This is a genomic window from Burkholderia sp. YIM B11467, from assembly GCF_052952715.1.
The window spans coordinates 1-57,671 of record NZ_JBQVSQ010000003.1 but is presented as its reverse complement, the minus strand read 5'-3'; the positions used below and the strand labels follow the sequence as shown (position 1 = coordinate 57,671).

The window sequence follows — 57,671 nt, the reverse complement described above, 5'->3', positions numbered from 1 at the left end:
GCAGGATGCGATCGAACGCGCGCGGCGGCTGCCGTCGCTCGCGGTCGGCCTGCATCTCGTCCTCGCGGACGGGCCGGCCACGCTGCCCGCGCATGAAATTCCCGCGCTCGTCGGCCCCGACGGGCGCTTCGGCGACGCGATGGCGAAGGACGGCTGTCGCTTTTTCTTCCTGCCGCACGTGCGTGCGCAGTTGCGCCGCGAGATCCGCGCGCAGTTCGACGCGTTCGCGGCGAGCGGTTTGCCGCTCGACCACGTGAACGCGCACAAGCATTTCCACCTGCATCCGACCGTGCTGTCGCTGATCATCGAGATCGGCCGCGACTACGGGCTGCGTGCGGTGAGGCTGCCGTACGAAACGACCGCGCCCGCGCTGCTCAAGCCGTGGATTGCGCTGGTGCGCGCGCGGCTCGACCGCGCGGGGCTCGCGCACAACGACTACGTGGTCGGGATCGAGCACACGGGTTCGATGGACGAGGCCGTGCTGCTCGACGCGCTCGCGTCGCTGCCGCCGGGTGTCGGCGAGATCTACTGCCATCCGGCCGAGGCCGGCGACGGCCCGATCACGCCGACGATGGCCGGTTACCGTCCGGTCGACGAACTGGATGCGCTGCTGTCGCCGCGCGTCGCGGCCGCGCTGAAGTCTTCGGGTGTCGCGACCGGCGGTTTTGCCGACGTGTTCGGCCAGCCCGCGGCACGGCGGGGCGCGCATGCGCCGCGCGCACCGGGAGCGCAGCCGTCATGACCAAGTGGATCAAGTGGCTCGGCTGGCCGATCGGCATCGGCATCCTGCTCGCGCTGGGGCTGCACGAAGGCGTCGGCGACGTGTCGCAGATGCTCGCGCGCGCTGGTTACGCGCTGCTGTGGCTCGTGCCGTTCCACGCGCTGCCGCTGCTGCTCGATGCGTACGCGTGGCACCTGCTGCTCGACCGGCGCAGTTCGCTGCCGTTCCTGTGGTGGATCGCGACCGTGCGCGAGGCCGTGAACCGGCTGCTGCCCGTGGTCGGGATCGGCGGCGAGCTGGTCGGGATCCGGCTCGCGCGCTGGCAGGTGCCCGACGCGAGCCGCGTGACCGCGTCGGTGATCGTCGAGGTGCTCGTGACGATCGTCGTCCAGTATGCGTTCGCCGCGCTCGGCCTCGTGCTGCTGCTCGCGACGACGGACAACATGGGCGGCGGCACGATCGGCCTCGCGCTGCTGCTGACGCTGCCGCTGCCCGTGCTCGGTGTCGTGCTGATGCGCCGCGGCGGCATCTTCCACGCGATCGAGCGTTTCGCGGGCCGCCTGCTCGGCGATTCGCACCGGCTGCTGCAGGGTGTCGACGGCCGCCGGCTCGACGCCGACATCGACGGGCTGATGTCACGCACGGGCCTGCTGTTCAGCGCGTTCTTCTGGCAACTGGCAGGTTATGTGCTCGGCGCGCTCGAGATCTACTGGGCGCTCGCGCTGCTCGGCCATCCGGTGTCGATCGGCGGCGCGATCGCGATCGAGGCGATGACGCAGGCCGTGCGGCATGCGGCGTTCATGGTGCCCGGCGGCCTCGGCGTGCAGGAGGCGACCGTCGTGCTGCTCGCGCAGATGTTCGGCGTCGACCGCGAGACCGCGCTGTCGCTGGCGCTGGTCAAGCGCGGCCGCGAGGTGCTGTTCGGCTGCCTGGCGCTCGGTTCGTGGCAGCTCGCCGAACTCGTGCGCACGCGCCGCCGCGTCAATGTGCCGCCGGCCGTGCCGCGCGCGCCGCATGCGGCGAGCCGCATGACCGAAACAGAAACCGAAACCGAAACGACGCATTGAACACGAGACGGGCCGCGCGCCCGTCTCGCGCTTTTGGCGCCGCACGGGTATGCTTGCCGCGTGTTTTCTCGACGTGCATTTCTTCCGATGATTTTCCGTTTCCGGCTGCTTCCCGTGACGATGCTGGCCGCCGTGCTGGCGCTGACCGGCTGCGACGACAAGCAAGGTAACCTCGACGTGCAACGCATCAGGGACTTCTTCAATGCGATCAAGCCCGCGCCGCTGCTGCTGAAGGGGCTGAAGGTCGGCGAATCGACCGAGGCCGACGTGCGCGGCACGATGGGCAAGCCCGAGACCGAGCGCGAGTTCACCGACGGCTCGAAGCGCCTCGAATATCCGCGCGGACCGATGGGCAACCAGACGTGGTTCGTCGATCTCGACGCGAACGGGCGCTATACGGGCGCGACGCAGGTGCTGACCGCCGAGAATTTCGCGAAGGTGCGCCCCGGGATGAACGAGGACGAGGTGCGGCGCCTGCTCGGCAAGCCCGGCGACATCGCGCAGTACCCGCTGAAGCCCGAGACGGTCTGGAGCTGGCGCTGGCTCGAGGACGGCGTCAACACCGACGCGTTCTTCAATGTCCATTTCGGCCCGGACGGGCTTGTCTATACGACCTCGCGCTCCGACATCCTGAAGGGGCGGTAAACGGTCGCCGGCGCTATATCGAAAAAGCGACCGGAAAATTGCAAAAAGTCCGCTTCCCTGCGTGTCATCCGACTGTCAGGAAGCGGCTTTTTTCCTTTTGAAACAGCGGCGTAGATTGCGTCGCAAATGGTGGGGCGGGTTGCTGCAACGCAGCAATCGCGCGCAAGGTGATTTGAGGCAATCAATTTCGCTTGCGACTATCCGCGTCAACCCGGCGCGGGACAGGCATACGCGCCGGCATCCATTCCAACTCTGGAGACGCGCGTGTTCCTTTACGGCTTTGGTCCTGTCCTCTGGGCCGGCACCGTGCAGACCATCGAGCTGTCGGTGCTGTCGCTCGCCACTGCGGTGGTGCTGGGGCTGATCGGCGCGGTGGCGAAGCTGTCGCACAACCGGGTGCTGCGAGCGATCGCGACCGGTTATACGACGCTGATCCGCTCGGTGCCCGATCTTGTCCTGATGCTGCTGCTGTTCTACAGCATCCAGATCTGGCTGAACCAGTTCACCGACCTCGTCGGCTGGGACCAGATCGACATCGACCCGTTCGTGGCCGGCGTGCTGACGCTCGGCTTCATATACGGCGCGTACTTCACCGAGACCTTTCGCGGCGCGTTCCTGTCGGTGCCGCGCGGCCAGCTCGAGGCGGGTGCCGCGTACGGGATGAGCGGCGCGCGCGTGTTCGCGCGGATCATGTTTCCTCAGATGATGCGTTTTGCGCTGCCCGGGATCGGGAACAACTGGCAGGTGCTCGTGAAGGCGACCGCGCTGGTGTCGATCATCGGCCTTGCGGACGTCGTGAAGGCCGCGCAGGACGCCGGCAAGAGTACGTTCAACATGTTCTTCTTCATCCTCGTCGCGGCGCTGATCTATCTCGCGATCACGACCGTTTCCAACCTCGTGCTGATCCAGCTCGAGAAGCGTTATTCCATGGGCGTGCGGCACGCAGAACTATGATCGAGATCCTCCAGGAATTCGGCAAGGCGTTCCTTTACTGGGACGGCCAGCGCCTCTCCGGCCTCACGGTGACGCTGTGGCTGCTCGTTGCGTCGATTTCGCTCGGCTTCGTGTGCGCGGTGCCGCTCGCGGTCGCGCGTGTGTCGAGGAAGAAGTGGGTGTCGATGCCCGTGCGGTTCTACACGTACGTGTTCCGCGGCACGCCGCTCTACGTGCAGTTGCTGCTGATGTACACGGGCATGTACAGCCTCGAGTTCGTGCGTTCGCACTCGCTGCTCGACGCGTTCTTCCGCAGCGGCTTCAACTGCGCGATTCTCGCGTTCGCGCTGAATACCTGCGCGTACACGACCGAGATCTTTGCGGGCGCGATCCGCGCGATCCCGCACGGCGAGGTCGAGGCCGCGCGTGCGTACGGGATGACGCCGTTCACGATGTATCGCCGCGTGATCCTGCCGTCGGCGCTGCGTCGTGCGCTGCCGCTGTACAGCAACGAGGTGATCCTGATGCTGCATGCGACGACCGTGGCGTTCACGGCGACCGTGCCCGACATCCTGAAGGTCGCGCGCGACGCCAATTCCGCGACCTACATGGCGTTCCAGTCGTTCGGAATCGCCGCGCTGATCTATCTTGCGGTATCTTTCGCACTCGTCGCGGCGTTTCGCCGTGCGGAGCGCCACTGGCTTGCGTATCTCGCAGCCGGCCGTCATTGATTTCACTTCGAGGAGAGCCAGTTGGCCGAGATCACTCAAACGAGCGCTTCCGCTTCCACCAAGCTTGCGGCGGTCGATATCCACAAGCGCTACGGCGACAACGAGGTGCTCAAGGGCGTGTCGCTGAACGCGAAGGCCGGTGACGTCATCAGCATCATCGGCGCGAGCGGTTCGGGCAAGAGCACGTTCCTGCGCTGCATCAATTTTCTCGAGCGGCCGAATGCGGGGCAGATCGTCGTCGACGGCGAGACCGTGCGCACCAAGACCGACCGGGCCGGTGCGCTCGAGGTCGCCGATCACAAGCAGTTGCAGCGCATCCGCACGAAGCTCGCGATGGTGTTCCAGCACTTCAACCTCTGGGCGCACATGAACGTGCTCGAGAACGTGATGGAAGCGCCGTTGCACGTGCTCGGCATTTCGAAGAAGGAAGCCGAGGATCGCGCACGCGAGTATCTCGAGAAAGTCGGCCTCGCACCGCGCGTAGAGAAGCAGTATCCGTCGCACCTGTCGGGCGGCCAGCAGCAGCGCGTGGCGATTGCGCGCGCGCTCGCGATGCATCCGGACGTGATGCTGTTCGACGAGCCGACGTCGGCGCTCGACCCCGAGCTCGTGGGCGAAGTGCTGAAGGTGATGCAGAAGCTGGCCGAGGAAGGCCGCACGATGATCGTCGTCACGCACGAGATGGGCTTCGCGCGCAACGTGTCGAACCACGTGATGTTCCTGCATCAGGGACGGACCGAGGAAGAGGGCGATCCGAAGGAGGTGCTGGTGCGCCCGCAGAGCGAGCGGCTGAAGCAGTTCCTGTCGGGCAGTCTCAAGTAACGCGACAGGGCGGGTTTCATACGTGGTACCGGTGTCTCGTCCCGCAGGCGCCACCCGCACGACGCAGGTGGCGATCGTTGCATTGCCGCCCGTGTCGATGTCGGGCGTGGGCCCGATCGTCGATGCGCTGAATCTCGCGAACGAGATCGACGGGCGGTTGCTGTATCGCTGGCAGGTCTGTTCGTGGGACGGGCGGCCGGTGCCGCTCGCGGGCGGTGCGCAGTGGCATGCCGATGCGGCGTTCAACGATGCGATCGCGTGCGACTGGCTGATCGTCGTCTCCGAGCGGTTCCAGCAGTTTGCCGATTACCGGCTCTTTCTCGCGAGTCTCGCGCGGGTCGGGCAGCGCACGCCGCTCGTCACCGGTATTCACCACGGCGTGTGGTGGCTCGCGATGGCCGGGCAGCTTTCAGGGTATCGCGTGAGCGTGAACTGGGAGACGTATCAGCAGTTCGCCGAGCAGTTCGAGCGGTCGATCGTCACGCAGCAGATCTTCGAGATCGATCGCGATCGGGCGACCTGTGCCGGCGGGCAGACCACCGTTGATTTCATGCTGGCCGTGATTGGCCGGGAGCATGGCGTCGATCTCGCCGAGAGAATCGCCGATGCGCTCGGTGCGGGGACGTTGCGGAGCGGCGAGGAACGTCAGCGGATTCCTTTTGTGACCGCGCCCGGCGAGCGGCATCCTCAGTTGAACGATGCGTTGCTGCTGATGGAAGCCAATGTCGAGGATCCGTTGACGACGGATGAGATCGCCGAATTGGTCGGCGTTTCGCGCCGACAGTTGGAGCGGTTGTTTCGGCAGTATCTTGGGGCGATGCCGTCGAAGTATTACCTCAATCTTCGGTTGCTCAAGGCTCGGACGCAGTTGCAGCGTACTAGCAAGTCTGTTGTGCAGGTGAGTCTTGCATGTGGGTTCTCTTCTGCTGCGCATTTTTCCAATGCTTATCGGGAGAGGTTTGGGGTGACGCCTCGGGAGGATCGGCGAGCGTGGCTCGAGAAGCAGACTGGCGGCGGTGCGGAGCCCCGGGGCGGCGCGCTTGTTGAGCGCGATGGGAAGGAGTGAGTTTCTGGTGGTTCGCTTTTGTTTGTCGTGAAGCACCTGTGATGGTGTCGGTCTATTAGCGTCGCCCCTGCGCGGGGCGGCGGTTACTTTTCTTTGTCTTGCCAAAGAAAAGTAACCAAAAGAAAGGCGCTCGGACAACGCATGACTTCCCGGTGCCATGGCCCTCTGAGTGGCCCTCGCCTAAGTGTCCGCGCCAGTCACGAAACCGGAGTGGTCCGAGCAATGGTTCTGACACCACTCACCACCCAACAAAGCGGTATACCGCCCGCTAGCTCCATCCTCGCTACGCTCGGCTGCAAGGTACTTCAGGTCGTGCTGCATGCCTCTCTGTTTCTGCCAGACATCACGCCGTAGGGCATTCCCACGATTCACGCCATGCTGGCCAGCTACTTGCATCAGCATTGGCTCAACGATGTTGTGTTGGTCGGCTGCTCGTTTTTCTCTGGAATCACTCATTCATTGCTTCATCGGATTGAGGTGGGGTTGTTTCGTCAGTGGTGCTGGAGGGATGTGTCCCTGTCGGCCGAGCGAAGCGAGGGCGGAGCTAGCGGGCGGTATACCGCTTTGTTGGGTGGTGAGTGGTGTCAGAACCATTGCTCGGACCACTCCGGTTTCGTGACTGGCGCGGACACTTAGGCGAGGGCCACTCAGAGGGCCACGGCACCGGGAGGTCTTGCGTTTTCACAGCGCCTTTCTTTTGGTTACTTTTCTTTGGCAAGACAAAGAAAAGTAACCGCCGCCCCGCGCAGGGGCGACGCTAATAGACCGACACCATCACAGGTGCTTCACGACAAACAAAAGCGAACCACCAAAAAAAACCCAAAAAATACCGACACCCCAAACACGAACTCCCCCGCCGGGAGGGCAAAATAAAGCGAACTATCCGCTTCCGATAGAACCCGTCGCAATTCCGCAAGACGCTTGCGTCACCCTTACCTAAACTTGATCCTGTTGAACCCTCTTACGAAACCGAAAGGAACGACCATGACGACCTCGACCGTGAACCGCCAGACATTCGACGAAGTGATGGTGCCGGTATTTTCCCCCGCCCCGTTCGTGCCGGATCGCGCAGAGGGCTCCCGCGTGTGGGACACGGCCGGCCGCGAATACGTGGATTTCGCATGCGGCATCGCGGTGACGTCCCTCGGTCACGGCCACCCGGAACTGCTGAAGGTCCTGGACGAACAAAGCCGCAAGCTCTGGCACATCGGCAACGGCTACACGAACGAACCGGTGCTGCGCCTCGCGAAGCGCCTCGAATCGCTGACGTTCGCCGACCGCGCATTCTTCGCGAACTCGGGCGCGGAAGCGAACGAAGCAGCACTGAAGCTCGCCCGCCGCGTCGCGTTCGATCGCCACGGCGCCGATAAAGCCGAAATCATCTCGTTCGTGCAGTCGTTCCACGGCCGCACGTTCTTCACGGTCAGCGTCGGCGGCCAGCCGAAATACTCGGAAGGCTTCGGCCCGGTGCCGGCCGGCATCACGCACCTGCCGTACAACGACATCGAAGCCGCGAAGGCAGCGATCGGCCCGCAAACCTGCGCGGTGATCGTTGAACCGGTGCAGGGCGAAGGCGGCGTGATCCCGGCCGATCCGGCGTTCCTGAAGGCGCTGCGCGAAGCGTGCGACGCCAACGGCGCACTGCTGATTTTCGACGAAGTGCAAACGGGCGTCGGCCGCACGGGCCAGTTCTACGCGTACATGGACACGGGCGTCACGCCGGACATCCTGACGACCGCGAAGGCGCTCGGTAACGGCTTCCCGATCGGCGCGATGCTGACGACGAACGAACTGGCCGCGCACTTCAAGGTCGGCGTGCACGGCACGACCTACGGTGGCAACCCGCTCGCGTCGGCGATCGCCGACAAGGTCGTCGAACTGATCGGCGACCCGGAACTGCTCGAAGGCGTGCGCGAACGCAGCGTGCGCCTGAAGGGCGCGCTCGAACGCGTCAACGCACGCTTCGGCATCTTCAAGGACATCCGCGGCAAGGGCCTGCTCGTCGGCGCCGAACTTACCGCCGCGTTCGACGGCCGCGCGAAGGACTTCGTCAATGCAGCAGCCGAGCAAGGCCTGATCATGCTGATCGCCGGCCCGAACGTGCTGCGCTTCGTCCCGTCGCTGGTGATCCCGTTCGACCTGCTCGACGAAGGCGTCAAGCGCTTCGAGACGGCAGTCGAACAAGTGCTCGCCGCGCAGGAAGCCACCGCGCGCTGATCGGCGCACCCATCGCAGACAGGAACGACGATGCTATTTGTTCGCCCCGGCAAACTCACGGATCTCGATGCGCTCGCGCACATGGCGCGCACGGCGCAGCCGGTCCTGCACTCGCTGCCGCACGACCGCGCGGCGCTCGAAGCGCGTGTGGCGCTTTCCGAGGATTCGTTTCGCGCGGACGTCGACTTCGCCGGCGAGGAGTTCTACCTCTTCGTGCTGGAGGATTCGACGACGGGCAAGCTGCTCGGCACGGCGAGCATCGTGGCCGCGGCCGGCTACTCGGAACCGTTCTACGCGTTCCGCAACGACGCACTGATCCACGCGTCGCGCGAGCTGCACGTGAACCGCAAGATCCACGCGCTCACGATGTCGCACGAGCTGACCGGCAAGAGCCGGCTCGCCGGCTTCTACGTCGATCCGTCGCTGCGCGGCGACGCGGCCGCGCACCTGATCTCGCGCGCACGGATGATGTACATCGCCGCGAACCGCCGCCGCTTCACGCCCGAAGTGTTCACGCTGCTGCTCGGCGTGAGCGACGGCAACGGTGCATCGCCGTTCTGGGAAGCGGTGGGCCGCAAGTTCTTCGGCCGCGACTTCACCGACGTCGACATCGCGTCGGGCGGGCGCAGCCGCACGTTCATCGCGGAAGTGATGCCGGCCTATCCGCTCTACGTGCCGCTGCTGCCGGAAGCCGCGCAGCGCGTGCTCGGCGAGCCGAACGAGACGGCACTGCTCGCGTACGACATCCATCTCGAGGAAGGCTTCGAGCCCGACCGCTTCGTCGACATCTTCGACGCGGGCCCGGTGCTGACTGCGCAGGTCGACCGCACCGCGTGCGTGAAGCACGGCGCCGAGCGCACCGTGCGCGAAGCCGCGCGCGAACAGGGCGACGTCGCATACATGGTGTCGACGGGCAGCGGCGAATCGTTCCGCTGCGTGCTGACCGACCTGCCGGGCGAGACGGGTGACGCGCCGCTGGCCGGCGACGTGCGCGCGGCGCTCGACGTGAAGGACGGCGATGTCGTGCGCTGTGTGCCGCTGCACCGCCGCGACGATGAAGATTTGAAGGGAGACGCAGCATGATCGTCGTTCGGGTCGTACAAACGGGCGACGTCGATGCGCTCGTGTCGCTCGCGAAGGAAACCGGGCCGGGCCTGACCACGTTCAAGCCCGACCGCGACGCGCTTGCCGCGCGCATCGAACGCACGCGCCGCACGCTCGCGGGCGAGGCCGAGCCCGGCGAGGCCGGCTACTTCTTCGTGATGGAAGAATCGAAGACGGGCGACATCGCGGGCGTGTGCGGAATCGAGTCGCAGGTCGGCCTCGAACAGCCGTTCTACAACTACCGCGTGAGCACGGTCGTGCACGCGAGCCAGGAGCTCGGCGTGTGGACCCGGATGTCCGCGCTGAACATCTCGCACGACCTGACCGGTTACGCGGAAGTGTGCTCGCTGTTCCTCAGCCCGCGCTATCGCACGGGCGGCGTCGGCGGCCTGCTGTCGCGCTCGCGCTTCATGTTCATCGCGCAGTTCCGCGACCGTTTCCCGGAACGCATCTGCGCGGAACTGCGCGGCCACTTCGACGAAGACGGCACGTCGCCGTTCTGGCGCGCGGTCGGTTCGCACTTCTACCAGATCGATTTCAACGCGGCCGACTATCTCAGCTCGCACGGCCGCAAGTCGTTCCTCGCGGAACTGATGCCGCGCTACCCCGTGTACGTCGATCTGCTGCCGCAGGACGCGCAGGATGCGGTCGGCCTCACGCACCGCGACACGCTGCCCGCCCGCAAGATGCTCGAAGCGGAAGGGCTGCGCTACCAGAATCACGTCGACATCTTCGACGCGGGTCCCGTGCTCGAATGCCACGTGAACGACCTGCGCACGGTGCGCGAGAGCGTCGTCGTGCCGGTCGCGATCGGTGTGCCCGAAGCAGGGGCCGGCCATCCGGAAGGCGAGCGCCCGCCGACGTCGCTGGTGTCGAACACGTCGCTCACCGATTTCCGCGTCGGCGTCGCGCCGGGCGTGGTCGCGAACGGCGCGTTCGTGCTGTCGGCCGACGATGCCGCCGCGCTCGACGTGAAGGCCGGCGATCCGGTCCGCGTGCTGCCGCTCAAAGTCAAACAGGGATAAACGAATCATGACGGAACTCTTCATCGACGGCGCCTGGGTCGCAGGCTCGGGCCCCGTCTTCGCTTCGCGCAACCCGGGCACCGACGAAATCGCGTGGCAGGGCGAAAGCGCGTCGGCGGCCGACGTCGACCGCGCGGTCGCGAGCGCGCGCCGCGCATTCGCCGGCTGGTCGGCGCTCGACTTCGAATCGCGCTGCGCGATCGCCAAACGCTTCGCGGCATTGCTCAACGAGCGCAAGGAAGCGATCGCGACCGCGATCGGCCGTGAGACGGGCAAGCCGCTGTGGGAAGCGCGCACCGAAGTCGCGTCGATGGCCGCGAAGGTCGGCATTTCGATCCAGGCGTACCAGGAACGCACGGGCGAGAAGCGCCAGGACATGGCCGACGGCGTCGCGGTGCTGCGCCACCGTCCGCACGGGGTCGTCGCGGTGTTCGGCCCGTACAACTTCCCCGGCCATTTGCCGAACGGCCATATCGTGCCCGCGCTGATCGCCGGCAACGCAGTGGTGTTCAAGCCGTCGGAGCTCGCACCGGGCGTCGCGCGCGCGACGGTCGAGGTGTGGAAAGATGCCGGGCTGCCGGACGGCGTGCTGAACCTCGTACAGGGCGAGAAGGACACGGGCATCGCGCTCGCGAATCATCGGCAGATCGACGGACTGTTCTTCACGGGCAGTTCGGACACCGGCACGCTGCTGCACAAGCAGTTCGGCGGCTGTCCGGAAATCGTGCTCGCGCTCGAGATGGGCGGCAACAACCCGCTCGTGATCGGCGAAGTTGAAGACGTTGACGCGGCCGTGCATCACACGATTCAGTCGGCGTTCCTGTCGGCCGGCCAGCGCTGCACGTGCGCGCGCCGCATCTTCGTGCCGCAGGGCGCGTTCGGCGACCGCTTCCTCGCGCGCTTCGCCGACGTCACGTCGAAGATCACGGCCGACGTGTTCGACGCCGATCCGCAGCCGTTCATGGGCGCGGTGATCTCGGCCCGCGCGGCCGCGAAGCTCGTCGACGCGCAGTCGCGCCTGATCGAGCAGGGCGCGAAGCCGATCATCGCGATGACGCAGCGCGATCCGCGCCTCGGTTTCGTGAACGCGGCGATCGTCGACGTGACGGGCGTGGCCAGCCTGCCCGATGAAGAACACTTCGGCCCGCTCGCGCAGATCGTGCGCTACGCGACGTTCGACGAAGCGATCGAGCGCGCGAACGACACGGCGTTCGGCCTGTCCGCCGGCCTGCTCGCCGACGACGCGCACGCGTGGGAACACTTCCGCCGCACGATTCGCGCCGGGATCGTCAACTGGAACCGGCCGACCAACGGCGCGTCGTCCGCCGCGCCGTTCGGCGGCACGGGCCGCTCGGGCAACCATCGCCCGAGCGCGTACTACGCGGCCGACTATTGCGCGTTTCCGATGGCGTCGGTGGAAAGCACGCAACTGACCTTGCCCGCGAGCCTGTCGCCGGGCCTGCATTTCTGATCGAGGGAGCGACGATGAACGCACAAGAAGCCAATTTCGACGGACTCGTCGGCCCGACCCACAACTACGCCGGGCTGTCGTTCGGCAACGTGGCGTCGCTCAACAACGAGAAGTCGGCCGCGAATCCGAAGGCCGCCGCGAAGCAGGGGCTGCGCAAGATGAAGCAGCTCGCGGATCTCGGTTTCGCGCAGGGCGTGCTGCCGCCGCAGGAGCGGCCGTCGCTGCGCCTGCTGCGCGAGCTCGGCTTCTCGGGCAAGGACGCGGACGTGATCGCGAAGGCCGCGAAGCAGGCACCCGAACTGCTGGCCGCGGCGAGCTCGGCATCGGCGATGTGGACCGCGAACGCGGCCACCGTCAGCCCGTCGGCCGACACGAGCGACGGTCGCGTGCACTTCACGCCGGCGAACCTGTGCAGCAAGCTGCATCGCGCGATCGAGCACGACGCGACGCGCCGCACGTTGTCGACGCTGTTCGCCGATCCCGCGCACTTCGCGGTGCACGAAGCGCTGACGGGCACGCCGGCGCTTGGTGACGAAGGCGCGGCGAACCACACGCGCTTTTGCGCCGAATACGACAAGCCGGGCATCGAGTTCTTCGTGTACGGCCGCGCGGAGTACCGCCGCGGCCCCGAGCCGAAGCGCTTCCCGGCACGCCAGACCTTCGAGGCGAGCCGCGCGGTCGCGCATCGCCACGGGCTCGCCGAAGAAGCGACGGTCTATGCGCAGCAGGATCCGGACGTGATCGACGCGGGCGTGTTCCACAACGACGTGATCTCGGTCGGCAATCGCGACACGCTGTTCACGCACGAGCGCGCGTTCGTCAACAAGCAGGCGATCTACGACACGCTGACCGCCGCGCTCGACGCACGCGGTGCGCGTCTGAACGTGATCGAGGTGCCCGAGGCCGCCGTAAGCGTGAACGACGCGGTGACGTCGTATCTGTTCAACAGCCAGCTGCTGTCGCGCGCGGACGGCTCGCAGGTGCTCGTCGTGCCGCAGGAATGCCGCGAGAACGCGAACGTCGCGGCCTATCTCGACCGTCTCGCGGCCGGCAACGGCCCGATTCACGACGTGCTCGTGTTCGACCTGCGCGAAAGCATGAAGAACGGCGGCGGCCCCGCGTGCCTGCGCCTGCGCGTCGTGCTGAACGAAGCCGAGCGCGCGGCCGTCACGTCAAACGTGTGGATCAACGACACGCTGTTCGCGTCGCTCGACGCGTGGATCGACAAGCACTATCGTGATCGCCTCGCGCCGGGAGACCTCGCCGATCCGGCGCTGCTCGAGGAATCGCGCACGGCGCTCGACGAACTCACGCAGATCCTGCGCGTCGGTTCGCTGTATGACTTCCAGCGCTGAGGCACGGATGCCGGCCACCGCGCTGCTCGACGACTTTCTCGCGTTCACGCTGGCCGGCGGCGCGCCGGCCGTGACGGACGGCGCCTGCGCGGGCGGCGCGGTGCGCTGGTCATGGCTCGGCGACGGGCTGCTCGCGCTCGAGCCGGCGGCGGTCACCGACGCGGCGCGTGCGAGCGTGCTCGTGTCGGCCGGCGTGCACGGCGACGAGACCGCGCCGATCGAACTGCTGACGATGCTCGTGCGCGATCTCGCGTCGGGCGCGCTGCCGCTCGCGTGCCGGCTGCTCGTCGTGCTCGGCAACGTGCCGGCGATGCGCGCCGGCGAACGGTATCTCGACGACGACCTGAACCGCCTGTTCAGCGGTCGTCACACGCAGGTGCCCGCGAGCCGCGAAGCGCCACGCGCCGCGCAGCTCGAAGCGGCCGCTGCCGCGTTCTTCGCGGCGGCGCCGGCGGGCCGCGCGCGCTGGCACATCGACATGCATACGGCGATCCGCGCGTCGGTATTCGAGCAGTTCGCGCTGCTGCCGCACACGGGCACGCCGCCGACGCGCACGATGGTCGAATGGCTCGGCGATGCGCGCATCGCGGCCGTGCTGCTGCATACCGCGAAGGGCAACACGTATTCGCATTTCACGGCCGAGCACTGCGATGCGCTGGCGTGCACGCTGGAACTCGGCAAGGTGCGCCCGTTCGGCCAGAACGACCTGACGCGCTTCGCGCCGACCGATCGCGCGGTGCGCAAGCTGGTGTCGGGAGCGTCGGCCGGGCATCCGCCGGGCAGCGATCCGCAGGACGCCGCCGCGTTGCCGCGCGTGTTCACGGTGATCGACCAGATCACGAAGCAGAGCGACGCGCTCGAACTGTTCGTCGCGGCCGACGTCGCGAACTTCACCGCGTTCGCGCGCGGCACGGTGCTCGCGCAGGACGGCGACTACCGCTACACGGTGACGCACGACGAGGAACGGATCGTGTTCCCGAACCCGAGCGTGAAGCCGGGCCTGCGTGCGGGCCTGCTCGTCATCGACACGACGCGCGAGACGATCGCGGCGCTCGTCTGACCCATCGGCGCGGCCGCGGAGCAGTGCGGCCGCGCTTGCGTATTTGCGACATCGTCTTGCAAGTTCCGCGGCCGGCCCCGGCCGGCGTCGTGTGCGCACCGCAGCATCGCGCGCTGACGGCCGCTTTGCCATACCGGGCCGCGCGGATTGGTACAATCGCGGCCTTGCGGCTGTTGCGCCGCATCACGGCGCGGCAGCCGCATTGTCCTGGTCATCTGGCCCTGCAATGATGTCCGCGCCCGTAGTTCCGGAACATTCGAGTATCGAGGAGAGCACCTGATGAAGTTGGATTGGCGTAAAGTGGCCGCGCATGCGGTGGTGGCGGCATCGGCCGTGGCGGCAGGCAGCGCGTTTGCCGCGGATCTGAAAGAGATCCGGTTCGGCGTCGAGGCCTCGTATGCACCGTTCGAATTCAAGACGCCCGACGGCAAGCTGACCGGCTTCGACATCGACATCGGCAACGCGGTGTGCGCGAAGCTGAAGACGAAGTGCGTGTGGGTCGAGAACGACTTCGACGGCCTGATCCCCGCGTTGCAGGCGCGCAAGTTCGACGCGATCAACTCGGACATGACGATCACCGACCAGCGCAAGCACGCGATCGCGTTCACCGATCCGATCTACACGATTCCGAACCAGCTGATCGCGAAGCAGGGCAGCGGCCTGCTGCCGACCCCGCAATCGCTGAAGGGCAAGCGCGTCGGCGTGCTGCAGGGCACGATCCAGGAAGCGTATGCGAAGAAGAAGTGGGCGCCGGCAGGCGTCGAAGTCGTGCCGTACCAGACGCAGGATCTGGCGTATGCCGACCTGAAGTCGGGCCGTCTCGATGCGACGTTCCAGGATTCGGAAGCCGGTTCGAAGGGCTTCCTGACGAAGCCGCAGGGCCAGGGCTTCGCATTCGCGGGCAGCACGGTCAGCGATACCGAGATCCTCGGCTCGGGCGTCGGTTTCGGTCTGCGCAAGAACGACGCGGCGCTGAAGACCGCGCTCGATCAGGCGCTGAAGGACCTGAAGGCCGACGGCACGATCGACAACCTCGCGAAGAAGTACTTCAGCGTGCCCGTGACGCTCAAGTAAGCGTTTCGTTTTATCGCACGATGCAGCCGGCCGCTTATGCGGCCGGTTTGCTTTTGGAGGGTGGAAACGGCGGCCGCGTCAGGCAGGAAAGAACCGGCCCAGTTCGCGCGCGAGTTCGTTGAGCACGCTCATCTCCTGCTGCGTGATCTTGCGCGCGGGCTGCGCGCCGGCCCAGTCGCCGTACAGCAGCGCGACGCTCGTCGTGCCGACGCGCACGGGCAGCAGCACGAACGCGCGCGTGTCGTCGAACGCGTCGAGATACCACGCGGGCAGGCGCTTGAGCATCTTCGGTTCCTGCGCCTGCTCGATGAAGATGCCGACCGAGTTCGAGATCGCGAGATGAAACACGTCCGGCTCGAAGCGCTCGTCGAAGCGCAGCCGGTCGAGCGCCGTATCGACGCCGGGGCCGAAGCCGAGGCGCGCGGCGAACGTGCCGTCGTCGTGACGCACGAACATCACGGTGCGCGTGAACGCAAGGCCGGCCAGCAGGCTTTCCGACGCGAGCGCGAGCACCGGCGTCAGTACGTGCTCGGACGGCAGCGCGCGCAGGTCCGCGAGACCGGCTTCGAGGCATGCCTCGGGCTCGGCCTGCGCGCGCGCGATTGCATCGGCGTTCGCGCGCAGCTCGACGATCTCGCGCATCACGGTGTCGCTCGCTTCCTCGCGCGCGAGCCGCTCGGCGATCTCGACGAGCGCGTCGGGCTCCATGTCGAGCTCGGTGCCGTAGTGCTGCGCGAGCGTCGTGATGCGCGCGTCGCGCTGCGGGCTGGCCGGCATCACGAGCGCGCTCGCGACGTCGGTCGAGCAGCGGCTCACCGCGCGCAGCCAGCGGACGCGGTCGGCCGGGCCGTCTTCGCCCGCATGGCCCGCGTTGCGGTCGTCGTTGTCGTATTCGTCGTCGCGGGCCGCGTGGTGGTCGTCATCGGCCATTCCCGCGCGGATCACGTCGGGCAGCCGCCAGCGCGTGGCCGCCTCGAGCCCGATTTCGTCGAAGCCGACGCCGAGCACGTCGGCGCAGGCGGCCGCTTCGTCGCCGTTCAGTTCGGCCGCGCGCCGGCGGATCCGATCCCATTCGCTGTCGAGATAGCAGACCACGAGCAGCTTGCCGACCTGGCGCATCAGCGTGCAGACGACGGCTTCCTCGCCCGCGCGCAGTTCGGCGCGCTCGGTGAGCTTGCGTGCGACGCAGCCGGACAGCAGCGCCCGGTTCAGTTCGAGCTTCGCGTCGATGCGCCGCGGCGTGCTGTGGTGGAAATGGTCGACGAGCTTCAGCCCGACGACCAGATGGCCGACCGCGTCCATGCCGAGCACCATCAGTGCGCGGGTCACGGTCGTGATGTTGCCGCCGAACGCCATGTACATCGCGGAGTTCGCGAGCCGCAGCACTTTCTGCGTGAGCGCGAAGTCCGACAGGACGACGCGCACGAGCGCGGTGAAGTCGAGGTCGTCGTTCTTCATCGCGGCCATCGTCGCGCGCAGCGATTCCGACAGCAGCGGGAAATCGCCGCGTTCGCTCATCCGGGCCCACAGCTTGTCGATCAATGCGGTGCGGGGCATGTGTTCGGTGATTGACATACGGATCTGTCCGGTTCGCCGCGCGCGTCAGGCGGCGGCGTGCAGGTGCAGCTGGTGCGCCTCGAAGCGCCGTGCGAGCTCCTCGGACGGCAGCGCCTGGCAGACGAGCCAGCCCTGGATATGGTTGCAGCCCATCTCTGTCAGCAGCGCGCGCTGCGCCTCGGTCTCGACGCCTTCGGCGACGAGCTCGAGATCGAGCGTCTGCGCGAGGCCGACCACCGCCGACACGATCGCGCGGTCATTGCGCGACGTCAGCAGGTTCTCGACGAAACTGCGGTCGATCTTCAGCTTCGCGAGCGGGAAGCGCTGCAGGTACGCGAGGCTCGAATAGCCGGTGCCGAAATCGTCGATCGCGAAGCGGATGCCGAGATCGGTCAGCTCCTCGAGCAGCCCCTTCGCATGCGCGGGATCGTGCATCAGCAGGCTTTCGGTGATTTCGAGCACGATGCGGCGCGGGTCGATGCCCGTCAGCGCGATCGCCTCGCGCACGCTTTGCGTGAAGCGCGGGTCGCGGAACTGCTGCGGCGACACGTTGACCGCCACGTACTGAAGCGCGAGCCCCTGGCGGTCCCACGCGACGAGCTGCATGCACGCGGCCTTGAGCACCCAGTTGCCGAGGTAGTTGATCAGGCCGGTCGATTCGGCGAGTGGAATGAAGGTTGCCGGCGGCACGAGGCCGTGCACCGGATGGCGCCAGCGGATCAGCGCCTCGACGCCGACCACCGCGCCCGACTGGCTGCGTGTGATCGGCTGGAAATGGAGCGAAAACTCGCCGTTGCGCACCCCGTCGTACAGGTCGGCTTCGAGCTTGAGTCGTTCGGCGTCGGCCGGATCGTCGACGGGCGCATGGAACGCGAGCGCGTTGCCGCCCGATGCCTTCGCCTGCGCGAGCGCGTGGTCGGCGCGACGCAGCAGCGGGCTGTGATGCTGCGCGCGATGCGGCGCGGCACGTTCGTCGGGATAAAGCGCGATGCCGATGCTCGCGGACAGGTGCACGGTCTGCCCCTGGTACACGTAGGGCTCGCGCACCGCGGCCTGCAGCCGGCGTGCGAGCGCATCGGCGGCATTGCTCGCCTGCGTGCGGTTCGCCGCGCCGAGCACGACCGCGAACTTGTCGCTCGCGACGCGCGCGAGCCGTTCGTTCGGCGTGACGAGCGCCTTCAGCCGCTGCGCGGTCTCGCGCAGCAGCGTGTCGCCCGCGTCGTAGCCGAGCGCGCGGTTGATCCGCTGGTAGTCGTCGAGGTCGAGCAGCAGCAGCGCGGCGCAGTTGCCGTCCTCGTCGGCGGTCTGCTGCGCGCGCATCAGCGCCGGCACGAGCGCGGACAGGTTGTCGAGCCCCGTCATCGGATCGTGGTGCATTTCGTACGTCAGGCGCGCCTCGAGCGCGCGCCACGACGACACGTCGAACGCCGCGATCGCGAAGCCGTCGACCCCGTGGTGGCGGCTCTTGAACGCGCGGACCTCGACGTCCAGCGGGTAGGTGAGCGACTTGACGATGCACATTGTCGCCTTCTCGACCTGGCCGGAACGTGAGGCGCGCGCAAGCAGGCCTTCGAGTGCCGAGGTATCCTGTTCAGCGATCAGGTCGCGCAGCGTCAGCGTGTGCAGGTAATCGCGGTGGTAGCCGATGAAGCGCAGGCTCGCGTCGGACACGTACAGAAAGCGCAACTCGCGGTCCACATGGGCGAGGAAGTCCACCGTGCCGACCGTCTGTTCCAGCCAGTTGCGCACGGAGTCGTCGCGACGCGGCGCGCCGGCGCGTGCGGGCATCAGCGCGCCGCCCGACCAGGCGAAGCGGCGCAGCGTATGCAAGGCACTGCGCCAGGAGCCCTTGCGTGACGTCTGTTTCCTGTTGGCTTCCATGTTTCTCGCTGACGTGAAGGGCTGGAACCGGTTGTCCGGAAGGAATAACGGCAGACTGTGCGGAATCTTTAACCGGCCGGGCGCGGATGGCGCTGCCGCCGGGCCGGATTGTACTCGGGGCGTTCGACAGGCGAACGCCAGCGTGGCCTACATCGAGGCTGACTTTATAAGAAATGAGGACGCAGATGAAGCGAAAACTGTTGCTGGGCGCCGTGGCGGCGCTGGTGGCCGGCCATGCGCTGATGGCGCAGGCGGAACTGAAGCCGGGTGCCGCGGCGCCCGATTTCACGACGCAGGCGTCGCTGGGCGGCAAGACTTACACGTACTCGCTCGCGGACGCGCTGAAGCAGGGGCCGGTGGTGCTGTATTTCTACCCGGCCGCGTTCACGAAGGGCTGCACGATCGAGGCGCATGCGTTCGCGGATGCCGTCGACCGTTACAAGGCTTACGGCGCGACGGTGATCGGCGTATCGGCAGACAATATCGACACGCTGACGAAGTTTTCGGTGAGCGAGTGCCGGAGCAAGTTCCCGGTCGCGGCCGACCCGGACGCGAAGATCATCCGTGAATACGACGCGAAGCTGCCGGCGATCGACCGCGCGAACCGCGTGTCGTACGTGATTTCACCAGAAGGGAAGATTCTCTACGAATACACGAGCATGTCGCCCGACAAGCACGTCGAGAACACGCTGGCCGCCGTGAAGGCGTGGACCGACGCGCATCCGAAGCAGTAAGCCCGGCGCTGCCGGCCCGGCCGGCGCCGCCGCCCGGCAGCGCGTGGCGGGCCGCTACGCGCGCAAGGCCTGCTCGATCGGCACGCTGCCGCCGACGAAGCCGATGGTCTTGCGCGAGATGCCGAGCTTGATCGCCTCGATCGCGGCCCATGCCACGTCCTGCCGCGACACCGGCGGCGCGGGGTCGAGCCACGCGTCGGTCAGTGCGATCTTGCCGACACCCGGCCCGTCCGCGAGCGGGCCCGGGCGCAGGATCACGTAGTCGACACCCGACGCGATCACACGGTCGTCGCCTTCGCGCTTCATCTGCGAATAGTGATGCAGCGCGTCCGGGCCGAGTTCGGGCCGGTACGCGGACAGCGAGCTGATTACCACCAGCTTCTGCGCGTTGTAGGCCAGCGCGTAGTCGGCCGCGCGGGCGACCGCGTCGCGGTCGATCTGCTCTTCCTCGGCCGCGCCGTCCGATTCGGCCGAGCCGGCCGCGTAGATCACGTGCGTGATGCCCTGGAATGCGTGCGAGAAATCGTTCGTCAGGTCGGCCTCGACGACCCGTGCGCCGGCCAGCGCATAGCCGTGCCGGCGCACCAGCGCCGTGACCTCGAACTCCGGCTGCTTGAGCAGCAGATCCGCGCAGGCCTGGCCCGTTCGGCCGGTCGCGCCAATCAGCAGTAGCTTCGTCGTCATGAAACCGCTCCTTGCTCGATGCGTCATCCTTCCAGATAGGGACGGACGACCAATAACTCAAGTGTAATGTCGATTTGCCCCGGCGGCGGGTGCGTATTAAGGGGCGCACCGGCTCGGGCGCACCGGCGCGGGCGTCCCGGCGCCGGCATATTGTTGCGACGGCCGTTCACGCCGTCATTCATTCACACGGATTCGGGAATGACGCGCCGACCGGCTATCATGTGCGCGATGCTTTTTTCGCCGCTACGTCATACAACGCGTCGGCCAACCGGTTGGAGTACACATGGCATTACCCCTGGACAACGTCAGCATGGCCGTGTTCTGCGACTTCGAGAACGTCGCGCTCGGCGTGCGCGACGCGAAGTACGAGAAATTCGACATCCAGCCCGTGCTGGAGCGCTTGCTGCTGAAGGGCAGCATCGTCGTGAAGAAGGCCTATTGCGACTGGGATCGCTACAAGGGCTTCAAGGCGTCGATGCACGAGGCGAGCTTCGAGCTGATCGAGATTCCGCACGTGCGCCAGTCGGGCAAGAACTCGGCCGACATCCGGCTCGTCGTGGACGCGCTCGACCTCTGCTACACGAAGTCGCACGTCGATACGTTCGTGATCATCAGCGGCGACTCGGATTTCTCGCCGCTCGTGTCGAAGCTGCGCGAGAACGCGAAGAAGGTGATCGGGGTCGGCGTGAAGAAGTCGACGTCGGATCTGCTGGTCGCGAACTGCGACGAATTCATCTTCTACGACGATCTGGTGCGTGAGCAGCAGCGCGCGCTCGCGAAGCGCGAACAGCAGCGCACGGGCAACAGCCCGGTGAAGCGGCCCGACGAACCGTCGCGCAAGCACGAGATGGACGCACGCAAGGCCGAGGCGATCGCGCTGGCGGTCGAGACGTTCGATGCGCTCGCGTCGGAGCGCGACGACGTTGGCAAGATCTGGGCGTCGGTGCTCAAGAGCGCGATCAAGCGCCGCAAGCCGGATTTCAACGAGTCGTATTACGGGTTCCGCGCGTTCGGCAACCTGCTCGACGAAGCGCAGGCGCGTGGCCTGCTCGAGGTGGGGCGCGACGACAAGTCGGGCGCGTTCGTGTCGCGGGCACGCCAGCAGGCGGCCGCGGATCATGCTGCAACGGCCGGTGACGGCGGCTCAGCCGCGCACCACGGCACGCGCGAGCCGGCGCGGGCCGAGCGCCAGTCGCGACGTCGCGGGCAGCGGGCGGAAGCGGTCGTGCATGAAAGCGTGCAGGTCGAGGCGGAGGCGGAGGAGGTGGCCGTCGCCGAACTCGCCGATGCAGCGGTGCTCGCGCCGGTTGAAACGACCGACGCCACCGAAGCGGCCGATGCGCACGGCGACGCGAAGGATGGCCGCAAGCGCGCACGCAAGAGCGCGGCCAAGAAGGCCGGTGCGAAGAAGGGTGCCGCCGCGAAGAGCGCCGGCCGTCAAGCAGCGGGAAAGCCGGACGACGCCACGCAGGGCGGGGCGAAGCACGGTGAAGGGAAGCACGCGCACGGCAAGCATGCCAACGACACGCATCGCGACGCCGAGCAGCGCGACGAGCGGCACGCTGCGGTGACGCACGCCGAGCCGGCGGCCGCCCGGCCGTCGCATGACGCCGCGCCGGTTGAATCGGCTGTCGAGTCGGTTGCTGAAGCGGCGGTCGACGCGCCCGCCGACGCGAAGCCGAAGAAGCCGGCCCGCAAGGCGGCGCCGCGCGCGCGTCGTCCGCGCAAGACGGCGGCAACTACCGAGTAACGGCGGCCGGCCGGGTGTCGTCCGCAACAGGTCGGCACCCGCGCTGCGCCATACCGGCCGGTGCAACGCCGGCCGGCCTGACGAACTAGCCGTTCAGCACGTACGGCCGGGTCATCACTTCGAGGAAGTGGCCGTCCGGATCGTCGAAATACACGCCGCGGCCGCCGTTGTGGCGGTAGATGTCATCGGGTTGCCGCTTGGCCGGATCGGCCCAGTGCGGCAGTCCGCGCTCGCGAATGCGCGCGATCACGCGATCGAAGCCGGCTTCGTCGGTCAGGAACGCGTAGTGCTGCGACGTGATCTCCCCCGCCGTTTCGTAGAAATCGAGCGACACGCCGTTGTCGAGCGGGACGACCAGCATCGCGCCGAACGGCGTCGGCGGCGGCAATTCCAGCAATTCGGTGAGGAAGCGGCTCGACGCGTGCTTGTCGCGGCACCAGATGATCGTATGGTTGAGCTGGACGTTCATGGTGTGTCCCCGTGAAGGGCACGGCGATAGGTATGGACACACGATAGTCGATCGCCGCGCGCGGTCAAGGCGGGATCGCGCGCAACGCCGTTCGGCGGCCGATGCCGTCGGCAGCGTGGCCGCATCGTTCCCGCGGTGCCGGCCATTCCTCCGCACCGCCCGCCCTTGCTCGCACGGCTTTCGCCCCGAATCGTCAGCGGAAACGATCTGGACGATCGGTGCCTTTTTCTGGAACCAAGGTCATTGGCGTGGCTTTTTGCGCCGCGAAGAATCTCCCTCAATCCATCGCCGTCACCCACCGGGTGGCAAACAGGCGATGCGGAACAAGGGAGGTAGACGATGCGCTTCACGCTGAACGGGCAGCCATTCGATTTCGACGGCGATCTCGACACGCCGCTTCTGTGGGTCATTCGCGACGCGGCGAAACTGACCGGGACCAAATTCGGCTGCGGGATCGGCGCGTGCGGTGCCTGTACCGTGCACCTGGACGGCGAGGCAACGCGTTCGTGCGTGCTGCCGGTCGCGAGTGTCGCGGGCCGGTCGATCACGACGATCGAGGGGCTGTCGCACGATCGCTCGCACCCGGTGCAGCGCGCGTGGATCGAAAAGGACGTACCGCAGTGCGGCTACTGCCAGTCGGGCATGGTGATGGCCGCCGCGGCGCTGCTCGCGCAGCACCGCAAGCCGACCGACGCGCAGATCGACCAGGCCGTCACGAACCTGTGTCGCTGCGCGACCTATCAACGCATCCGCGAGGCGATCCATGTCGCGGCGGGCTGACGCGGTGCGAGCGGCGCGCGTGCCGAACGCGTCGCGGCGGATGTTCCTGAAGAGCGGCGCGGCGCTGGCGGGCAGCCTGTTGCTGCCGCTGTCTATCAGCGACGTCGTGCAGGCGGCCGGCGACGGCGCACGCTTTCGCGAGATCAACGACTGGGTGCGCGTCGATGCCGACGGCAGAACGATCATCGGCCTGTCGCAGGCGGAGGTCGGGCAGGGCGTGTACACCGGGTTGCCGCAGGTGCTGGCCGACGAGATGGATGCAGACTGGCGCAGCGTGACGGTCGAGTTCGTCACCGGGCGCGACGCGTACCGGATCCACGCGGCGAACGAGCCGCCGCAGCAGTTCGTCGGCGCGTCGATGTCGGTGACGATGTTCTACACGCGGCTGCGAATCGCGGGCGCGCAGGCGCGCACGGCGTTCCTGAAGGCGGGCGCTGCGCGGCTCGGCGTGCGTGCGACGCAATGCATGACGCGCGACGGCCGCGTGATCCACCTGCAGAGCGGCCGTTCGCTGTCGTACGGCGCGCTCGTCGACGACGCGGCGAAGCTCCCGCCCGAACCGAATCCTCGCCTGAAGCCCGCCTCCGCGCATACGCTGATCGGCAAGGCGCTGCACAAGCTCGACGTGCCGGCCAAGGTCGACGGCAGCGCGATCTACGGCATCGACGTGCAGGTGCCCGACATGCTGGTCGGCGCACTGACGATGGCGCCGACGCTGAACGGCAAGCCCGTGGCGGTGAAGAACCGCGACGCGGTGCGCGCGATGCCGGGTGTCGTCGACGTCGTGCTCGCGAAGGATGCGGTGATCGTCGTCGCGCAGAGCTACTGGCAGGCGAAGAAGGCTTGTGACGCGGCCGACGTCGCGTGGGATGCGGGCCCGACGGCGGCATTCGACAGCGCGACGATCCTTGCGCAGTGCAAGGGCGCGCTGCAGGCCGCGCACGCGGTCGTCGCGACGACGATCGGCGAGCCCGAACGCCGTCTTGCCGAGGCTGGCACGGTCGTCGAAGCGGATTACCACACGCCGTACATCGTCCACGCGACGATGGAGCCGGTGAACGCGACCGTGCACGTGCGGGCGAACGACATCGAAGTGTGGGGGCCGGTCCAGGGGCAGGACAAGGTGCGCTGGGCGCTGTCGTCGCTGTTCGGCGTGCCGGTGGACCGGGTCGTCGTCAATACGACGTTTCTCGGCGGCAGCTTCGGCCGCAAGTACGTGCCCGACTTCGTCGTGCACGCGGCCGTTGCGTCGAAGGCGGTTGGCCGTCCGGTGAAGGTGATCCGTTCGCGCGAGGACGATATCCGGCACGGCTTCTATCGGCCGTGCGCGTCCGCGCGCCTGCGCGCGGTGCTCGGCAGCGACGGGCTGCCGGTCGCGCTGCATGCGCGCGTCGCCGGGCATTCGCTATATGCGTCGATCAAGCGCGACATGTACGAGAAGGCCGGCGGCTGGGACGAGACGATGCTCGACGGTCTCTACGACCTCTGCTACGACGTGCCGAACCTGCTCGTCGATTCGGTCACGGTGATGCAGCCGATCCCGGTCAGCTTCATGCGCAGCGTCGGCAGCACGTCGAGCGTGTTCTTCCTCGAAAGCTTCGTGAACGAACTCGCGCACACCGCGCAGGCCGACCCGGTGCAATACCGGCGCGCGCTGCTCAGGCACGACCCGCTCGCGCTACGCGTGCTCGATGCGACGGCCGCGCGCGCGAACTGGTTCGGTCGCGCGCCGGCGGGCGTGTCGCGCGGTGTCGCGTATTCGCTGTACACCGGGCGCGGCGGCGCGTTCAGCACCTACGTCGCGACGATCGCGGACGTGCGCGTGACGGGCGGCAAGGTGAGGCTCGAGCGGATCGTGTGCGGCATCGACTGCGGCCGCCCGATCAATCCGCTGCTGATCCGCGAGATGGTCGAAGGCGGGATCGGGTTCGCGCTGACCAACACGTTCCGCAGCGAAATCACGTTCGAGCACGGTGCGGTCGTGCAGGGGAATTTTGCCGACTACCCGCTGCTGGGCCTGGCCGACATACCGAAGGTCGAGGTCGTGATCGTCGACAGCGACCGCGAACCGCAGGGCTGCGGCGAGGTTGCGCTGCCGCCGGTCGCGCCTGCGGTTGCCGACGCGATCTGGCGCGCGACGGGCGAGCGCCCGCGTTCGATGCCGTTTTCTGTTCCGCTCGCGTCCTGAGCGGCCCGTTTCTCCACTCATCCGGTCATCACCATGTTTCGAGCTCAATTACGGGCCGTCTCCGTCATCGCTTCGTGCGCGACGATCCTCGCGACAGCGGCCGTCGCGGCGCCTCCGGCCGACGGCACGCTCGCCCGGCAACTTGCCGAGCGCCGTGCGTGCCTGGGCTGCCACGCGATCGACCGCAAGCTGGTCGGCCCCGCCTATCGCGAGGTCGCGGCGCGCTACGCGAACGACCCCGGCGCGGCCGACAAGCTTGCATTGCACATCCGCAACGGCAGTGCCGGCGCATGGGGCGCGGTGCCGATGCCGCCGAACCGCATCGACGCCGGCGACGCGAGGTTGCTCGCCGACTGGATCCTGGCCGGCGCGCATACGCCGTAACGACGGTTTGCGCCGGCGCATGCAGGGCCGGCGCGAACCGGGCAGCACGGCAGTCCGGGGTTGTCAGGAAACGGGCTGCCGATCGATATCAAGCATAACTACACGATAGGTCTGGAGACTTCCATGAAACAGTTCCGCACGGCCGCCACGGCCGTTTCGTTCGCGGCGGCCGCCGTCGCGGCGCCGCACGCGTATGCGCAAAGCAGCGTGACGCTGTACGGCATCGTCGACACCGGCGTGCAGTACTACAACCATGCGGCAGGTGGCGGATCGGTCGCCGGCATGCCGTCGCTGACGGGCGAGGTACCGTCGCGCTTCGGCCTGCGCGGCGTCGAGGATCTCGGCGGCGGCTATCGCGCGTTCTTCGTGCTCGAGAGCGGTTTCGCGATGAATTCCGGAGCGCTGAACTACGGCGGCCGGATGTTCGGCCGGCAGGCGAACGTCGGCATCGATTCCCCGTACGGGGCTGTCACGCTCGGGCGGCAGATGAACATGTCGATGCTCGTGCTGCTCAACGCGGACGTAATCGGTCCGTCGATCCATTCGATGGCGAGCTTCGACAGCTACCTGCCGAACGCGCGCAGCGACAACGCGCTCGGTTATCTCGGCCACTTCGGCGGGGTGACGGTCGGCGGTACCTACAGCACGGGCCGCGACGGCGCGGGCCCGGCCGGCCCGTCGGCGACGAACTGCGCGGGCAACGTGCCGGGCGACCCCGTCGCATGCCGGCAATACACGATGATGGTCGCGTACGACGCAGCGCAGTTCGGGGCAGCCGCGTCCTACGACGTCATGCATGGCGGCACCGGCGCGTCGGTGCCGCTGTCGAGCCCCGGGTACACGGATACGCGCACCATCGTCGACGCATACGTGAAGTTCGGCGCCGCGAAGCTCGGCGCGGGATGGATTCGCCGCAACACGGCGGCCGCGAGCCACGCCCAGTCCGACATCTTCTTCGCCGGCGGCACGTACGCCGCGACGCCGGCGCTATCATTCGACGCACAGGCGCTGCGCTACCTGCTGCGCGGCCACTACGATTCGAACCTGTTCGTGGCGCGCGCGAATTACCTGCTTTCCAAGCGCACGATGTTGTACACGTCGGTCGGCTACATGACGAACAGCGCGCTCGGCACGTCGTCGGTCGCGGCGGGCGGCACCGTCGGCGCGGGGCAGAACCAGGTCGGCGTGATGGCCGGCATCCAGCAGCGCTTCTGACGCGGCGCCGCGCACCACGGAGACATCGACGATGGCGACCGATCTTCTCAGCGACGTACTCACGGACCTGCGGGCCGACGCGGTCGTGACGGGACGCTTCACGTTGAGCGCGCCGTGGGCGATCCGCAAGCCGGCCGTCGCGGGCGCGCCGTTTCGCACTTGCGCGGGCAATCCGTTCTTCCTGTCGATCGACGGCGTGGCACCCGTGCACATCGAGCCGGGCGACTTCGTGCTGCTGCCGCACGGCGACGAGCACGTGATGGCGTCGTCGCTCGACGAGCCGCCCGTGCCGTTCGATATGTTGATGGCCGACAAGGGGATTCGCCCGCGCTTCGATACGCCGCTCGAATTCGTCGCGGGCGGCGGCGGCGCGACGAGCGAGCTCTACACCGGCATCGTCGTATATCGCGACATCGTGCGCAGCCCGCTGTTCTCCGTGCTGCCGCCGCTGATCCACGTGCGCGCGAACGACGCGGCCGTCGCGCCGTGGCTCGCGAGCACGCTGCAGAGCTTCATCGAGGAATCGATGGCGTGCCAGCCCGGCTGGGCGGTCGCCGCGACCCGTCTCGCGGACGTGCTGTTCGTGCAACTGCTGCGTGCGCATCTGCAGTCGTCGGCCAATCACACGGGCTGGCTGCGCGGCCTGACCGATCCGCAGATCGGCCGGGCGATGGCGCTGATGCATCGCGACCCGTGCCGCGACTGGCATCTGGCGAGCCTCGCGGCCGAGGCCGGCATGTCGCGCTCGCGCTTTTGCGCGCGTTTCGCCGAACTGGTCGGGGAAACGCCGATCGTCCACCTGACCGCGTACCGGATGTATCTCGCGAGCGGCGATCTTGCGCAGGGCAAGCGTCGGCTGATCGAGATCGCCGAGCGGGTCGGCTATACGTCCGAGAAAGCATTCGCGCGGGCGTTTCACCGCTGGTCGGGCATGGCCCCGCGCCGGTATGCACGCAATGCGCAGGATCTGTATGACCTTGCACGGCATGGATGACGGCGCGCCGCGCTATCGGGTGCCGGCGCTTGAACGTGGGCTGGCGATTCTCGAGATGCTGGCGGCCGGGCAGCCGCCCGCGACCTGCGCCGAACTCGCGGTGCGGCTGGGCGCACCGCGCAATTCGGTTGCACGGTTGCTGAAAACGCTCGTTCGGCAGGATTTTCTCGTGGTCGACGTGCGTGGTCGCTATCGGCCGGGAACCGCGGTCGCGCGCGTCGCCGCGGCTTATGTCGGTGCCCGGGCGGAAGTCGTGCACGCTCGGCCCGTGTTGCGGGCGCTATGCGAGCGTAGCGGTTTGGCCGCGCAACTGCTTCGGCGCGACGGCGCGGAGGCCGTCGTTCTCGCGCAGGCGGTGCCTGATGCGTCCGGGTGCCTCGTCGCGCGCATTGGCGCGCGCTTCGTCGGGCGACCCGCTGAAGCGGGAGACGTTGCGCGCGTCGGTGCGCATGAGGTCTGGCGGCTCGGCGGGCATGCGGTGCCGCAGCAGGGGACCGGCATCGTCGCGATGCCGGTCGATGCGGCGGGGCCGCTTGCGATCGGCGTCGCGCTCGGCGACCCGGACGACGCGCGACGGCAACAGGTGCTCGGGATGATCGACGACGCGACGCGGCAGTTGTCGTGCGCGCTGGCCGGGCTCGCGGAGCGAGGCTGATCGCGCGTTTGCGGCGATGCGCGCCGCAGGGTCGGCGCCACGGCGCGCGGAGCATCGCAGGCTTGCCGCCGTTTGCCCAGGGCTTCGCGGCGGTGCCGGCCGGCACGCGGGGCGGAACAACCCACCCCGTTCGCGCTGCCCCGGCCCGGCGTTCGACGCCGCGCCATCACTCCCCGGCGACCGCCGGCCCGCCGGAATTCCCGCGGCGGTTGCGGCGCTTCTCCGCCCGCACGCGCAGCCGGTCCATGTACAGATAAACGACCGGCGTCGTATAGAGCGTCAGCACCTGCGACACGATCAGGCCGCCGGCGATCGCGATCCCGAGCGGCGCGCGCAGCTCGGCGCCGTCGCCGCTGCCGAACGCGAGCGGCAGCGCACCGAGCAGCGCGGCCATCGTCGTCATCATGATCGGGCGGAAGCGCAGCAGGCACGCCTCGTGGATCGCGTCGAACGACGACTTCTGGTTGTTGCGCGTCTGGTCGATCGCGAAGTCGACCATCATGATCGCGTTCTTCTTCACGATGCCGATCAGCAGGATCACGCCGATCAGCGCGATGATGCTGAACTCGGTCTTGAACAGCAGCAGCGCGAGCAGCGCACCGACACCGGCCGACGGCAGCGTCGACAGGATCGTGATCGGGTGGATGTAGCTCTCGTACAGGATCCCGAGCACGATATACACGGCCAGCAGCGCGGCGAGGATCAGGATCGGCTGGTTGTCCAGCGACTGCTGGAACGCCTGCGCGGTGCCCTGGAAGCTGCCGACGATCGTCGGCGGGACGCCGAGCTGCGCCATCGTCTGGTAGATCACCTGGGTCGCCTGCGACAGCGACACGCCCGGCGGCAGGTTGAACGAGATCGTCGTCGCGACGAACAGGCCCTGGTGGTTGACCGACAGCGGCGTCGTGCTCGGCCCGAACGTGGCAATCGCCGACAGCGGGATCATCGTCGATTTCGACGTCGACACCGATGCGCCCGACGACGCGCTCGACTTGCCGCTGGCCGCGATCGCGTTCAGCGCCTGGTTGCGCGCGGAATCGGACGCGATCGCCGCAGCGCTCTGCGTGGCCGTGCCGGCGCTCGACGTGCCGGCCGACGTCGCGACGTAGGTGCCGGCCGCCGCGTTGGTGGTCTGCGAGCCGTTCGCGCTGCCGCCCGACGTGCTGACCCACACCTGGTTCAGCATCTCGGGGCTCTGCCAGTATTTCGGCGCGACTTCCATCACGACGTGGTACTGGTTCAGCGGGTTGTAGATCGTCGAGACCTGGCGCTGGCCGAACGCGTCGTACAGCGTGTTGTCGATCTGCGCGGGCTTGATGCCGAACCGCGCGGCCGTCGCGCGGTCGATCGTCACCATCGCCTCGAGGCCGCCTTGCTGCTGGTCGGAGTTCACGTCGGTCAGCTCGGGGCGCTTCTGCAGCGCCTCGGTCAGGATCGGCCCCCACTTGTACAGGTCGGCGCTCGAATCGCCGAGCAGCGTGAACTGGTACTGCGCGTTGCTCTGCCGGCCGCCGACGCGGATGTCCTGCGCGGCCTGCAGGAACGTGCGCGCGCCCGCGACGTCCGACAGCGGCGGGCGCAGCTGCTGGATCACCTGGTCGGCCGTCAGCTTGCGCTCGGTGCGATCCTTCAGCGTGACGAACATGAAGCCGGAGTTGGTCTGCGTGCCGCCGGTGAAACCCGCGACGCTCTTCACGTTCGGGTTGCTCTGCACGATCCGCATCATCTCGGAGAACTTCAGCTTCATCGCCTGGAACGACGTCGACTGGTCGGCCTGGATGCCGCCGATCATCAGCCCGGTGTCCTGCTGCGGGAAGAAGCCCTTCGGCACGACGATGTACAGGTAGACATTCAGCCCGATCGTGGCGAACAGGGTCATCAGGATCAGCAGCGGCCGGCGCAGCGCCCACGACAGCGAGCGCTCGTAGCCGCGCTGCATGCGCGCGAAGCAGCGCTCGAGGAAGCGCGCGAAGCGGCCTTCGGTTTGCGGGTCGTGCGATTCGGCCAGCAGGCGTGCGCACATCATCGGCGTGACGGTGAGCGACACCGCGAGCGACACGGCGATCGCGAGCGACAGCGTCAGCGCGAACTCGCGGAACAGGCGCCCGACGATGCCGCCCATCAGCAGGATCGGCAGGAACACCGCGACGAGCGAGATGCTCATCGACAACACGGTGAAGCCGACTTCGCGCGCGCCGTCGAACGCGGCCTGCATCCGTGACTTGCCGTTCTCGATGTGCCGCGAGATGTTCTCGAGCACGACGATCGCATCGTCGACGACGAAGCCGGTCGCGACGATCAGCGCCATCAGCGACAGGTTGTCGATCGAGAAGCCGAGCAGGTACATCGCGCCGAACGTGCCGATGATCGAGATCGGCACCGCGACGCTCGGGATCAGCGTCGCGCGCCAGTTGCGCAGGAACAGGAACACGACCATCACGACGAGGCTGATCGCGATCAGCAGCGTGTGCTCGGTGTCCTTCAGCGACGCGCGGATCGTCGTCGAGCGGTCGAGCACGGGCGTGACCGTGATGTCGGCCGGCAGCGACGCGGTGAGTTGCGGCAGCGCCGCGCGCACGCGGTCGATCGTCTCGATGATGTTCGCGCCGGGCGAGCGGTAGAGGATCACGAGCACCGCGCGCTTGCCGTTCGACAAACCGAGGTTGCGCAGGTCCTCGACCGAATCGACGACGTCGGACAGGTCGGACAGGCGCACGGCCGCGCCGTTGCGGTAGGCGACCACGAGGTCGCGGTATTGCGACGCCTCGGAAGCCTGGTCGTTCGTATAGAGCTGGTAGCGCTGCGGGCCGAATTCGATCGCGCCCTTCGGCGCGTTGGCGTTCGCGGACGCGAGCGCCGCGCGCACGTCCTCGAGGCCGATCCCGTAGTGGAACAGCGCCTGCGGTTCGAGCTCGACGCGCACGGCCGGGTTCGCGGACCCGCTTACCGAGACCTGGCCGATCCCGTCGATCTGCGACAGCGACTGCTGCAGCACCGTCGACGCGGCGTCGTACAGTTTCGCGGGCGACGAGGTTTCCGACGTCAGCGACACGATCATGATCGGCGAGTCGGCCGGGTTGACCTTGCGGTAGGTCGGGTTGCTCTTCAGCGCGGCGGGCAGGTCGGCGCGCGCCGCGTTGATCGCGGCCTGCACGTCGCGCGCGGCGCCGTCGATGTCGCGGTTCAGGCCGAACTGCAGGATGATCCGCGCATTGCCGACGGTGCTCGTCGACGTCATCTCGGAGACGTCGGCGATCGAGCCGAGGTGCCGTTCGAGCGGGCTCGTCACGCTGGTCGCGACGGTCTCGGGGCTTGCGCCCGGCAGCGACGCCTGCACCGAGATGGTCGGGAAGTCGACCTGCGGCAGCGGCGACACCGGCAGCTTGATGAACGCGAACAGGCCCGCGAGCGCGACGCCGATCGCGAGCAGCGTCGTCGCGACGGGGCGGGTGATGAAGGGGCGCGACAGGTTCATGTCGGCACTCGCTGGGCCGCCGCGTGTTCCGACGGATGCGTTTTCGGGAGATGGGGGGGCTGCGCCCCCCCACGCGAACGAAGTGAGCGTGGGGGTCGTTTCATTTACGCATCCGTGCGCTTGCCGGCATCGGGGCCGTGGCGTTCGAACCAGCCGCGCACGCGGCGCGCGAGCGAGTCGAAGCCGAGGTAGATCACGGGTGTCGTGAACAGCGTCAGCACCTGCGACACGATCAGGCCGCCGGCGATCGCGATCCCGAGCGGCTGGCGCAGCTCGGAGCCCGCGCCGGAGCCGACGATCAGCGGCACCGCGCCGAGCAGCGCGGCGAGCGTCGTCATCAGGATCGGCCGGAAGCGCAGCAGGCACGCCTGGTAGATCGCCTCGCGCGGCGGCTTGCCTTCGACGCGTTCGGCTTCGAGCGCGAAGTCGATCATCATGATCGCGTTCTTCTTCACGATACCGATCAGCAGCACGATGCCGATGATCCCGATGATGTCGAGATCGTGCCCGGTGATCATCAGCGCGAGCAGCGCGCCGACACCGGCCGACGGCAGCGTCGACAGGATCGTGATCGGGTGGATGTAGCTCTCGTACAGCACGCCGAGCACGATGTACATCGTGATGACCGCCGCGAGGATCAGGAACAGCTGGTTCGACAGCGATGCCTGGAACGCGAGCGCCGCACCCTGGAAGCGCGTCTGGAACGACGGGGGCAGGGCGATGTCCTTCTCGGCGGCATCGATCGCCTTGACGGCCTCGCCGAGCGACGCGCCGGCCGCGAGGTTGAACGAGATCGTCGTCGACGGGAACTGCGACAGGTGCGCGACGAGCAGCGGCGACGGCCGCTCGTGGAACGCCGCGATCGACGACAGCGGCACCTGGCCGCCGCCGGCCGATGGCAGGTAGATGTCGTTCAGCGATTGCGCGTAGTGCTGCTCCTTCGGTTCGGACTCGAGAATCACGCGGTACTGGTTCGACTGCGTGAAGATCGTCGACACGATGCGCTGGCCGAACGCGTCGTACAGCGCGTTGTCGACGGTTGCCGGCGTGACGCCGAAGCGCGCGGCGCTCGCGCGGTCGATCTCGATGTAGACGGACTGGCCGTTGCTCTGCAGGTCGGTCGCGACGTCGGCGAGCGACGGCTCCTGCTGCAGCCGCGCGACGAGCTTCGGCACCCAGGTCGCGAATTCGTCCGGGTTCGGGCTCGTCAGCATGAACTGGTACTGCGTCGGGCTGACGGTCGAGTCGATCGTCAGATCCTGCACCGACTGCATGAACAGCGAGATGCCCGTGATGTTCGCGACGCGGTGCTGCAGGTCGCGGATGATCTGCGCAGCGGTTTCGGAGCGTTCGTCACGCGCCTTCAGGTTGATCAGCATCCGGCCGCTGTTCAGCGTGATGTTGCTGCCGTCGACGCCGATGAACGACGTGAGGCTGTCGACGTTCGGATCCTTCAGGATCTCGGCCGCGAGCGCCTGCTGGCGTTCGGCCATCGCGCCGTACGAGATCGACTGCGGCGCCTGCGTGATCGCCTGGATCACGCCCGTATCCTGCGCGGGGAAGAAGCCCTTCGGCACGTACACGTACAGCAGCCCGGTCAGCACGAGCGTCAGCACGGCGACCACGAGCGTCGAGCCCTGGCGGTTCAGCACCCATTCGAGCGCGACCCCGTAGCGCGCGATCACCCAGTCGATCGCGCGGTGCACGCGCGCCTCGAAGCGGTGGCTCTCGGGCGGCGGCGAATGGCGCAGCAGCTTCGCGCACATCATCGGCACGAGCGTGAGCGACACGATCGCGGAGATCACGATCGTCACCGCGAGCGTGATCGCGAACTCATGGAACAGGCGCCCGACCACGTCGCCCATGAACAGCAGCGGGATCAGCACCGCGATCAGCGACACCGTCAGCGAGATGATCGTGAAGCCGATCTGCTTCGAGCCCTTCAGCGCGGCCTCGAGCCCCGATTCGCCTTCCTCGACGTAGCGCGCGATGTTCTCGATCATCACGATCGCATCGTCGACGACGAAGCCGGTCGCGATGGTGAGCGCCATCAGCGACAGGTTGTTCAGCGAGAAGCCGGCCATGTACATCACCGCGAGCGTGCCGATCAGCGACAGCGGCACCGACAGGCTCGGGATGATGGTGGCGTAGATGTTCGCGAGGAACAGGTACATCACGAGCACGACGAGCCCGACCGCGAGCAGCAGCTCGAACTGCACGTCGCGCACGGCCGCGCGGATCATCGTCGTGCGGTCGGTGACGATCTGCACGTCGAGCGCGGCCGGCAGCGTTTCCTGCAGCTTCGGCAACTGCGCCTTGATCGCGTCGACCGTCTGGATCACGTTCGCGCCCGGCTGGCGCTGCACGTTCAGGATGATCGCGGGCTCCGAATTCACCCACGCGCCGAGCTTGGTGTTCTCCGAGCCGGCGACGACCGTCGCGACGTCGGTGAGCATCACCGGGCGGCCGTTCTTGTAGGCGACCACGGCGCTGTTGTACTGGTCGGCGCTCGTGAGCTGGTCGTTCGCGTTGATCGTGTACGCGCGCGTCGGGCCGTCGAAGTTGCCCTTCGGCGTGTTCACGTTCAGGTTCGAGATCGTCGTGCGGAGATCATCGAGGTTCATCCCGTACTGCGCGAGCGCGGTCGGGTTCGCCTGGATGCGCACAGCCGGGCGGTTGCCGCCCGACAGGCTGACAAGGCCGACGCCGGCGATCTGCGAGATCTTCATCGCGAGGCGCGTGTCCGCCAGATCCTGTACCTGCGTGAGCGGCAGCGTCTTCGACGTGACGGCGAGCGTGATCACCGGCGCGTCGGCCGGGTTGACCTTCGCGTAGATCGGTGGGGCAGGGAGGTCGGACGGCAGCAGGTTGCCGGCCGCGTTGATCGCGGCCTGCACTTCCTGTTCGGCGATATCGAGCGGCAGGTCGAGCGAGAACTGCAGCGTGATCACCGACGCGCCGGCCGAGCTTTGCGACGACATCTGGTTCAGCGACGGCATCTGCCCGAACTGCCGTTCGAGCGGCGCGGTGACCGACGAGGTCATCACCTCCGGGCTCGCGCCCGGGTAGAAGGTCTGGACCTGGATGGTCGGATAGTCGACCTCGGGCAGCGCGGCGAGCGGCAGGAAACGTAGTGCGACGAGACCGGCCAGCATGATCGCCGCCATCAGGAGGGCGGTGCCGACCGGCCGGAGAATGAAGAGGCGGGATGGATTCATCGAGCGGCCCGCGCGTTATTGGGCCGCTGCTTGCGACGCACCGTGCTTGTGTCCGCCGCGATGGCCGTCCGCGCCCGATGCACCCGACGCCGCACCGGCGCCGTGTGCGCCTGACGCGCCTTTCGGCTTGTCGGCCGGAATCGAGATCGTCGCGCCTTCGCGCAGGCGGTCGGAACCGTCGGTCACCACGCGCTCGCCGAGCGCGATGCCGCTGACGATGCTCGTGCGTTCGCCGTCGACCGGGCCGGGCGTGACCTTGCGTACCGTTACCGTGTTGTCGGGTTTCACGACGTAGACGAACTGGCCGATCGAGCCTGTCAGCACCGCGGACGTCGGTACGATCGTCGCATTGCGCATCACGTCGACGAGCAGCCGCGTGTTCACGAACTGATTCGGGAACAGCATGCCTTCCTTGTTATCGAAGTTCGCGCGCAGCTTGACCGTGCCCGTGCTCGTGTCGATCTGGTTGTCGAGCGTCGCGAGCGAGCCCGTCTCGAGCGGCACGGTGTTGTTGCGGTTGTACGCGGTGACCGACAGCTTCTGGCCCGCGTTCACCTGCTTGATGATCTGCGGCAGGTTGTCTTCCGACGTCGTGAAGATCACGCTCATCGGCTGCAGCTGCGTGATCACGACGATGCCGTTGCTGTCGCCCGGCGTCACGTAGTTGCCGGGGTCGACCTGGCGCAGGCCGACGCGGCCCGACACGGGCGCCGTGATGCGTGCATACGTGAGGTTCAGCTTCGCGGAATCGATCGCGGCCTGGTCGGTCTTCACCGCCCCTTCGTATTGCTTGACGAGCGATGCCTGCGTATCGACGGTTTGCGATGCGATCGAATCCTGCGACAGCAGCGTCTGGTAGCGCTTCAGGTCGAGGCGGGCCGTCGCGAGCAACGCCGAGTCGCGCGCGTGCGTGCCTTCGGCGTTCTCGAGCGACACCTGGTACGGACGCGGGTCGATCTGCGCGAGCACGTCGCCTTTCTTGACGATCTGGCCTTCCTGGAACGCGACCGACTGCAGGTAGCCCGACAGCTGCGTCTTGACCGTCACGTTCGCGAGCGGCGTCACGGTGCCGAGCGCGGACAGCACGATCGGCATCTCGCCCTGCGTCGCGGTCGCGACCGACACGGGCTGCGGCAGGTTCGCCATCGCGGCGGGGCCGCCACGGCTGTGACGCGCGCCACCGCCGCTGCTCGCCCCCTGGGCCGCGCTGCCGCCCGCGGCGGCGGCGGGCGTGCGGTTCCACGGATGCCACCACAGCAGGCCGCCGATGACGACGACCGCGATCGTCCCGACCAGCAGCGTGCGGCGCGGACGTCGTGCAGCGGGTGCGGCAGGATCCTTCGAAGGGGGCGTGGGCTTTTGTTCGTTATCCATCGTTTCTGTCAGGAAGACGGCGCGGGGTGCCGGGAAGCGGACTGCTTGCTGGGCTGCGCGTGGGCATGCGGTGTCGGGAGGGCCGGCTCGGTCCGGGGCCCCGCCGACCCGCGCGGGAAAAGAGCGGTGCGCACCGCGAATGCGGCGCGACGATGGGCATGATCCTACGTGCCGTCCCCGTTACAGTCCAGTGGTCTATCTTTCAACGGGTTACGGTCGTTACAGAACACGGCAGAACGATGACGAATCGATTACATGCTGACGCGCCGGGCCGGTGCGCCGCCGATCTCGCGCGTGATTTTCGCGATGCATTCGTGCAGCGCGGGCACCACGTGTTCCTGCAGCCATTCGGGCGGGCACTGATGCGACGCGCCACCGCAATTCACCGAATAGCGCTGGCCCGACGGGCCGACGAAACCGGCCGCGACCGCATTCAGGCCCTCGCGCCATTCGCCGATCGCGATCGCGTGACCCTCGCGCATCGCGTCGTCCAGCGCGGGGTTCAGGCGCGCGGACACATGCGGCCAGTCGTCGCCCGCCGTGGTGCGCAGCGAGTCGAGCAGCAGGCGGCGTTCGTCGTCCTCGAGTGCGGCGAGATACGCGCGGCCCACCGCCGTGCGCGCGATGTCCATCCGCGAGCCGATCTCGAGGCGCGTGACGAGCACGGCCGAGCGCGGCCGGATCACGTCGATCGCGACCATGTCGAGCCGGTCGCGTACCGCGAGGTGCACGGACAGCGACGTGCGTTCGGCCAGCTCGATCATGAACGGCCGCGACCGCGCGCGGATGTCGAAGTTGCGCAGGAAGCCGTGGCTCAGCTCGAGCACCGACGCGGTGAGCACGAAGCGCTCGCTGTCGGGCAGCTGGAACAGGAAGCCGGCGCTGACGAGCGTCGCGGTGATGCGCGACACGGTCGGCTTCGGGATGCCGGTCAATTCGGTCAGTTCGCGGTTGCTGACGGGGGCGTCGGCAGCCGCGATGCGGCGCAGCACGGCGAGGCCGCGGGCGAGCGCGGTGATCTCGTCGGGCGACGATTCGCGTTCTCGGGATACAGGCGGGGTTACAGTGGTCGACACGAGGGATTCTCTCTAATTCCGAAACTCGATTTCAATTTTGTTGGTATTGTAGGACTATTGTCAAAAGATGCATGTTCCATGGGCAAACCGGTCATTGGATGAGATTTTACGGGTTCACCCTTGGTTTATTAGGAAAACGCTCAAATGAGCATTGCCGGAAAGTACATGAACCGGTGCAAATACCGCTTGACTTGTCGGGCGGAAACGGAAAGAATGTCTCACGTTTTCGAAACATCGTTTCAAGAGTTTAACCGGCAACGATGTTTCGCGCAGTCTCTCAGGTTCTAGCACGGCCCTCGGAATGGCTAGAACTTTTTTAGCGCCACGGTCTCCGTGGCGCTTTTTTTTGCCCGTTGTTCGGTGAAAGTCCAGCCGGCCGGGATCGAAAGAATACCGTTCCACGGCAGCGAAGTCCGCGCCGTTCGACGCGCCCGACATTGCCCGGCCCATGATTTTAATTAATTTCGGCTATCGGGACGATTTCCACAATACGCCGTCGATCTTCCTTCCCTCGGCACTGCGCGTGCCAGTCCGTCGGCGGGCGGCGTGGACAACGGCTGTCGTGACTCCCGCCATGTTCCGTCGCACGCTGCTGTGACCCGGTCCGAGCGCTTGTCGCCCGATGATCCGTCGCGCGGCACGCCCACCGATCGCGGGTCCGCCAGGTAGCCCCGATCCGTCCGGATCCGCCCGCTGCGCCGGCGCACGACGCCGGTCCGCCGCACGCCCGACTGGCGCCGGCCGGGCGCGACCAGCGGGCCTCGCACCCGCCGCCGTACCGAGCATGACACCCCCGCTCGCCGGGGCCCCCCTACGCAAAAGTAGGGGGGTGCCCCATGCCGGGCCGACGCGTCCATCTGCAGAATCCAGATACGGGTCAGTGCGATAACGTCGCCAGCCCGCGTCCGCAGCAGAGCATGACGTCCAGCGCGTATCGCTGGTTGACCCCTAGGATGGAGGTCATATGTTCAGTACCCGCGCGTATTGCAGCAGTGTGGCGGCACTGTTGCTCCTCCTGTGCGCCGTTCCTTCGTTTGCCCAGTCGTTTCGTGTTCAGTGCCCGCCCACCACGCCGTCCCATCCGACCGCGCTGGCGCCAGGCGTCGGCGAGCCCGCCTACACGCAGCCGTCCTATACGGGCCAGGGTTCCACGTCGACCGGCGCCGTGAACGGTGCGATCAAGTGCCAGCAGATCTCGGGCGGCGACGGTTACGCCACGATGGCCAACGGCGTGCAGACCTACCTGTTCGCGTTCGGCCCGCTGTCCGGGCTCGCGGACATCAAGGCCGGCCTGCCCGGCACGCAGCTCGCGTCGGTGTTCAACACCGTCGGCGACCCCAGAACCGACCCGACCTACAACGGCGCGGTCGGCCTGGCCCCCGATCCGGATGCGGGCGGCGCGCTGACCGGCCACGTCGACCCGCGCCCGATCATGGACATCGGCGTGATGAACGGTAACCAGCCGGCGCCGATGATGGCGATCGACGAGGACGACGAGTTTTTCCTCACGCTCACGAACGTCGGGATGATCATGCGCCCGGACCTGTTCGAAAAGCACACGGTGCACTTCCACGGCTATCCGAACGCGTCGTCGTTCTATGACGGCGTGCCCGATGCGTCGGTCGCGATCAACATCGGCGCGAGCTTCACCTACTATTATCTCGCGCCGGATGCGGGCACCTACTTCTGGCACTGCCACATCACACCGCCGGAACACCTGCAGATGGGCATGGTCGGCCAGATCTACGTGCGGCCGCGCCAGGACCGCGTGCCCGCGGGCGTGTCGCTGTACGAATCGCTGGTCACCCAGCAGTCCGACCTGCGCACGCGCTGCGGCAACGACATCCTCTGCTCGACGCCGCTACCGAAGCAGGACACCGGGCTCGTGCGCGCGGCCAACCCCGCCATTCCGCCGACCACGCCGGCGACGCTGTCGCTGTACGCGTACAACGATGGCGACGGCTCGACCGCGTATGACGTCGAGTATCCGATCCAGATCCACGGCTTCGATCCGAATTTCCACTTCGTCGGCATGACGTTCAATCCTGAGCCGTTCACCGACATGAAGGACAAGTTCTTCCTGCTGAATGGCCGCAGCTATCCGGACACGGTGACCGAAGGGGCGATGTCGACGCCCGCGTCGGACAGCTCGATGCACCCGTCGCAGCCGTTGTCGACGCTGATCAACATCCCGGCCGGCGGCCGGGCGCTGCTGCGGATCTCGGATCTCGACGTGACCGAATACCAGACGCTGGCATCGCTCGGGATTCCGATGCACGTGGTCGCGATCAATGCCCGCATGCTGCGCGACATGGCCGGCAACAACATGGCCTACGACACGAATTCGATCACGCTCGGTGGCGGCGAGTCGCTCGACCTGATTCTCGACGCCAGCGACAAGTCGAAATACCACTCGGGCCAGATTTTCTATCTGTACACGCCGAACCTCGATCACCTGTCGAACGATCAGGAGAATTTCGGCGGCCTGATGACCGAGGTTCACATCTGCAGTGCGGTGGATCCGATCACGAAGCATTGCACTCTTTGATGACCTGGGCCTGCCCGAGTCGTCGGGCAGGCCCGGCCGGGAAGTCCTGCACTGAGGAGAAAAGCCGTGGGACACATCACTCACCATGCGTGGACCGCGACGCTCGCCCGCCTTGGACGGCTCGCCCGCGTCGGCGTCGCGACGCTCGCCGCGTTGCTGTCGATGCACGCGCAAGCTGCGGCGCCGGGCATTACCGGCAAGGTATTCAACCTCACTGCCCAGGAGGCGCGCATCACCCAGCCCGATGGCACGAGCGTCTATTCGTGGGGCTACGGCTGCGCGGCGACCAGCGCGACGCCGCTCGTGTTCTCGCCGGCGACGATTACCGGCGCGACCTGTCCGACGATGCAGATTCCCGGTCCGACGCTGATCGTCAGGCAGGGCGACATCATCACCGTGACGCTCACCAACAACCTGCCGGCGGCGGCCGGCAACACGTCGATGCTGTTTCCCGGCTTCGTCGTGTGCACGGGCACCCTGAGCCCGGACGGCAAGACCTGCACCGGCACCTCCGGCGTTGCCGGGCTGCTGGCGCAGGAAGCGCAGCACGGCGCGACGGTGACCTACACGTTCGTCGCGGCGACGCCGGGCACGCATACGTACTACAGCGGCACGCAGGGCGATCTGCAGATCGAGATGGGGCTGTACGGCGCGATCATCGTGCTGCCGAACACGGCGGTCAACACGGCGGGCTGCATGGCGCTGCCGGATTCGGGCAGACCGTTCGGCCAGCACGATTTCCGCAACGCAGCGGCGGCATTCGACAACAGCGCCGCCTGCTATGACCGTGAGTATCTTTTTCAGTTCTCCGAAATGGATCCGCGCATCCATCAGCAGGCGGAGCAGCAGGTCGCGGCGAATACGTCGTGCACCCGGCCGAACGGCTGCATGACCGTCGAGACCGAGCCTTATCACCCGGCCTATTTCATGGTCAACGGCCGTTCGATGCCGGACGACATGGATCCGAACTACGCGCCGCAGTACCCGCACCAGCCGTACAACGGCAACCCGCACATGCATCCGGGCGAACTGGTGCTGCTGCGGATCATCGGCACCGGCCGCTGGCAGCATCCGTTCCACGAGCACGGCAATCACGTGCGCGTGCTCGCGCGTGACGGCAACCTGCTGCTCAGCCCGGTCGACCCGAACCACCCGGCGAACCCGCGGCAGCCGGCCGGCCCGCTGCTGTTCACGACCACCACGACGCCGGGCGTCACGATGGACGGGATTTTCTACTGGACCGGCAAGGGCCTGAACTGGGACGTCTACGGGCATTACGCGGGCGACGGCTCCGTCTGCGTGCCGGACGCGAACGGCTACTACACGACGGCGTCGAACCCGCCGGCCCCGCGCAACGCGCCGAACTACTACGAGTGGTGCCAGGACCACGGCAAGGCGCTCGAGAAGGCGCCGTTCGGCAAGGTCGCCAGCGGCGGGCCGGTCACGTTGCCGGACTCGAACATCCTGACCAACGGCGCCTGGTATGGCGGCAGTCCGTATCTCGGTCCGGACGCCACGACGCGCGCAACGGCCCCGACGGGCACGACGCCGCCGAGCGGCGTACAGCTGAACCCGGCAGCAACGGAAGCAGGCTTCGCGTTCATGTGGCACTCGCATAACGAGCGCGAGATCACGACGAACAACATCTTCCCCGGCGGAATGATGATGATGATGCTCGTTGATCCTCCGGTATTTCCGATCGACGAATCCAATTAGGGGTGGGGAGAAAGGCGATGAGATCCACCAAGCTCACGGCGACGCTCCTTGATCTGTTCAAGGTGGGGGTCGCGGCATCCATGTTGCTGACGGCAGGCGAAGCATGTTTCGCGCAATCGGTCGTCAATCTGACGGCGAAGGCGTCCACGGCGTTGATGCCGGACGGGCAGGCCGTGCCGATGTGGGGCTACAGCTGCACGCCGGCCGCCGTCGCGACGGTGCCGGCCGCGAATGCCACCTGCGCGGCGGCGAATCCGGCCGCCGGCGCGAACTGGTCGCCGGTGGTGATCACAGTGCCGGCAGGGCAGTTGCAGATCAACCTGACGAACAACCTGCCGGCGCCCGTACCGACCTCGCTCGTCGTCGTCGGCCAGCTGGGCGGCGGCCTGGGCGACAAGCCGACGACCACGCCGAGCCCGGCCCATCCGACGCAGACCGCCACGACCTGGCCGATCGTCACGGCGACCTCGACCGCGCCGATGGCGTCGTTCGTGCCGCCCGCGCAAGGGCCGCGCGTCGAGTCGTTCGGAACCGAGGTGGCGTCGTCGACCGATCCGAAATCGCACACGACGCTCACCTGGGCCAATCTCAAGCCCGGCACCTATCTGCTCGAGTCGGGCACGCACCCGTCGATCCAGGGGCCGATGGGTCTCTACGGGGTGCTGGTGGTGAAGAGCCCGAGCGTCCCCAGTTCGACGTGCGCGTCGACGAACCAGGCCTATCCGAAATCGACGTCCTGCTATGACGCCGACGTGCCGCTCGTGATGGGCGAGATCGATCCGGTGCAGAACGCCGCGGTCGCCGCGGCCGTCGCGACCAAGGGCTTCAGCGAAACCGCCGCGTGGTCGGGTCAGCCCGGCGGGTGCGGCGACTCGAAGTCGGTCACGTTCGGCACCTGCTATCCGCCGGTGGTGAACTACGATCCGCGCTATTACCTGATCAACGGCGTGGCCTTCGATCGCACCAACCCGAACGCGTCGGCCTTTGCGCCGAGCGCGACGGTACCGGCGTCGACCGGGCAGGTGCTCGTGCGCCTGGTGAACGCCGGGCTGCGCATGCACGTTCCGGCCGTGGTCGGCGCGCAAACGGGCAATCCGTCCGTTCCCGGCTTCGCGCTGATCGCCGAGGACGGCAACGTGCTGCCCGGCGCCGCGCGCATCCAGAACGCCGTGTTCATGGCGGCCGGCAAGACCTACGACGTGATGGTGAACGCGCCGGCCGCGGGTGCGATGCCGGTGTACGACCGCGAGTTGAGTCTGTCGACCAACAATCAGCGCGATGGCGGGATGCAAGGCTACATCGCGGTCAACAACGCCGAACCGTCGGCGACCGCCGGCATCGGCGAAACGCCGACCGCCGCGGGCGCGAACTACTACTTCGTGCCGGGCACGACGCTCACCGTGTCGGATCCGGCCAAGGGCGTGATCGCGAGCGACTCCGGCGTGTACGGCGTGAAGGTCCAGACGCCGCCCGCGAGTGGCACGCTCACGCTGAACACGGACGGTACGTTCACCTATCTGTCGAGCAGCGCGACGAACGACAGTTTCGTCTATCAGTCGACCAACGGCACGCCGCCGGTGACGGCGAAGGTGACGTTGACCGCCTGCACCACGAGCAACAAGTGCCTGTCGATCCCCACTGCGGGCAATGCGAGTTTTGCGAGCAACATCGCGTCGCAGATTCAGGTCGGCGCGCCCGGCGTGCTCGCCAGCGCGAGCGATCCGGCCGGGTTGCCGCTCACCGCGCAAATCGTCGCGTCGAGCGCGACGAACGGCACCGTGACGCTGAATCCGGACGGCTCGTTTACCGCGGTGCCGACGACACCGCCGCTGGCCGGCAACGGCGCGGCCGCGCAGACGATGACGTTCCAGTACCAGGTCACCAATACGCAGAACCAGAAGAGTGCGAATGCAGGGACGGTGACCGTGACCTTCAATCCCGGCAGCGGGCTGGTCGTGAACGTGATGGATGCGCCGAGCATGGCGCCGGACGCGACCGCGCCGAACAAGGCGGTCAAGCTCACCGACTATCGCTGGATCATCGAGGAAGACCGCACGATGCAGATCGATCCGGCCTGCCAGGTGAATTCGACGACGTCGCGGCCGGCGAACTGTCCGCCGCTGCCGGTCCCGAGTCTCGGCACGAACTTCCACACGAGCTACATGCCGGTGGTGGCGGCGGGCTGCGTCGGCACCGTGGCATGCGAATCCGGGCAGACCGTGTACGACCCGGTCTCCAACACGCATGTGGCGACCGTGTGCGACGTCGGCAACGGCGTGTGCCGCACCGGCCCGAACGTGTCGCAACAGACGCCGGTCGATCCGAAGTACGTGGCGCTCGATCCGACCAAGCATTACTACCTGTCGATCCTGCCCGGCGATGCCGGCAACACGTTCACGAACGGCGGCGGCGTGCCGCCCAACACCACGCGGCCGTTCAGCATCGCGCTCGACTGCCCGTCGGGTCCGAGCGGCGCGGATTTCGCGCCGGGCACCGGCAAGTGCGGCCACAGCATGGGCGGCGCGCCGATTTCGCCCGCGCAGGTCGCCGCCGCGAAGGCGGGGCAGACTGCCGCCGGACAGGCCGGGCAGCTCAACGTGCTGCTGACGGAAACGCCGTACCAGACCGCGAAGCTGTCGGTGTTCGTGTTCGAGGACGATGCGCCGCTGAACGGCGAAGTGGATGTCAGCGGCGGGTCCGACGGATTCGGCACCGCGCGCGAGCCGGGCCTCGGCGGATTCGAGGTCAAGCTCTGGGACGATGCCGGCGGCACCGGCGACCCGACCGGGCAGATGACCTACGACATGTTCAACATGCCGCTGTCGAATTCGCTGCAGGGCACCATCGACCCGATTTCCGGGCTCAATGCGTGCCCGATCACGACGGCGACCGACGGCCTGGTCGGCATGATTCCGACCTGCCCGAAATACGAATCGGATGGCAAGACGCTGTCGCCGCTCGTCGGCCAGGCCGTCATCGCCAACCTGATGCCGGGCCGTTACGGCGTGGTCGCGACGCCGGCGGCCGACCGGATCGGCCGCGGCGAGGAATGGCTGCAGACCAACACGCTTGACGGACAGAAGGCGCACGACGCGTTCGTCAAGGTCGGCGGGCCCGCGTACTTCCAGGAGTTCGGGCCGGCTGGCTATCACGTGTCGATCGGCTTCGCGAATCCGAAGATCATCAACGCGCGCAGGAGCAACGCGGCCAAGACCGGGCTGTGCGACACCGGCGCGTGTCCGAACACGATTACGGGCCACGTGACGAACCTGCACTACGGCCGCCCGCCGAACGAGAACCTGTACAGCAGCGGGTCGCACGATTCGCTGGCGTTCTCGCAATGTTATGTGAGCGTCGGCGATCCGGACGGCGAGGACTACGGCTTCACGAAATGCGACAACCAGGGCCGGTTCACGATCAGCGGCCTGCCGAACGGCACGACGCGCATCACCGTGTTCGATCAATGGAACGACCAGATCGTCGACGGGTTGGCCAAGGCGGTCCAGCTGCCCGCGGCCAACGGGAGCACGACGGTCGACATCGGCGACCTGTCGGTGCTGCAGTGGCAGACGAACCTCTATACGCGGACCTTCATCGACCTGCACGGCGACGGCATCTCGCATCCGGACGACCCGGGCATCGCGCTGGCGTCGGTCAACATGCGGTTCCGCGACGGCAGCTACTCGAACTTCAATTCGACCGACGCCAACGGCTATGCGCCGTTCAACGAGGTGTTCCCGCTGTTCAACTGGTATGTGGTCGACGACGACCAGACGCGCTACAAATCGTCCGGCACGCACGTGGTGTATGACGCGGGCGGTCCGGTCGACCGGACCGGCGTGCCCGGCAGCGGGAACTCGACGATCGCCGCGAACTTCGCGAACACGGTCGAAACCGTGCCGCTGCCGTCGAACCTGCAGGTGCCGGGCGCCCGGTATTGCGCGGACGCGGACTGCGCGTCGACCGGTAGCGGCTCGACCGGGCGGGTCGATCCGCAGTGGGTGAACTCGGAGGCATGGCAGGGCTTCTCCGGCCAGAACTCGTTCATCGAGTTCGGCAAGACGCCGTTCGGGAAGGGCGAGAACGGCGGGATACGCGGCGAGGTGATCTATGCGTCGACGCGGCCGTTCGACGATCCGACGCTGCTGATCCACACGAAGTGGACCCCCAACGTACCGAACGTCACGGTGAACCTGTACCAGGAGGGCACGGCGACGGACGGCACCACCAACCTGACGCTGGTCGATACGACCAAGACGGCGAGCTGGGACGACTGGGCGCAGGGCTTCCGCGCGGACGGCGTGACGCCGAACATGAACTGCCCGGGCCAGGATCCGAACGACCCGTTCTACTTCACGCTGAAGAACAGCACCAACTGGCTCGATCCGCAACATCGCCAGCTGCCCGCGAACGCGCAGTACAAGTGCTACGACGGCATGCACGTGTTCAACCAGATCCAGCCGGCGCCGTATGACGGGATGTACAAGTTCCCGAGCGTGACGGCGACGGATGCGAGCGGCAAGCCGGTCGCGTCGAACTGCACGATCTGCGTCGGGAAGAACCCCGTCGACGGTACGCCGATGCTGCCTGCCGGCAAGTACGTGGTCGAGATCATCGTGCCGCCGGGCTACGAACTGGTGAAGGAGGAAGACAAGAACATCCTGATCGGCGACAACTACATCGCCCCGGTGACGCAGCAGTTCGGCGGGATCGGCGCGGTCTTCATCCTGCCCGACCAGGCCGCGGTGAACTCGACGTACAACAAGAACAACCCGCAGAACATGACCACGAACCTCGGTTCGACGCCGCATGCCGAAGGCGACACCGGCAGCGTCGAGCGGTTCTGGCCGTGCGTCGGCGAATTGCGCATCGTGCCGGACTACATGAGCCTGTTCCCGGGCTCGAAGGAAGTCGCACCGTTCGCGGGCGCTTCCCGGCATCTTTGCGACCGCAAGGAGGTGATGCTCACCGATGAGGAATCGGTGCTCGCGAAGTTCTGGATCTTCAGCTCGACGCATGTCAGCGCGCACTACACGGGCTTCATGCTCGACGACTTCTCGTCGGAGTTCGATCCGTACTCGCCGCAGTTCGGCGAAAAGTTCGCGGTGCCGAACGTGCCGATCTCGTTCAAGGATTTTTCCGGCAACGAAATCTCGCGCACCTACTCGGATCAATGGGGCATCTACAACGGACTGACGTTCTCGACCTGGGAAGTGAATCCCCCGAACCCGACCGGTTATGCGCCGACGATGATGGTCGCGTGCATGAACGATCCGGGCCCGATCCCCGATCCGCAGCACCCCGGCAAGACGATGTCGGACCCGCTGTACAACCCGGCATACAGCCAGTTCTGTTACGAGATTCCGTTCATGCCCGGACAGACGCAGTACATGGATACGCCGGTGGTGCCGGTGCAGTCCTTCGCCGACGGCTACAACCAGCCCGACTGCGCGTATCCGGATGCGACGCCCGCGATCTCGAGCGTGACCGGCGACACGATCGGCGCCGGTGCGGGCCCGTGGGTCAGCGCACCCGGCAAGCAGTTGACGATCAACGCGCTGGGCGACCAGCAGGTGCCGAATCATGCGTACACGGGACCGAACCAGAGCACGGCGCCGTTCAACCAGAAGTTCATTACGCGCCACTACGGCTTCGGCGGTACGCAGGGCACCGGCACGGTCACGATCGCGGGCGTCAATGCGACGGTCGTGTCGTGGAGCGACTCGAAGATCGTCGTTCTCGCGCCCGACCTGAGCCTTCCGTCGCTTCCGTCGCTGACGGTGCCGTCGACCTGCACGATCCAGCAGATGGGCGCGGCCGCGACGCAGTGCGGCGAGCTCGTGATCACGGCCGGCAACGGCAAGCGGTCGATCGATGCGATCACCGTGACGATCGGCGGCAAGGCGCCGACCTACGTGAGCGGCGAGAACGGTGCGAGCAATGCGCTGCAGACCGCGATCAACAATGCGAGCGCGGGGGACATGATCGTCGTCGGCCCGGGCACGTACAACGAGATGCTGGTGATGTGGAAGCCGGTGCGGCTGCAAGGCGTCGGTGCCGCGTCGGTGACGGTCAATGCGAACACGCATCCGTCCGGCAAGCTTGATCCGTGGCGCAGGCTGATCGCGTGCCTGTTCGGCACGTCGCTGGACGGTGGGACGATTTCGGCCGCGTACGACCCGACGAAGCCGATTTCGCCGACCAACAACCCGTACGATCCGTCGGGCACCTATCAATGCTCGACGCAGATGCAGGGGCACGTGGATCCGATCCCGTTCGAGCCGACGGTCGGTTGGGACAGCTCGCAAAACGGCAATCTCGGCGAGCTGTTGATGGAGCCGTCGCTGATGGGCGCGTATGAAGGCGCGGGCATCACGGTGCTGGCCAAGGGCGTGCAGACGAGCGCGAACTGCAGCGCGAACGGCGTCTGCACGCTGCTCACGAAGCACGATTGCACGACGGACCCGAACAACCCGAACTACAGCAACTTCATGTGCAATCCGTCGCGCATCGACGGGATCACGTTCACCAACAGTTCGCAGGGCGGCGGCGGGATCTTCCTGCACGGCTGGAACCACTATACGGAGGTATCGAACAACCGCGTGACCGGCAATGCCGGCACGCTGTCGGGCGGCATCACGGTCGGCCAGGTGGAAGTGCCGGACGGCACCATCGCCGCGGACGGCGTGACGCAGTTGCCGTTCATGTACAACACGTTCGTCAACGTCCACCACAACGCCGTCACAGGAAACGCGTCGTATGGCGACGAGATCAACTCGACCACGCCATCGGCGGCCGGCGGCGTGACCCTGTGCTCGGGCGCCGACTACTACCGCTTCAACTACAACTGGGTCTGCGGCAACATCAGCGGTGGTGACGGCGGCGGCGTGGCGCACTTCGGGTTCAGCTACAACGGCGACCTGTCGCACAACGTGGTGTTGTTCAACCAGAGCAACAACCCGACGTTGCCGACGTATGGCGGCGGGATCATCGCGCAGGGCGTGCCGCCCGACGGCACGTTCTGCGAGAACTCGACCGTCGACGTCGATTGCGCGCCGCAGCTGTCCGACGGCATCGGCCCGAATCTCGTGATCGACGGCAACCTGATCATGGGCAATACGGCGGAAAGCGGGAAGGGCGGCGGCCTTCGGCTGCAGAACGTCAACGGCACGGACGTGCAACGCAGCCTCGGCAACCCGAACAACTGGTACCAGGTGCGCGTGATCAACAACATCATCGCGAACAACGTGGCCGGCTGGTCGGGCGGCGGCGTGTCGCTGCAGGATGCGGTGCGCGTGAACTTCATCAACAACACGGTGATCTCGAACGATGCGACGGCGTCGGCGGGCGTGCTCTTCAATACGCCGGCCGCGTCGCAGTCGAACGTGCCGCCGCCGGGATGCACGAGCAGCCCGAACAGCGCGGACTCGACGTGCACGAGCTTCATCGAGGCGTCGACGCAGCAGCCGGCCGGGCTGGAGACGGCGGGTCATACGCAGAACCTGATGGCAGCGTTCGTCCCGCCTGCGGGTTTCACGGGGCAGGTCACCTGTCCCGCGAATTCGCCGAACTGCATGAAGTTCTCGAACCCGGTGCTGGCCAACAACGTGTTCTGGCAAAACCGCTCGTTCTACATCTCGGTGAGTTCGCAGCCGAACCCGAACATCCCCGGGGTGCAGAACGCGGTCACGCTGAACCCGGTCCTGAACCAGAAGGGGCTGTCGACCGGCACCTGCGTGACGGGCGGCACGACCCCGCCGTTCTATTGGGACATCGGCGCGTACGGCGACACCGGGCCGGCCAATCATCAATCGGGACTGACGATGAACCCGCAGTACTCGATCATGACCAGCACGGCGGGTTACGGCGCGACCAACAAGGCAGCGAACCCGCAGACGGTGGGCCAGTACTGCAACGGCTCGCGGGTGCCGCCGGAAGCCGGCGGAAACGGCTTCGCGGTGCCGCCCGGGATTGCCGACGCGGTGATGCCGAACCCGCTGTTCGGCCTGATGCCGACGGCCACGCCCGATGAAGGCAACCAGTGGATCAACATGTCGTACGGGCCGCTGTCGCTGTTCAACGAGGCGCTCACGCAGGGCAGCACGGGTTACAACGTGATGATGGGCAACTACTCGATCAAGGGCACGTCGCCGGCGATCGGGGCGGCCACGGCATCCGGCGCGCCGAATCACGACATCTTCGGCACGCCGCGGCCGCAAGCCAACGGCTACGACATCGGCGCTGTCGAGTACGTGACGCCCGGCCTGCTCGGCGGCCTGCTCGGTGGCGGCACCCCGATCGATCCGCTGGCGCTGGGCAGCCAGCCGACCGGCCTGGCCGCTCTTGTCCCGAAGGGCATCGGCGGAATCCCGGGCATCGGCGGAATCCCGGGCGTCGGCGGAATTCCGGGTGTTGGCGGAATCCCGGGTGTTGGCGGAATTCCGGGCCTGTTCAACGGCGGCGTGCCGCTGCCGCCGATCCTCGCCCCGGCACTGCGGCGGCCGCTGGCAGGCGCGCTGCGGCTGGCTCCGCCGGCGCGGCCGCTGCCGGCAGGCGCATTGACGCAGTCTCCGGCGCTGGCGCGGCCGCCGTCAGGCGTGCTGTTGCAGAACCCGGCTCAGACGCCGCTGCGTGCACGCACGCGGACGCCGGTGCAAACGCCTGCGCAAACGCGTGCGCTGCCGCCGGTGCGGCTCCCGGCGCCGACCCCGGCACCGGCGGCGCCCGCGCCGCTCGCGGGAGCGCTGCAATGAAGCCGGCGGCCTTCCGTGCGGCATCGATGCTGCTGCTCGCGTGCGGCGCCTGCCTCGCCGCGGTCCGGCCTCAGCCGGCCGCGGCCGGGCAGGATGCGCCGGCCGAGCCGGCGGCCCGCCGGCACTCGCCTTACCTGCCGGTGAGCCTGCCGCGGCAGGCGAAGGCCTATTACCAGATGGCGAAGGGCATCGACGACCTGCACGTGCGCAGCACCGCGTCGGGCAACCTGATCCGCTTCAGCTACCGCGTGACCGATCCGGAGAAGGCGCGGCTGCTTGGCGACACGAAAGCGACGGTCTATCTGTACGGCGAAACGAGCCACGCGTTGCTCGTGATTCCGGTGATGGACCAGATCGGCGCGCTGCGGCAGACCGGTCAGCTGGAGACCGGACACGAATACTGGATGGTGTTTTCGAACAAGGGAGGGCCGATCAAGCGCGGTGAACGGGTCAGCATCCTGATCGATTCGCTGCATGTCGACGGGCTGGTGGTCGAGTAATCACAACCATGCGCATGCCGCCGCGCATCGACAACAGGCGGCCTGCATGCGGGGAGAGCAGTCATGAACCGGTTTCTTTTCAAGTCGATTTCGGCGGCGTGCGCCGCCGGCTTTTTGACTTGCGGCCAGGTCGCATCCGCGGCTTCGGCGGCGGGGAATGCGCAGGCGGCGTCGGCGTCGCATATGGACGCGGCGCAGATCGCCGAGCGCAATATCGCAGCCCGTGGCGGGCTGCAGGCGTGGCGGGCGGTGTCGTCGATCAGGATGACGGGGCAGCTCGACGCGGGCGGCAAGAAGAACGTCAGGCTGCCGTTCACGCTGACGTTGAAGCGCCCGCACAAGAGCCGGCTCGAAATCCAGTTCGAGCAGCAAACCGCGTTGCAGGTGTACGACGGCTCGCAGGGCTGGCTGGTCAGGCCGTACCTCGGCCGCAACGATGTCGAGCCGTATACGCCGGCGCAACTCAAGTCCGCCGCGTCATCCGCCGAACTCGACGGTCCGCTGATCGACTACGCGAACAAGGGCACCACGATCCAGGCGCTTGGCACGGAGCAGGTGGAAGGGCATCGCGCGTATGTGCTGAAGCTGACGTCGAAGGATGGCGCGTCGCGGCGCCTGTGGGTCGACGCGTCGAGCTTTCTCGAACTGAAGATCGATGGAGAGTCGCGCGTGCTGGACGGCAAGACGCACGGCGTCACGGTTTTCTATCGCGATTACAGGAAGGAGAACGGTCTGGTCATGCCGCACACGCTCGAGACTGTCGTGAGCGGCGTCAAGGAGACGCACCGGATCACGATCGAGCATGTCGCGCTCAACGAGACGGCCGACGACACGATGTTCGGCAAGCCGCCGCTCACCTTCGCGAAGGCGCCGAGTCACCCGGCCGAGATCCGGACGAGGTGACAACCATGGGACGGATCGGATCGTGGGTGCTCGCCGGCTGCGCGATGGCGGCCTTGTGCGGGTGCGAGCAATTGCCGGGGCAGGGCCTCGGCGTGGACCAGATCGTCGAGAAGAATATCGCGGCGAGAGGTGGGCTCGACGCGTGGCGCAAGGTCCAGACGATGGTCTGGTCGGGCCATGTGGACAGCCCGAACGCGCCCGTGCGCGACATGCCGTTCATCCTCGCGATGAAGCGGCCGAACAAGACGCGCTTCGAGATCACCGTGATGAACCAGAAGGCCGTGCGCGTGTTCGACGGTCGCGAAGGCTGGAAGCAGGCCGCGAGCGGCAGCGCCGGCTTGCGGTCGTACACGCCGGGCGAGCTGATGGCCGCGCGCGACGAGCAGGTGATCGACGGTCCGCTGATCGACCACGATGCGAAGGGCATCGGCGTGACGCTGGACGGCGTCGACCCGATCGGCGGGCACGATGCGTACCGCCTTGCGGTGAAGTTGCCGTCCGGCGCGGTACGGCATGTGTGGATCGACGGGCGGACGTTCCTGGACGTGAAGGCCGACCGCCAGGTGCGCGGCCCGAGCGGCCCGCTCACGGTGGAGGTGAACTACGGCAACTTCAAGCGCATCGACGGCCTGCAGATCCCGCTCAGGATCGAGAGCGGAACGGCGGCCTCGCCGACCAAGGACACACTGATCATCGACAAGGTGTCGCTGAATCCGCCGCTCGACGATGCGCTGTTCGCCCGGCCCGCATCGCCGGTCGGACGCCGTCCGGCGTCGATCGATGCGCACGTGTCGCAGGCGCCGCCGGTACCGCCGGGCGCCGGCTGGCCGACGGCACGGCCATGAGCGGCATCCGGGGGCGACTGCGCGCCCTCGCGGCGGCGTGCCCGCCGGCCTCGCGCGGGCGGCTGGCGCGATGGGTGTTGCTGGCCGCGTTGTGCGCAAGCGCGGGTCATGCGCTCGCCGACGACGCAGCGGCGCCCGTCGTGCCGGCGGATGCCGGAGAAGCGATCTTCCAGCGCGGCATCCTCGGTTCGGGCGCACCGCTCGAAGCCGCGCATCAGGACGGCGTGCGCCTGCGAGGCGCCGCCGCCGCCTGCGTCAATTGCCATCGGCGCAGCGGGCTGGGCTCGAAGGAGGGCAACAACACCATCCCGCCGGTCACGTGGCGCTACCTGGTGCATCCGCGCGAGCAAACCGCCGAGGATCTCGACATCCCGTACGTGCCCGGCATGCGCACCGACCGCGAGCCGTACACGGAAGAGCGTCTCGCGCGCGCCTTGCGCGACGGGGTCGACCCGGAAGGCCGGCCGCTCGGCAGCCTGATGCCGCAATACGCGCTCGGCGATGCCGACATGGCCGCGCTGACCGGCTATCTGAAGCGTCTCGATCGCCGCAAGCCGTCGGGCGTCACGGACACGGTGCTGCATTTCGCGACGATCGTCACGCCGGACGCGGACCCGGTGAAGCGGGCGGGCATGCTCGACGTCCTGCAGCACTACTTCGCGGACAAGAACACGTTTCCGTTCGGCACGACGCCACCGCTGCGTTCCACGCGAAGAATGATGTTCATGGTCAATCGCCACTGGGAACTGCATGTGTGGGAACTGAAGGGGCCGCCGGACACGTGGCGTGCGCAATTGACGCAGTTTCTCGCCCGGCAGCCGGTGCTGGCCGTGGTGTCGGGGCTCGGCGGCAGAAACTGGGCGCCGGTCCACGACTTCTGCGAGGCGGAGGCCGTGCCCTGCCTGTTTCCGAACGTCGAGGTGCCGGTCGAAACCGACCACGATTTCTATTCCGTGTACTTCTCGCGCGGCGTGCTGCTCGAATCGGACCTGATCGCGAAGCGCATCCTGGACGAAGCCGGTGCACGGCCGCCGCCGCAAGCGGTGAAGACAGTCTGGCAGGTCTATCGCAGCGGCGACAACGGCGAGCGCGGCGCACGCGCGCTGGCTGCCGCGCTGAAGGCGCACGGCATCGCCGTGTCGAATCGCGCGCTTGGATCCGGCGACAGCGTCGCGCGCGCATTGCGCCGGCTGCCGCGCGACGACGTGCTCGTGCTGTGGCTGCGGCCGCCGGACCTCGCGGCGCTCGCTCACGTGCCGCCCGCGTCGGACACGGTATTCATGTCGGGGCTGCTCGGCGGGCTCGACAATACGCCGCTGCCGACGAGCTGGCGCGGCGTGACGCGTATCGCCTATCCGTTCGACCTGCCCGAAGGGCGGCGCGTGCGCGTCGACTATGCGTTCGGCTGGTTCTCGATCCGGCGGATTCCGATGGTCGCGCCGCAGGTGCAGGCGGACACGTATCTCGCATGCGGCCTGCTCGCCGAGACGCTCAGCCATCTGGTCGATGCGTTCGTGCGCGAGTATCTCGTCGAGCGCATCCAGGACATGCTCGAGCGCCGCATCCTGACCGGCTACTACCCGCGCCTGACGCTCGCGCCCGGGCAGCGCTTCGCGTCGAAGGGCGGCTATATCGTCCGCTTCGCCGGGCCGGATCGCCTGAAACTCTCCGCCGACGGGGGCTGGATCGTCCCCTGAGCGGCCGCGCGCGCAGAGATGGAGTAGGGATCAGACCGCGTAAGGAGGGAGTCGCCCCATGCCGGTTTTCATGGGCGCTTCGCACAATGAAGACATCGTCCGACGTGCGCATATCGCGTCGGAATGGAGCGACACACGGCATGGGGGGAAACAGCCATGACAACGTTCCTAGCCGGCCATCGCGCGCGTCCTCGCTGGAGGCATTGCGGCTGGATGGCCATGCTCGCGACGCTCGCGTTGCTGCAGGTGTCGGCCGCGCGGGCGCTGCCTATCTTCGCGCGCCAGACCGGGCAGAGCTGCGTCGCGTGTCATGCCGGCGGACAGTTTCCGGAACTCACGCCGTATGGACGCCTGTTCAAGCTGAACGGCTATACGCTCGGCGAGCGCACGATTCCGATCGCCGCGATGGCCATCGGCGACCTGAGCACGACGCGCGGCAACACCGACTCCAGCGGCAACAAGATCAATCCGAAGAATGCGCTGCCCATGTTCGATTTCGCGAGCGTGTTCCTCGCCGGGAAGATTACCGACAAGCTTGGCGGATTTGCTCAGTTTACCTACATAAACTACGATCACCAGGACGGTAACGGAAAGTGGAAAGGCCACTGGACGTCGGACAACACCGACTTCCGCTTCGTCGACCGGATCATCACCAGCGCGAACGACCTGATCCTCGGCGTGACGTTGCACAACAACCCGACCGTGCAGGACGTCTTCAACACCGCGCCGGCCTGGGGCTATCCGTACATCTCGTCGACGATCAGCCCGGTCGCCAAGATCCCGAGCCTGCCGCTCCTCGAAGGCGGGAGCCTTGCGACGCAGGCCGTCGGCACGGGTGCCTACCTGTACTGGAACAAGCTCGTGTACGCCGAGCTGACCGCCTACAGTACGGCCGACGGCATCTGGTCGTTCCTGAGCCACGGGAACAAGCCGGGGGATCCCGTCCACCCGCAGATCTATCTGCGCGGCTACAACCCGTATGCGCGCATTGCGCTGACGCGCGACTGGGGGCCGCACAGCCTGATGGTCGGCGCGTTCGGCTTCAGTGCCGAAGTCTATCCGAACGACCCGAACAATTTCCCGATCTTCGGCACGGGCGTGACGCGCTATCGCGACTACGGCTTCGACGCGCAATACGAGTACCTGCTCGAACCGCACACGGTCACCGCGCAGGCGCGCTATGTGCGAGAGAACATTCACGATCCGAACAATTTCGTGCTGGCCGACAACACGGCGGCGAATCTCAACTCGCTTCGGCTCAAGGCCTCGTACGTTTACCAGAGCAAGTACGGCATCTCGTTGTCGTTCTTCAACACGACAGGTACGCCGGACAGCGCGCGCTACTCGGCCAGCGCGAACTTCTATCCGAATACGCAGGGCTGGATGCCGGAAATCTTCTGGATGCCGGTTCAGTACGTGCGCGTCGGCCTGCAATACACGCACTTCACCCGATTCCTCGGCGCGGCGACCAACTATGACGGCAACGGGCGCAATGCGAGGGACAACGACACGCTGTTTCTCTATCTATGGGTCGCGTCGTTCTGACATCCCGTCCGGCGTTTCCCGCACACCGGACCGACCGAAGCACGCGCGGCGAGCGGGTGTCGCGCATCTCGCATCGCGTCGCGATGCGGGCACGTATCCCTGTCGAACGGAATCGATTCGGCAGGCGAAGGAAGTTGCGGCAAGGAGGTGGCTGACATGAACAAGGTGGCCCATATCGTCTCGCTCGCGATGGTGCTGGCCGGGGCGGGTTGCCACGACCTGGAGCGGTCGCGACAGGTCGACAATCCGGCCGTGCCGGGCAAGACCATCGCGCTGCAGGTGTGTTCGAACTGCCATGGCGCGACCGGCGTGTCCGTGTCGCCGATGTTTCCGAAGCTGGCCGGACAGCGCAAGGAGTACCTCGTCGATCAGTTGACCGACTTCAAAAGCCACGCGCGTGCCGATCCGAACGCGAAGCGGTACATGTGGGGCTTCACGCATCTGACCGACAGGCAGATCGACGAGCTTGCCGCCTATTTTTCGGGCCAGGAGGCGGTGCCGGGCGAAGCCGGCGATCGCACGCTGCTCGACGCGGGCAAGGCGATTTTCGTGGGGGGCCTGCCGGACAAGGGCGTTGCGGCCTGTATCGGGTGTCATGGCCAGCATGGCGAGGGCATGAGCCGGTTCCCCCGTCTCGCCGGTCAGCATGCGGACTACGTGGTGAAGCAGCTCACGATTTTCCGGGAAACCGAGACACGGCCACGCGGCGCGATCATGAAGTCGGTCTGCGCGAACATGACGGAGCAGGACATGCGCGCCGTCGCGGCCTATGTCGAGGCATTTCCGCCGGAAGCCGGCGTACCGGCGAGCCCGGCGGAAGTCGGTGCATCGGCAAAACCGGCGGAAGGCGGTGCATTGGCGAGCCCGCCGGAAGTCGGTGCATCCGCGAACCCGCCGGAAACTGGCTTATCGGCGAGCCCGTCGGAAACCGGTACATCGGCGGGCCTGCCGGCCGAACAATGAGCAAGCGCCGCCGAATCGGCATCGCATGCGGCACATGCCGCGCGGCGGGCAGGCAACCGGCGCCGGCAGTGATCATTTAGGTGTCTCGTCTTCCCCGGGACGGGGCGCCTCTTTTTCTTCCAACCCTGCACGGGTCCGTTCAGGTGAATACCATGAAAGCGATGCAATCCTCTCGCGGCGGTGCGGTGCCGGTCGCCAGGCTGCCGTATCGGCGACAACACGCGTCCGCCGCGGTTCGTGCTTGCGAGCCGGGCGACGACCGTCCGTTCCTCGCGCGCCTGTCGCTGTTCGACTGGTTGTTCGCACTGGCGCTCGTGGTGGGCGCGGGCTATGCGCTCGCGCACTACAACGCGCACATGGATGACTACGACAAGGCGGTGATGATCGGCGCCGTGCCGGCGCTCATCACGCTCGGCTGGCGCTGGAAGCCCGCGCGGCTGATGATGGCGTCGATCGCCGTGATGTCGCTGCTGTCG

At 67.1% G+C, this 57,671-nt stretch carries 39 protein-coding genes and 1 pseudogene (1 of these 40 running past the window's edge); 32 read left to right on the top strand and 8 right to left on the bottom strand.

Translation table 11 applies throughout. The annotated features are described in order from the left end of the window. The 14 genes from hpnK to ACTRWB_RS12120 form a co-directional block, all read left to right on the top strand. Window positions 1–742 carry the 3' portion of a hopanoid biosynthesis-associated protein HpnK gene (gene hpnK, locus ACTRWB_RS12185; RefSeq protein ID WP_446902074.1) on the top strand. Its footprint begins 143 nt before the window's first position, so the window shows 742 of its 885 coding nt (coding positions 144–885); its start codon lies beyond the left edge, outside the window; the stop codon is at window positions 740–742. Further along, window positions 739–1,788 carry a lysylphosphatidylglycerol synthase domain-containing protein gene (locus ACTRWB_RS12180; protein WP_193097944.1) on the top strand — a complete coding sequence of 350 codons (1,050 nt, stop codon included), beginning with the start codon at window positions 739–741 and terminating at the stop codon, window positions 1,786–1,788. Before hpnK ends, ACTRWB_RS12180 begins: the two co-directional genes overlap by 4 nt. An 87-nt stretch (window positions 1,789–1,875) precedes the next feature. After that, entirely contained in the window at window positions 1,876–2,433 is a 558-nt protein-coding gene (locus ACTRWB_RS12175; protein ID WP_419686752.1) for a hypothetical protein, read from the top strand. A gap of 264 nt (window positions 2,434–2,697) precedes the next feature. After that, window positions 2,698–3,387 carry an ABC transporter permease gene (locus ACTRWB_RS12170; protein ID WP_129514102.1) on the top strand — a complete coding sequence of 230 codons (690 nt, stop codon included), beginning with the start codon at window positions 2,698–2,700 and terminating at the stop codon, window positions 3,385–3,387. Beyond that, on the top strand, window positions 3,384–4,097 hold the full coding sequence (locus tag ACTRWB_RS12165) for an ABC transporter permease (protein ID WP_048249484.1): 714 nt from the start codon (window positions 3,384–3,386) through the stop codon (window positions 4,095–4,097). Before ACTRWB_RS12170 ends, ACTRWB_RS12165 begins: the two co-directional genes overlap by 4 nt. Window positions 4,098–4,118: 21 nt before the next feature. Then, window positions 4,119–4,919 (top strand): ABC transporter ATP-binding protein, encoded by an 801-nt coding sequence (locus ACTRWB_RS12160; protein ID WP_446902073.1) that lies wholly within the window; start codon window positions 4,119–4,121, stop codon window positions 4,917–4,919. Window positions 4,920–4,941: 22 nt separating this feature from the next. Next, complete coding sequence (locus tag ACTRWB_RS12155) at window positions 4,942–5,985, top strand: GlxA family transcriptional regulator (RefSeq protein WP_343491728.1); 1,044 nt, start codon at window positions 4,942–4,944, stop codon at window positions 5,983–5,985. A gap of 984 nt (window positions 5,986–6,969) precedes the next feature. Further along, window positions 6,970–8,202, top strand: coding sequence for an aspartate aminotransferase family protein (locus tag ACTRWB_RS12150; protein WP_446902072.1), 1,233 nt, complete (start codon window positions 6,970–6,972; stop codon window positions 8,200–8,202). Window positions 8,203–8,232: 30 nt separating this feature from the next. Beyond that, window positions 8,233–9,285, top strand: coding sequence for an arginine/ornithine succinyltransferase subunit alpha (aruF, locus tag ACTRWB_RS12145; protein WP_193097950.1), 1,053 nt, complete (start codon window positions 8,233–8,235; stop codon window positions 9,283–9,285). Further along, entirely contained in the window at window positions 9,282–10,331 is a 1,050-nt protein-coding gene (astA, locus tag ACTRWB_RS12140; RefSeq protein WP_419686760.1) for an arginine N-succinyltransferase, read from the top strand. Before aruF ends, astA begins: the two co-directional genes overlap by 4 nt. Before the next feature lie 7 nt (window positions 10,332–10,338). Continuing rightward, window positions 10,339–11,802 carry a succinylglutamate-semialdehyde dehydrogenase gene (gene astD / locus ACTRWB_RS12135; RefSeq protein WP_446902071.1) on the top strand — a complete coding sequence of 488 codons (1,464 nt, stop codon included), beginning with the start codon at window positions 10,339–10,341 and terminating at the stop codon, window positions 11,800–11,802. A gap of 14 nt (window positions 11,803–11,816) precedes the next feature. Then, window positions 11,817–13,157 (top strand): N-succinylarginine dihydrolase, encoded by a 1,341-nt coding sequence (gene astB / locus ACTRWB_RS12130; RefSeq protein ID WP_446902070.1) that lies wholly within the window; start codon window positions 11,817–11,819, stop codon window positions 13,155–13,157. A 7-nt stretch (window positions 13,158–13,164) separates the two neighbouring features. Continuing rightward, window positions 13,165–14,217: a succinylglutamate desuccinylase gene (gene astE / locus ACTRWB_RS12125; protein WP_446902373.1), complete on the top strand. Its 1,053-nt coding sequence runs from the start codon at window positions 13,165–13,167 to the stop codon at window positions 14,215–14,217. A 279-nt stretch (window positions 14,218–14,496) separates the two neighbouring features. Continuing rightward, window positions 14,497–15,291 (top strand): ABC transporter substrate-binding protein, encoded by a 795-nt coding sequence (locus ACTRWB_RS12120; protein ID WP_446902069.1) that lies wholly within the window; start codon window positions 14,497–14,499, stop codon window positions 15,289–15,291. Window positions 15,292–15,369: 78 nt separating this feature from the next. On the opposite strand, the gene ACTRWB_RS12115 is transcribed toward ACTRWB_RS12120, so the two are convergent. Both ACTRWB_RS12115 and cdpA read right to left on the bottom strand, forming a co-directional pair. Next, window positions 15,370–16,866, bottom strand: a complete 1,497-nt coding sequence (locus ACTRWB_RS12115; RefSeq protein ID WP_446902068.1) for an HDOD domain-containing protein — start codon at window positions 16,864–16,866, stop codon at window positions 15,370–15,372. Window positions 16,867–16,893: 27 nt separating this feature from the next. Beyond that, entirely contained in the window at window positions 16,894–18,636 is a 1,743-nt protein-coding gene (gene cdpA / locus ACTRWB_RS12110; protein WP_446902372.1) for a cyclic di-GMP phosphodiesterase CdpA, read from the bottom strand. Window positions 18,637–18,914: 278 nt separating this feature from the next. Between cdpA and ACTRWB_RS12105 the strand changes: the two genes are divergently transcribed. Next, on the top strand, window positions 18,915–19,463 hold the full coding sequence (locus tag ACTRWB_RS12105; protein ID WP_446902067.1) for a peroxiredoxin: 549 nt from the start codon (window positions 18,915–18,917) through the stop codon (window positions 19,461–19,463). 54 nt (window positions 19,464–19,517) lie between these two features. On the opposite strand, the gene ACTRWB_RS12100 is transcribed toward ACTRWB_RS12105, so the two are convergent. After that, window positions 19,518–20,147 (bottom strand): SDR family oxidoreductase, encoded by a 630-nt coding sequence (locus tag ACTRWB_RS12100; protein WP_419686767.1) that lies wholly within the window; start codon window positions 20,145–20,147, stop codon window positions 19,518–19,520. Between the two features lie 283 nt (window positions 20,148–20,430). On the opposite strand from ACTRWB_RS12100, the gene ACTRWB_RS12095 reads away from it, so the two are divergent. Then, on the top strand, window positions 20,431–21,897 hold the full coding sequence (locus tag ACTRWB_RS12095; protein ID WP_446902066.1) for an NYN domain-containing protein: 1,467 nt from the start codon (window positions 20,431–20,433) through the stop codon (window positions 21,895–21,897). Window positions 21,898–21,982: 85 nt separating this feature from the next. On the opposite strand, the gene ACTRWB_RS12090 is transcribed toward ACTRWB_RS12095, so the two are convergent. Then, window positions 21,983–22,366 (bottom strand): VOC family protein, encoded by a 384-nt coding sequence (locus tag ACTRWB_RS12090; RefSeq protein ID WP_446902065.1) that lies wholly within the window; start codon window positions 22,364–22,366, stop codon window positions 21,983–21,985. A 339-nt stretch (window positions 22,367–22,705) separates the two neighbouring features. On the opposite strand from ACTRWB_RS12090, the gene ACTRWB_RS12085 reads away from it, so the two are divergent. From ACTRWB_RS12085 to ACTRWB_RS12060, 6 genes are all read left to right on the top strand, one after another. Continuing rightward, window positions 22,706–23,146 carry a (2Fe-2S)-binding protein gene (locus tag ACTRWB_RS12085; protein ID WP_446902064.1) on the top strand — a complete coding sequence of 147 codons (441 nt, stop codon included), beginning with the start codon at window positions 22,706–22,708 and terminating at the stop codon, window positions 23,144–23,146. Beyond that, window positions 23,130–25,334, top strand: coding sequence for a molybdopterin cofactor-binding domain-containing protein (locus tag ACTRWB_RS12080; protein WP_446902063.1), 2,205 nt, complete (start codon window positions 23,130–23,132; stop codon window positions 25,332–25,334). The genes ACTRWB_RS12085 and ACTRWB_RS12080 overlap by 17 nt, the downstream gene beginning before the upstream one ends. A 33-nt stretch (window positions 25,335–25,367) precedes the next feature. Continuing rightward, window positions 25,368–25,718: a c-type cytochrome gene (locus tag ACTRWB_RS12075; protein ID WP_446902062.1), complete on the top strand. Its 351-nt coding sequence runs from the start codon at window positions 25,368–25,370 to the stop codon at window positions 25,716–25,718. A gap of 123 nt (window positions 25,719–25,841) precedes the next feature. After that, window positions 25,842–26,933 (top strand): porin, encoded by a 1,092-nt coding sequence (locus ACTRWB_RS12070; RefSeq protein WP_446902061.1) that lies wholly within the window; start codon window positions 25,842–25,844, stop codon window positions 26,931–26,933. A gap of 31 nt (window positions 26,934–26,964) precedes the next feature. Next, the gene (locus tag ACTRWB_RS12065; protein ID WP_446902060.1) at window positions 26,965–27,927 is read left to right on the top strand and encodes an AraC family transcriptional regulator; all 963 of its coding nucleotides are present in this window, start codon (window positions 26,965–26,967) and stop codon (window positions 27,925–27,927) included. Beyond that, window positions 27,905–28,582 (top strand): helix-turn-helix domain-containing protein, encoded by a 678-nt coding sequence (locus tag ACTRWB_RS12060; RefSeq protein ID WP_446902059.1) that lies wholly within the window; start codon window positions 27,905–27,907, stop codon window positions 28,580–28,582. The genes ACTRWB_RS12065 and ACTRWB_RS12060 overlap by 23 nt, the downstream gene beginning before the upstream one ends. A gap of 166 nt (window positions 28,583–28,748) precedes the next feature. Here the strand turns inward: ACTRWB_RS12060 and ACTRWB_RS12055 are convergent, their stop codons facing one another. From ACTRWB_RS12055 to ACTRWB_RS12040, 4 genes are all read right to left on the bottom strand, one after another. Beyond that, window positions 28,749–32,057: an efflux RND transporter permease subunit gene (locus ACTRWB_RS12055; RefSeq protein ID WP_446902058.1), complete on the bottom strand. Its 3,309-nt coding sequence runs from the start codon at window positions 32,055–32,057 to the stop codon at window positions 28,749–28,751. A gap of 104 nt (window positions 32,058–32,161) precedes the next feature. After that, a complete protein-coding gene (locus tag ACTRWB_RS12050) occupies window positions 32,162–35,275 on the bottom strand; it encodes an MdtB/MuxB family multidrug efflux RND transporter permease subunit (RefSeq protein WP_446902057.1) in 3,114 nt (1,037 codons plus the stop codon). Window positions 35,276–35,290: 15 nt separating this feature from the next. After that, entirely contained in the window at window positions 35,291–36,649 is a 1,359-nt protein-coding gene (locus ACTRWB_RS12045; RefSeq protein ID WP_446902056.1) for an MdtA/MuxA family multidrug efflux RND transporter periplasmic adaptor subunit, read from the bottom strand. 251 nt (window positions 36,650–36,900) lie between these two features. After that, window positions 36,901–37,725 carry an IclR family transcriptional regulator gene (locus ACTRWB_RS12040; protein ID WP_048249443.1) on the bottom strand — a complete coding sequence of 275 codons (825 nt, stop codon included), beginning with the start codon at window positions 37,723–37,725 and terminating at the stop codon, window positions 36,901–36,903. A gap of 964 nt (window positions 37,726–38,689) precedes the next feature. Between ACTRWB_RS12040 and ACTRWB_RS12035 the strand changes: the two genes are divergently transcribed. The 10 genes and pseudogenes from ACTRWB_RS12035 to ACTRWB_RS11990 form a co-directional block, all read left to right on the top strand. After that, window positions 38,690–40,273, top strand: a complete 1,584-nt coding sequence (locus tag ACTRWB_RS12035) for a multicopper oxidase domain-containing protein (protein ID WP_412022184.1) — start codon at window positions 38,690–38,692, stop codon at window positions 40,271–40,273. A 66-nt stretch (window positions 40,274–40,339) separates the two neighbouring features. Next, window positions 40,340–41,989 (top strand): multicopper oxidase domain-containing protein, encoded by a 1,650-nt coding sequence (locus ACTRWB_RS12030; protein WP_446902055.1) that lies wholly within the window; start codon window positions 40,340–40,342, stop codon window positions 41,987–41,989. 17 nt (window positions 41,990–42,006) lie between these two features. Further along, window positions 42,007–50,742 carry a choice-of-anchor Q domain-containing protein gene (locus ACTRWB_RS12025; protein ID WP_446902054.1) on the top strand — a complete coding sequence of 2,912 codons (8,736 nt, stop codon included), beginning with the start codon at window positions 42,007–42,009 and terminating at the stop codon, window positions 50,740–50,742. Beyond that, complete coding sequence (locus ACTRWB_RS12020) at window positions 50,739–51,242, top strand: hypothetical protein (protein ID WP_048249436.1); 504 nt, start codon at window positions 50,739–50,741, stop codon at window positions 51,240–51,242. Before ACTRWB_RS12025 ends, ACTRWB_RS12020 begins: the two co-directional genes overlap by 4 nt. A 63-nt stretch (window positions 51,243–51,305) precedes the next feature. Next, entirely contained in the window at window positions 51,306–52,145 is an 840-nt protein-coding gene (locus tag ACTRWB_RS12015) for an outer membrane lipoprotein-sorting protein (protein WP_419686778.1), read from the top strand. A gap of 5 nt (window positions 52,146–52,150) precedes the next feature. After that, window positions 52,151–52,990, top strand: coding sequence for a hypothetical protein (locus ACTRWB_RS12010; protein WP_412022179.1), 840 nt, complete (start codon window positions 52,151–52,153; stop codon window positions 52,988–52,990). After that, a complete protein-coding gene (locus ACTRWB_RS12005; RefSeq protein ID WP_446902053.1) occupies window positions 52,987–54,687 on the top strand; it encodes a c-type cytochrome in 1,701 nt (566 codons plus the stop codon). The genes ACTRWB_RS12010 and ACTRWB_RS12005 overlap by 4 nt, the downstream gene beginning before the upstream one ends. A gap of 156 nt (window positions 54,688–54,843) precedes the next feature. Beyond that, window positions 54,844–56,232: a cytochrome C gene (locus ACTRWB_RS12000; protein ID WP_446902052.1), complete on the top strand. Its 1,389-nt coding sequence runs from the start codon at window positions 54,844–54,846 to the stop codon at window positions 56,230–56,232. 156 nt (window positions 56,233–56,388) lie between these two features. Then, complete coding sequence (locus ACTRWB_RS11995) at window positions 56,389–57,195, top strand: c-type cytochrome (protein ID WP_446902051.1); 807 nt, start codon at window positions 56,389–56,391, stop codon at window positions 57,193–57,195. Between the two features lie 152 nt (window positions 57,196–57,347). Continuing rightward, window positions 57,348–57,671: pseudogene (locus ACTRWB_RS11990) on the top strand (c-type cytochrome biogenesis protein CcsB); the annotation flags it as partial.

Coding starts and splice junctions, on each gene's coding strand:
- ACTRWB_RS12180 (WP_193097944.1), top strand. CDS start 739: ATGACCAAGTGGATCAAGTGGCTCGGCTGGCCGATCGGCATCGGCATC.
- ACTRWB_RS12175 (WP_419686752.1), top strand. CDS start 1,876: ATGATTTTCCGTTTCCGGCTGCTTCCCGTGACGATGCTGGCCGCCGTG.
- ACTRWB_RS12165 (WP_048249484.1), top strand. CDS start 3,384: ATGATCGAGATCCTCCAGGAATTCGGCAAGGCGTTCCTTTACTGGGAC.
- ACTRWB_RS12150 (WP_446902072.1), top strand. CDS start 6,970: ATGACGACCTCGACCGTGAACCGCCAGACATTCGACGAAGTGATGGTG.
- aruF (WP_193097950.1), top strand. CDS start 8,233: ATGCTATTTGTTCGCCCCGGCAAACTCACGGATCTCGATGCGCTCGCG.
- astA (WP_419686760.1), top strand. CDS start 9,282: ATGATCGTCGTTCGGGTCGTACAAACGGGCGACGTCGATGCGCTCGTG.
- astD (WP_446902071.1), top strand. CDS start 10,339: ATGACGGAACTCTTCATCGACGGCGCCTGGGTCGCAGGCTCGGGCCCC.
- astB (WP_446902070.1), top strand. CDS start 11,817: ATGAACGCACAAGAAGCCAATTTCGACGGACTCGTCGGCCCGACCCAC.
- astE (WP_446902373.1), top strand. CDS start 13,165: ATGCCGGCCACCGCGCTGCTCGACGACTTTCTCGCGTTCACGCTGGCC.
- ACTRWB_RS12120 (WP_446902069.1), top strand. CDS start 14,497: ATGAAGTTGGATTGGCGTAAAGTGGCCGCGCATGCGGTGGTGGCGGCA.
- ACTRWB_RS12115 (WP_446902068.1), bottom strand. CDS start 16,866: ATGTCAATCACCGAACACATGCCCCGCACCGCATTGATCGACAAGCTG.
- cdpA (WP_446902372.1), bottom strand. CDS start 18,636: ATGCCCGCACGCGCCGGCGCGCCGCGTCGCGACGACTCCGTGCGCAAC.
- ACTRWB_RS12105 (WP_446902067.1), top strand. CDS start 18,915: ATGAAGCGAAAACTGTTGCTGGGCGCCGTGGCGGCGCTGGTGGCCGGC.
- ACTRWB_RS12100 (WP_419686767.1), bottom strand. CDS start 20,147: ATGACGACGAAGCTACTGCTGATTGGCGCGACCGGCCGAACGGGCCAG.
- ACTRWB_RS12095 (WP_446902066.1), top strand. CDS start 20,431: ATGGCATTACCCCTGGACAACGTCAGCATGGCCGTGTTCTGCGACTTC.
- ACTRWB_RS12090 (WP_446902065.1), bottom strand. CDS start 22,366: ATGAACGTCCAGCTCAACCATACGATCATCTGGTGCCGCGACAAGCAC.
- ACTRWB_RS12085 (WP_446902064.1), top strand. CDS start 22,706: ATGCGCTTCACGCTGAACGGGCAGCCATTCGATTTCGACGGCGATCTC.
- ACTRWB_RS12080 (WP_446902063.1), top strand. CDS start 23,130: ATGTCGCGGCGGGCTGACGCGGTGCGAGCGGCGCGCGTGCCGAACGCG.
- ACTRWB_RS12075 (WP_446902062.1), top strand. CDS start 25,368: ATGTTTCGAGCTCAATTACGGGCCGTCTCCGTCATCGCTTCGTGCGCG.
- ACTRWB_RS12070 (WP_446902061.1), top strand. CDS start 25,842: ATGAAACAGTTCCGCACGGCCGCCACGGCCGTTTCGTTCGCGGCGGCC.
- ACTRWB_RS12065 (WP_446902060.1), top strand. CDS start 26,965: ATGGCGACCGATCTTCTCAGCGACGTACTCACGGACCTGCGGGCCGAC.
- ACTRWB_RS12060 (WP_446902059.1), top strand. CDS start 27,905: ATGACCTTGCACGGCATGGATGACGGCGCGCCGCGCTATCGGGTGCCG.
- ACTRWB_RS12055 (WP_446902058.1), bottom strand. CDS start 32,057: ATGAACCTGTCGCGCCCCTTCATCACCCGCCCCGTCGCGACGACGCTG.
- ACTRWB_RS12050 (WP_446902057.1), bottom strand. CDS start 35,275: ATGAATCCATCCCGCCTCTTCATTCTCCGGCCGGTCGGCACCGCCCTC.
- ACTRWB_RS12045 (WP_446902056.1), bottom strand. CDS start 36,649: ATGGATAACGAACAAAAGCCCACGCCCCCTTCGAAGGATCCTGCCGCA.
- ACTRWB_RS12035 (WP_412022184.1), top strand. CDS start 38,690: ATGTTCAGTACCCGCGCGTATTGCAGCAGTGTGGCGGCACTGTTGCTC.
- ACTRWB_RS12025 (WP_446902054.1), top strand. CDS start 42,007: ATGAGATCCACCAAGCTCACGGCGACGCTCCTTGATCTGTTCAAGGTG.
- ACTRWB_RS12020 (WP_048249436.1), top strand. CDS start 50,739: ATGAAGCCGGCGGCCTTCCGTGCGGCATCGATGCTGCTGCTCGCGTGC.
- ACTRWB_RS12015 (WP_419686778.1), top strand. CDS start 51,306: ATGAACCGGTTTCTTTTCAAGTCGATTTCGGCGGCGTGCGCCGCCGGC.
- ACTRWB_RS12010 (WP_412022179.1), top strand. CDS start 52,151: ATGGGACGGATCGGATCGTGGGTGCTCGCCGGCTGCGCGATGGCGGCC.
- ACTRWB_RS12005 (WP_446902053.1), top strand. CDS start 52,987: ATGAGCGGCATCCGGGGGCGACTGCGCGCCCTCGCGGCGGCGTGCCCG.
- ACTRWB_RS12000 (WP_446902052.1), top strand. CDS start 54,844: ATGACAACGTTCCTAGCCGGCCATCGCGCGCGTCCTCGCTGGAGGCAT.
- ACTRWB_RS11995 (WP_446902051.1), top strand. CDS start 56,389: ATGAACAAGGTGGCCCATATCGTCTCGCTCGCGATGGTGCTGGCCGGG.